General features: G+C 60.5%; 55 protein-coding genes and 2 pseudogenes (1 of these 57 running past the window's edge). 23 read left to right on the top strand and 34 right to left on the bottom strand.

The genetic code is table 11. The features are described from left to right. Positions 1–149, top strand: the final stretch of a protein-coding gene (rlmF, locus tag WH299_RS18455; RefSeq protein WP_122723925.1) for a 23S rRNA (adenine(1618)-N(6))-methyltransferase RlmF. It extends 871 nt beyond the left edge of the window; 149 of the gene's 1020 nt are visible here — the last part of the coding sequence; the start codon falls outside the window, past its left edge; it ends in the stop codon at positions 147–149. A gap of 64 nt (positions 150–213) precedes the next feature. Here rlmF and WH299_RS18450 read toward each other — a convergent pair whose 3' ends face one another. Continuing rightward, the gene (locus WH299_RS18450; protein ID WP_003188840.1) at positions 214–495 is read right to left on the bottom strand and encodes an HU family DNA-binding protein; all 282 of its coding nucleotides are present in this window, start codon (positions 493–495) and stop codon (positions 214–216) included. 396 nt (positions 496–891) lie between these two features. On the opposite strand from WH299_RS18450, the gene yejK reads away from it, so the two are divergent. Both yejK and WH299_RS18440 read left to right on the top strand, forming a co-directional pair. Further along, positions 892–1896 carry a nucleoid-associated protein YejK gene (yejK, locus tag WH299_RS18445; protein WP_010212893.1) on the top strand — a complete coding sequence of 335 codons (1005 nt, stop codon included), beginning with the start codon at positions 892–894 and terminating at the stop codon, positions 1894–1896. Next, the gene (locus WH299_RS18440) at positions 1896–2246 is read left to right on the top strand and encodes a glutaredoxin family protein (protein WP_095014824.1); all 351 of its coding nucleotides are present in this window, start codon (positions 1896–1898) and stop codon (positions 2244–2246) included. The genes yejK and WH299_RS18440 overlap by 1 nt, the downstream gene beginning before the upstream one ends. A 1-nt stretch (position 2247) precedes the next feature. Here the strand turns inward: WH299_RS18440 and WH299_RS18435 are convergent, their stop codons facing one another. The 5 genes from WH299_RS18435 to WH299_RS18415 are packed head-to-tail and all read right to left on the bottom strand — an operon-like array spanning position 2248 to position 6009. Beyond that, positions 2248–3225 (bottom strand): FecR family protein, encoded by a 978-nt coding sequence (locus WH299_RS18435; protein ID WP_339550964.1) that lies wholly within the window; start codon positions 3223–3225, stop codon positions 2248–2250. Then, positions 3222–3800 carry an RNA polymerase sigma factor gene (locus WH299_RS18430; protein WP_122723921.1) on the bottom strand — a complete coding sequence of 193 codons (579 nt, stop codon included), beginning with the start codon at positions 3798–3800 and terminating at the stop codon, positions 3222–3224. The genes WH299_RS18435 and WH299_RS18430 overlap by 4 nt, the downstream gene beginning before the upstream one ends. A gap of 8 nt (positions 3801–3808) precedes the next feature. After that, on the bottom strand, positions 3809–4135 hold the full coding sequence (locus WH299_RS18425; RefSeq protein WP_016978257.1) for a DUF3325 domain-containing protein: 327 nt from the start codon (positions 4133–4135) through the stop codon (positions 3809–3811). Beyond that, a complete protein-coding gene (locus WH299_RS18420; protein ID WP_339550963.1) occupies positions 4136–5710 on the bottom strand; it encodes a PepSY-associated TM helix domain-containing protein in 1575 nt (524 codons plus the stop codon). It lies immediately after the preceding gene. After that, positions 5707–6009, bottom strand: coding sequence for a DUF3649 domain-containing protein (locus WH299_RS18415; protein ID WP_122723917.1), 303 nt, complete (start codon positions 6007–6009; stop codon positions 5707–5709). Before WH299_RS18415 ends, WH299_RS18420 begins: the two co-directional genes overlap by 4 nt. A 170-nt stretch (positions 6010–6179) precedes the next feature. On the opposite strand from WH299_RS18415, the gene WH299_RS18410 reads away from it, so the two are divergent. The 3 genes from WH299_RS18410 to fecA all read left to right on the top strand — a co-directional run bounded on the left by WH299_RS18410 (position 6180) and on the right by fecA (position 10034). Beyond that, positions 6180–6668 carry a sigma-70 family RNA polymerase sigma factor gene (locus tag WH299_RS18410; protein WP_123478293.1) on the top strand — a complete coding sequence of 163 codons (489 nt, stop codon included), beginning with the start codon at positions 6180–6182 and terminating at the stop codon, positions 6666–6668. Next, entirely contained in the window at positions 6665–7606 is a 942-nt protein-coding gene (locus tag WH299_RS18405; RefSeq protein WP_339550961.1) for a FecR family protein, read from the top strand. Before WH299_RS18410 ends, WH299_RS18405 begins: the two co-directional genes overlap by 4 nt. A 91-nt stretch (positions 7607–7697) precedes the next feature. Next, positions 7698–10034, top strand: coding sequence for a TonB-dependent Fe(3+) dicitrate receptor FecA (gene fecA, locus WH299_RS18400; RefSeq protein ID WP_339550959.1), 2337 nt, complete (start codon positions 7698–7700; stop codon positions 10032–10034). Here fecA and WH299_RS18395 read toward each other — a convergent pair whose 3' ends face one another. Beyond that, positions 10035–10907 (bottom strand): LysR family transcriptional regulator, encoded by an 873-nt coding sequence (locus WH299_RS18395; protein WP_126570383.1) that lies wholly within the window; start codon positions 10905–10907, stop codon positions 10035–10037. It lies immediately after the preceding gene. Positions 10908–11013: 106 nt separating this feature from the next. Between WH299_RS18395 and WH299_RS18390 the strand changes: the two genes are divergently transcribed. Beyond that, positions 11014–12528 carry an MFS transporter gene (locus tag WH299_RS18390; protein ID WP_339550957.1) on the top strand — a complete coding sequence of 505 codons (1515 nt, stop codon included), beginning with the start codon at positions 11014–11016 and terminating at the stop codon, positions 12526–12528. A gap of 54 nt (positions 12529–12582) precedes the next feature. Here WH299_RS18390 and WH299_RS18385 read toward each other — a convergent pair whose 3' ends face one another. Further along, positions 12583–12993, bottom strand: a complete 411-nt coding sequence (locus tag WH299_RS18385; protein WP_071488620.1) for an HPF/RaiA family ribosome-associated protein — start codon at positions 12991–12993, stop codon at positions 12583–12585. Between the two features lie 212 nt (positions 12994–13205). Beyond that, the gene (locus WH299_RS18380) at positions 13206–14153 is read right to left on the bottom strand and encodes a LysR substrate-binding domain-containing protein (protein WP_339550955.1); all 948 of its coding nucleotides are present in this window, start codon (positions 14151–14153) and stop codon (positions 13206–13208) included. A gap of 137 nt (positions 14154–14290) precedes the next feature. Here WH299_RS18380 and WH299_RS18375 point away from each other — a divergent pair, with 137 nt between their 5' ends. The 3 genes from WH299_RS18375 (at position 14291) to WH299_RS18365 (ending at position 17552) form a co-directional block, all read left to right on the top strand. Continuing rightward, complete coding sequence (locus WH299_RS18375; RefSeq protein ID WP_339550954.1) at positions 14291–15667, top strand: L-serine ammonia-lyase; 1377 nt, start codon at positions 14291–14293, stop codon at positions 15665–15667. Positions 15668–15729: 62 nt separating this feature from the next. Further along, positions 15730–17019: a serine/threonine transporter gene (locus WH299_RS18370; protein WP_122723901.1), complete on the top strand. Its 1290-nt coding sequence runs from the start codon at positions 15730–15732 to the stop codon at positions 17017–17019. A gap of 218 nt (positions 17020–17237) precedes the next feature. Continuing rightward, positions 17238–17552 carry a DUF3509 domain-containing protein gene (locus WH299_RS18365; protein WP_028618965.1) on the top strand — a complete coding sequence of 105 codons (315 nt, stop codon included), beginning with the start codon at positions 17238–17240 and terminating at the stop codon, positions 17550–17552. Here WH299_RS18365 and WH299_RS18360 read toward each other — a convergent pair. Further along, positions 17549–18037, bottom strand: a complete 489-nt coding sequence (locus WH299_RS18360) for a phosphate-starvation-inducible protein PsiE (protein ID WP_016978246.1) — start codon at positions 18035–18037, stop codon at positions 17549–17551. The genes WH299_RS18365 and WH299_RS18360 overlap by 4 nt on opposite strands. 274 nt (positions 18038–18311) lie before the next feature. Between WH299_RS18360 and WH299_RS18355 the strand changes: the two genes are divergently transcribed. Further along, positions 18312–18572, top strand: coding sequence for a YebG family protein (locus WH299_RS18355; RefSeq protein WP_016978245.1), 261 nt, complete (start codon positions 18312–18314; stop codon positions 18570–18572). Between the two features lie 90 nt (positions 18573–18662). Here WH299_RS18355 and WH299_RS18350 read toward each other — a convergent pair whose 3' ends face one another. Further along, positions 18663–19376, bottom strand: a complete 714-nt coding sequence (locus WH299_RS18350) for a dienelactone hydrolase family protein (RefSeq protein ID WP_021491833.1) — start codon at positions 19374–19376, stop codon at positions 18663–18665. Positions 19377–19623: 247 nt separating this feature from the next. Between WH299_RS18350 and WH299_RS18345 the strand changes: the two genes are divergently transcribed. Further along, positions 19624–20931 carry an acetamidase/formamidase family protein gene (locus tag WH299_RS18345; protein ID WP_010212917.1) on the top strand — a complete coding sequence of 436 codons (1308 nt, stop codon included), beginning with the start codon at positions 19624–19626 and terminating at the stop codon, positions 20929–20931. Positions 20932–20939: 8 nt separating this feature from the next. Here the strand turns inward: WH299_RS18345 and WH299_RS18340 are convergent, their stop codons facing one another. Beyond that, positions 20940–21959: a Leu/Phe/Val dehydrogenase gene (locus tag WH299_RS18340; protein ID WP_122723896.1), complete on the bottom strand. Its 1020-nt coding sequence runs from the start codon at positions 21957–21959 to the stop codon at positions 20940–20942. A gap of 187 nt (positions 21960–22146) precedes the next feature. On the opposite strand from WH299_RS18340, the gene WH299_RS18335 reads away from it, so the two are divergent. Then, a complete protein-coding gene (locus WH299_RS18335) occupies positions 22147–22950 on the top strand; it encodes a SirB1 family protein (protein WP_339550953.1) in 804 nt (267 codons plus the stop codon). On the opposite strand, the gene WH299_RS18330 is transcribed toward WH299_RS18335, so the two are convergent. From WH299_RS18330 to hmgA, 4 genes are all read right to left on the bottom strand, one after another. Beyond that, positions 22947–24314 carry an MFS transporter gene (locus WH299_RS18330; protein ID WP_122723894.1) on the bottom strand — a complete coding sequence of 456 codons (1368 nt, stop codon included), beginning with the start codon at positions 24312–24314 and terminating at the stop codon, positions 22947–22949. The two genes, WH299_RS18335 and WH299_RS18330, sit on opposite strands and share 4 nt — an antisense overlap. A 75-nt stretch (positions 24315–24389) precedes the next feature. Then, positions 24390–25025, bottom strand: a complete 636-nt coding sequence (gene maiA, locus WH299_RS18325) for a maleylacetoacetate isomerase (protein ID WP_122723892.1) — start codon at positions 25023–25025, stop codon at positions 24390–24392. A gap of 12 nt (positions 25026–25037) precedes the next feature. After that, on the bottom strand, positions 25038–26324 hold the full coding sequence (gene fahA, locus WH299_RS18320) for a fumarylacetoacetase (RefSeq protein WP_122723890.1): 1287 nt from the start codon (positions 26322–26324) through the stop codon (positions 25038–25040). Positions 26325–26327: 3 nt separating this feature from the next. Then, the gene (gene hmgA / locus WH299_RS18315; RefSeq protein ID WP_323623436.1) at positions 26328–27611 is read right to left on the bottom strand and encodes a homogentisate 1,2-dioxygenase; all 1284 of its coding nucleotides are present in this window, start codon (positions 27609–27611) and stop codon (positions 26328–26330) included. 120 nt (positions 27612–27731) lie between these two features. Here hmgA and WH299_RS18310 point away from each other — a divergent pair, with 120 nt between their 5' ends. After that, the gene (locus tag WH299_RS18310) at positions 27732–28511 is read left to right on the top strand and encodes an IclR family transcriptional regulator (RefSeq protein ID WP_028618956.1); all 780 of its coding nucleotides are present in this window, start codon (positions 27732–27734) and stop codon (positions 28509–28511) included. 1 nt (position 28512) lies between these two features. Here WH299_RS18310 and dacB read toward each other — a convergent pair whose 3' ends face one another. The 7 genes from dacB to WH299_RS18275 form a co-directional block, all read right to left on the bottom strand. After that, positions 28513–29958: a D-alanyl-D-alanine carboxypeptidase/D-alanyl-D-alanine endopeptidase gene (dacB, locus tag WH299_RS18305; RefSeq protein ID WP_126570393.1), complete on the bottom strand. Its 1446-nt coding sequence runs from the start codon at positions 29956–29958 to the stop codon at positions 28513–28515. 51 nt (positions 29959–30009) lie between these two features. After that, the gene (locus WH299_RS18300; protein WP_339550952.1) at positions 30010–32433 is read right to left on the bottom strand and encodes a TonB-dependent siderophore receptor; all 2424 of its coding nucleotides are present in this window, start codon (positions 32431–32433) and stop codon (positions 30010–30012) included. A 109-nt stretch (positions 32434–32542) separates the two neighbouring features. After that, on the bottom strand, positions 32543–33478 hold the full coding sequence (locus WH299_RS18295) for a glutathione S-transferase family protein (RefSeq protein ID WP_122723882.1): 936 nt from the start codon (positions 33476–33478) through the stop codon (positions 32543–32545). Positions 33479–33553: 75 nt separating this feature from the next. After that, positions 33554–33829, bottom strand: a complete 276-nt coding sequence (locus tag WH299_RS18290) for a GIY-YIG nuclease family protein (protein ID WP_126570394.1) — start codon at positions 33827–33829, stop codon at positions 33554–33556. 37 nt (positions 33830–33866) lie between these two features. Beyond that, positions 33867–34337 (bottom strand): nuclear transport factor 2 family protein, encoded by a 471-nt coding sequence (locus WH299_RS18285; protein WP_122723880.1) that lies wholly within the window; start codon positions 34335–34337, stop codon positions 33867–33869. Positions 34338–34429: 92 nt separating this feature from the next. Next, positions 34430–35065 carry a response regulator transcription factor gene (locus WH299_RS18280; protein WP_122723878.1) on the bottom strand — a complete coding sequence of 212 codons (636 nt, stop codon included), beginning with the start codon at positions 35063–35065 and terminating at the stop codon, positions 34430–34432. Between the two features lie 186 nt (positions 35066–35251). Then, positions 35252–36055 carry a response regulator gene (locus WH299_RS18275; RefSeq protein ID WP_339550949.1) on the bottom strand — a complete coding sequence of 268 codons (804 nt, stop codon included), beginning with the start codon at positions 36053–36055 and terminating at the stop codon, positions 35252–35254. A 390-nt stretch (positions 36056–36445) separates the two neighbouring features. Here WH299_RS18275 and WH299_RS18270 point away from each other — a divergent pair. Further along, positions 36446–36826, top strand: a pseudogene (locus tag WH299_RS18270) (DUF1120 domain-containing protein); the annotation flags it as partial. Here WH299_RS18270 and WH299_RS18265 read toward each other — a convergent pair. Both WH299_RS18265 and WH299_RS18260 read right to left on the bottom strand, forming a co-directional pair. After that, entirely contained in the window at positions 36823–38076 is a 1254-nt protein-coding gene (locus tag WH299_RS18265) for a CynX/NimT family MFS transporter (RefSeq protein WP_339550948.1), read from the bottom strand. The pseudogene WH299_RS18270 and the gene WH299_RS18265 sit on opposite strands and share 4 nt — an antisense overlap. Next, positions 38066–38725 carry a FadR/GntR family transcriptional regulator gene (locus WH299_RS18260; RefSeq protein ID WP_339550947.1) on the bottom strand — a complete coding sequence of 220 codons (660 nt, stop codon included), beginning with the start codon at positions 38723–38725 and terminating at the stop codon, positions 38066–38068. The genes WH299_RS18265 and WH299_RS18260 overlap by 11 nt, the downstream gene beginning before the upstream one ends. A 159-nt stretch (positions 38726–38884) precedes the next feature. Here WH299_RS18260 and WH299_RS29705 point away from each other — a divergent pair. After that, positions 38885–38971, top strand: a pseudogene (locus WH299_RS29705) (type II toxin-antitoxin system MqsR family toxin); the annotation flags it as partial. 54 nt (positions 38972–39025) lie between these two features. Further along, the gene (locus WH299_RS18255; protein WP_126570396.1) at positions 39026–39517 is read left to right on the top strand and encodes a type II toxin-antitoxin system MqsA family antitoxin; all 492 of its coding nucleotides are present in this window, start codon (positions 39026–39028) and stop codon (positions 39515–39517) included. Between the two features lie 51 nt (positions 39518–39568). Here the strand turns inward: WH299_RS18255 and WH299_RS18250 are convergent, their stop codons facing one another. From WH299_RS18250 to WH299_RS18235, 4 genes are all read right to left on the bottom strand, one after another. Next, positions 39569–40333: an amino acid ABC transporter ATP-binding protein gene (locus tag WH299_RS18250; protein ID WP_003171943.1), complete on the bottom strand. Its 765-nt coding sequence runs from the start codon at positions 40331–40333 to the stop codon at positions 39569–39571. 11 nt (positions 40334–40344) lie between these two features. Beyond that, a complete protein-coding gene (locus WH299_RS18245) occupies positions 40345–41442 on the bottom strand; it encodes an amino acid ABC transporter permease (RefSeq protein ID WP_071494062.1) in 1098 nt (365 codons plus the stop codon). 10 nt (positions 41443–41452) lie between these two features. Then, positions 41453–42634, bottom strand: coding sequence for an amino acid ABC transporter permease (locus WH299_RS18240; protein ID WP_034102297.1), 1182 nt, complete (start codon positions 42632–42634; stop codon positions 41453–41455). A gap of 72 nt (positions 42635–42706) precedes the next feature. Next, positions 42707–43738, bottom strand: a complete 1032-nt coding sequence (locus WH299_RS18235) for an amino acid ABC transporter substrate-binding protein (RefSeq protein WP_122723870.1) — start codon at positions 43736–43738, stop codon at positions 42707–42709. Positions 43739–44083: 345 nt separating this feature from the next. Between WH299_RS18235 and WH299_RS18230 the strand changes: the two genes are divergently transcribed. Continuing rightward, entirely contained in the window at positions 44084–44740 is a 657-nt protein-coding gene (locus WH299_RS18230; RefSeq protein WP_126570397.1) for an alpha/beta hydrolase, read from the top strand. A gap of 96 nt (positions 44741–44836) precedes the next feature. After that, positions 44837–46291, top strand: a complete 1455-nt coding sequence (gene rhlB / locus WH299_RS18225; protein WP_122723866.1) for an ATP-dependent RNA helicase RhlB — start codon at positions 44837–44839, stop codon at positions 46289–46291. Between the two features lie 131 nt (positions 46292–46422). Here the strand turns inward: rhlB and moaE are convergent, their stop codons facing one another. The 5 genes from moaE to WH299_RS18200 form a co-directional block, all read right to left on the bottom strand. After that, positions 46423–46872 (bottom strand): molybdopterin synthase catalytic subunit MoaE, encoded by a 450-nt coding sequence (gene moaE, locus WH299_RS18220; protein WP_122723864.1) that lies wholly within the window; start codon positions 46870–46872, stop codon positions 46423–46425. A 2-nt stretch (positions 46873–46874) separates the two neighbouring features. Continuing rightward, the gene (moaD, locus tag WH299_RS18215) at positions 46875–47117 is read right to left on the bottom strand and encodes a molybdopterin converting factor subunit 1 (RefSeq protein ID WP_017736739.1); all 243 of its coding nucleotides are present in this window, start codon (positions 47115–47117) and stop codon (positions 46875–46877) included. Then, the gene (gene moaC / locus WH299_RS18210) at positions 47114–47587 is read right to left on the bottom strand and encodes a cyclic pyranopterin monophosphate synthase MoaC (RefSeq protein WP_038849958.1); all 474 of its coding nucleotides are present in this window, start codon (positions 47585–47587) and stop codon (positions 47114–47116) included. Before moaC ends, moaD begins: the two co-directional genes overlap by 4 nt. Positions 47588–47766: 179 nt before the next feature. Then, positions 47767–49161, bottom strand: coding sequence for a PhoH family protein (locus WH299_RS18205; protein ID WP_003188745.1), 1395 nt, complete (start codon positions 49159–49161; stop codon positions 47767–47769). 339 nt (positions 49162–49500) lie between these two features. After that, positions 49501–50625 (bottom strand): polysaccharide deacetylase family protein, encoded by a 1125-nt coding sequence (locus WH299_RS18200; protein WP_339550946.1) that lies wholly within the window; start codon positions 50623–50625, stop codon positions 49501–49503. 120 nt (positions 50626–50745) lie between these two features. Between WH299_RS18200 and yaaA the strand changes: the two genes are divergently transcribed. From yaaA to WH299_RS18180, 4 genes are all read left to right on the top strand, one after another. After that, complete coding sequence (yaaA, locus tag WH299_RS18195; protein ID WP_339550945.1) at positions 50746–51525, top strand: peroxide stress protein YaaA; 780 nt, start codon at positions 50746–50748, stop codon at positions 51523–51525. 904 nt (positions 51526–52429) lie between these two features. Continuing rightward, the gene (locus WH299_RS18190) at positions 52430–53746 is read left to right on the top strand and encodes a nucleotide sugar dehydrogenase (protein WP_122724569.1); all 1317 of its coding nucleotides are present in this window, start codon (positions 52430–52432) and stop codon (positions 53744–53746) included. A gap of 83 nt (positions 53747–53829) precedes the next feature. Continuing rightward, entirely contained in the window at positions 53830–55311 is a 1482-nt protein-coding gene (gene alg8 / locus WH299_RS18185; protein ID WP_161634133.1) for a mannuronan synthase, read from the top strand. Positions 55312–55359: 48 nt separating this feature from the next. After that, positions 55360–56526 (top strand): alginate biosynthesis protein Alg44, encoded by a 1167-nt coding sequence (locus WH299_RS18180; protein WP_122723856.1) that lies wholly within the window; start codon positions 55360–55362, stop codon positions 56524–56526. The last annotated feature ends 92 nt before the right edge of the window (positions 56527–56618 follow it).

The following is a 56618-nucleotide window of genomic DNA, read 5'->3' as shown; positions in this document are numbered from 1 at the left end:
CAATCGAGACGGCTCTGAAAAAGGCCGGCGTGCTAGAGAGCCAAGTCGTGGAAATGTCCCAGGGCCAGAAGCAGAGCCGGTTTGTGGCGTGGACTTTCCAGACCAAGAACGAGCAACAGATCTGGCGCCAGCGCTGGGTTCGCGACTGATAAATCGCAGGCAACAAAAAACCGTGCCCGGATCGCTCCGGAGCACGGTTTTTTTTGCTGCGTCTTACTTGTTAACAGCGTCGGTCAGGCCTTTGGCCACAACCAGCTTGATAACTTTCTTGGCAGCGATTTCGATGGCGGCGCCAGTCGAAGGGTTACGGCCAGTACGGGCAGGACGCTCGGTCACTTTCAGTTTGCCAACGCCTGGCAGAGTGATTTCGCCGCCGTTTTCCAGCTGGTCAGCAACAACTTGGCTCAGTTGGTCCAGCAGAGCGCGCACGGTGGTTTTAGGTGCGTCTACTGCTTCAGCCAGGTCAGCGATCAGTTGGTCTTTAGTAATAGCCATTGTGGTGTTCCTTCCCTATCAAATTCATATGGATTGCAGAGTGCAGTGTCAGCCGTCGAGCCCGACCGTCAAGGCCTGGCACCCCCGGCTATAACCACGGAGATCGGGGTTATAGATGCTTGAAACGGGGATTGGTTCGACCTGACAGATGCTGAATGCACGCTTATCGCCGAGACTTGGCGTAAGACGGGGCAAAACTAGCACAGAGACGGGGAAATATCCGCTTCTACCTACCCATTTGGTCAGCTTTATCGCTCTAAACCGTGAAAAAAAGGCATATAGCCCGTCGGAGGGTGCCCAAAACACCCTTCGAAGCCCGTCTCGGCCAATGGTGCGGTACACTTGGCGACTTTTCGGGGAGGCCCACCGCTCCCCGCTCAACCAGCCGAGAAGCCTATGCCGATCCGTCATTGCATCGTCCACTTGATCGACAAAAAACCCGACGGCACACCTGCAGTTCTTCACGCCCGCGATTCCGAGCTTGCCGAATCGGCCGCCATCGAGAACATGCTTGCCGACCTCAACGAGAGCTATAACGCCAAGCAAGGCAAGGCCTGGGGTTTCTTCCATGCCGAGTCCGGCGCGCACCCGTTCAGCGGCTGGTTGAAGGAATACTTTGACGGTGGACAGGACTTCACCACCTTCAGCCGCACGGCAGTCGAGCATCTGCAGAAGCTGATGGAGGAATCCAACCTCTCCACTGGCGGCCATGTGCTGTTTGCCCACTATCAACAGGGCATGACCGACTACCTGGCCATAGCCCTGCTGCACCACAGCGAAGGTGTGGCGGTGACCGACGAGCTGGACGTGACCCCCTCGCGCCACCTCGACCTCGGCCAATTGCACCTGGCGGCACGTATAAACGTGTCCGAGTGGCAGAACAACAAGCAGTCCAAGCAGTACATTTCCTTTATCAAGGGCAAGAACGGCAAGAAGGTCTCGGAGTATTTCCGCGACTTCATCGGCTGCCAGGAAGGCGTCGACGGCCCGGGCGAGACCCGCACCCTGCTCAAGGCGTTCAGTGACTTCGTCGAAAGCGAAGACCTGCCGGACGAGTCCGCCCGCGAGAAAACCAAGACGCTGGTGGACTACGCCAGCAGCCAGGCCAAGCTCGGTGAACCGATGGGGCTGGAAGAATTGTCAGGGTTGATCGATGAAGATCGGCCTAAGGCGTTCTATGACCATATCCGCAACAAGGACTATGGCCTGTCGCCGGAGATCCCGGCGGATAAACGCACGCTCAACCAGTTCCGCCGTTTTACCGGCCGCGCCGAGGGTTTGTCCATCAGCTTTGAAGCGCACCTGCTGGGCGACAAGATCGAATACGACGAAGCCGCCGGCACCTTGATCATCAAGGGCCTGCCGACCCAACTGACTGACCAGCTCAAGCGCCGCAACTGATGCTCGGCGGGGTCTTTAAAAAAGTCCTGCTGGTGTTGCTGGTCGTGGTGGTGATCCAGAACTGGGGCAAGATCGAACGGGTGTTCAACCCTTCACAAGTGGCGCCGGAGCACGTACGTGCTTCAGCGCGTGTGGTGCTCTACTCGACCGAGTGGTGTGGTTACTGCAAGCAGATCCGCCGGTTCCTGGACCAGAAAGGCATACCCTACCAGGCGTTCGACATCGAGAAAGACGCCCAGGCGCGCAAGGCGTATGAGGCGCTGGGGGGCGGAGGGATTCCGTTTGTGGATGTGAACGGCACGCTGATTCGCGATTACAACCCAGAAAAAATCATGGCGGCGCTGAAGTAAATCAGCGCACCACGATCATCCGCCCCAATAATGTGTGCTGCTCAAAGCCGAGCACGGCCTGCAACGCATTCAACACGGCTTGCGGGTCCTTGCTCGGGAAGCTCCCGCTGACGCGCTTGGCGCCCATCTCTTCGTTGAGCAACAAGATGCGGCCGGGGTAGTAGCGACCCAGGTCCTTGACCACGTCCGCCAACGGCGCCTTGTAGTAGTTGAGCCAACCGTCGCGCCAGGCCAGGCGCGATTCACTGTCTACCGCGTGCAGAGGGTCCGCAACACCCTCGGCGTAGGCCACTTGCTGACCAGCTGTAAGAATTTGCTGCTGGCCCTGTTTGGACGGCGTCACGCCCACCCGCCCGGACAACACCGTCACCTGAGCGCCTGCCGGTTGCAGGCGCACTTCGAATTGCGTGCCCAGCACCCGCGCCTCACCGCTGCCCGCCTCCACCACAAAGGATTGCCCGGTGTGGGTCACGCTAAAAAAACCGGCACCTCGACGCAACTGGATGTGCCGCTCGCCATGGCTGAAGTCCACGGCAATGGCGCTGTCGGCATCGAGGGTCACCTGGGATTGATCGGCCAGCGTGACGGTTTTGACTTCACCCGGCGCCGTCACGTAGTCGGCACCGAGATCATCGATCCAGCGTGACGGCTGCCAGCCGGCTCCCATGGATACCATTAGCAATAGGCACGCAGCCATCGCCAAGGCGCCGGACCAACGCACCACCCGTGAACGCTTCGAGGTGGTCATCGCATTGAGGTAGCTCTGCAACGCCAACGCCTCTTCATCCGCGAGCTTGCGTGCCGGCACTTCGCTCAATTCCCAGAGCACCTGGGCCTGGGAATAGGCCTCAACGTGCGCCGGATCAGCCCGCAACCACTGACTGAAAGTGGCCTGGTCGCCACTGCTGGGCTGATCATGCAATAGGCTCAGCCAGGCCAGTGCGGCTTGTTCCTGGGCGGGCGTGGGGGTGGCGTTCACGGTGCTTTCCCTGGCGTGCGTGGGGGCGATGGTTCGCGAAGGCTGGCTTTGCAGGCTTCGAGGGCACGCATCATATGTTTTTCCACGGCACTTTGGGACAGGCCCATGACCTTGGCGATTTCCGCGTACTTGCGACCGTGAATGCGGTTGAGCAGGAAAATCTGGCGCGTGCGCTCGGGCAGGCTGCGCAAGGCGGCTTCGACGTGGCGCAGGTCATTGCCGGCTTCCAATGCTGCCTGGGGTTCGGAACCTTGGTTGTCTTGCTGTTCGGGCAGCCAGCCTTCATTGCTGCGTACCCGTGCACCTTCACTGCGCAGGTGGTCGATGGCGATATTGCCGGCGCAGCGCAGCAGGTAGGTGCTGAGCTCCTCGACCTGCACCAACGGCCGGCGCCAGAAACGCAGGAATAGGTCCTGCACCAGGTCGGCCGCCGTGGCGCGACACCCCACGCGTCGACTCACCAAGGCTTCCATCTGTGAACGCTGGGACAAAAATACCTGCAGGAAATGCGCACGCCCACCTGCCGCGTCAGCGTGCTGGCTGTCCTGGGATTCGGGTGGCGTGCTGATCATCATGGGCGGGCTCAGAGGGTGGCGAAGGCTGCGACAGGACTGGCGAGCAGACCAATGCCCGCCAGGATCAAGGCCAGCCTTGGCCGGTACGGCAACAACAGCACCAGCAGCAATGCGCTGAGCATCAACACGGCGCACCACTCCACCAGGCCCTGGCCCCAACCAGCGACATCCACCGCCGGCCAGATCGACACCACCAGCAGCAACCAACCGATCACCCGCAAACCCAGGCGCCGACGAGGCGAGGGTTTGCTGTGCAGCAACTCGCCGTGGTGACGGTCAGTGGACAGGCAGAGTGCGGTGAACCCGGCGTAGCACATCAGCAGTGCGAGCAGCATTCAGTTCGCCTCCTGCTTCAGCGCCAGCGGGCGTGCGCGCTGAGCTTTAGGCGCCGGCGCGGTGCGCCGCTGCATCTTCCAGGCGGCCCAGCCAAGGAATACGCCGCTGGCCAGACAGGTCAGATCAAAGCCAGCCATGGCCCAATCGCCGGTTGCCAACGAAACACCGAGGTGGTGCGATGTGGTCAACGCGTTGAGCAGTGGGATGGCGATAAACAGCAGCGCGCCGAAGCTCAGTTGCTCGACCCAACCCTGGCGGCCACGACGCAGGATCGCGTGCAACAGACTCAGGCCCCAGGCAATAAAGAAGGTTTGCACTTCCCAATCGGAACGGTCGGCAAAGCTCACCGGCAATAAACGGTTGGCCCAGAAAAATACGGCGATGGCGATCATCAACCCGGACATGCTGGCGATGTTCAGCACTTCCACCAAGCGCAACTCAAACGGCATTACCGCAGCCTTGGCATGTTTGAGCTGACGCTTGCCGAGCCAGATCACCAGCCCGGTGCCGATCATCGCCGTGCCCGCCAGGCCACAGATAAAATACAACCAGCGCAGCACCGGACCGGCGAAATGGCCCATGTGCAGGCCGTAGAAACTGCCGCCGATGGCTGCCGGCAGCGACTGCCCGCCATTCACCCGCACCAGCTCGCCGGTGGTGCCATTGAAGGAAACGGTGCTGCCGAAATCATGCACCACGCTGTCGGAACCTGCGCGGAACACATTGACCGAGGCGTTCATATCGGCGGGATTATTGACCGCCACGCGCCCCACATGGCCACCTTCCCACTGCGCCCGCGCTTGCTCGTACATCGGCACCAGCGGCAGCAATTTTCCAGGCTGGCCCAGCGCCGGCGCGTTGTTGGTGTTCGGGAATACCTCGCTGAAAAAGGCGCGGGTGTCGCCGCCATAGGAAGCAAGAATCGGCGCCGGCATCACCATGCTCATGAAGATCACCAGGCTGCTGTAGGTGATCATCAAATGGAACGGCAGCACCAGAACGCCCACCGCGTTATGCCCGTCGAGCCAGGAACGCTGGCCTTTGCGGGGCCTAAAGGTGAAGAAGTCCTTGAAGATTTTCTTGTGAGTGATGATGCCGGTGATCAAGGCGACGAACATCACCATCGCGGCAATCGTCGACAGCCAGCGGCCCCACGGGTGAGGCATTTGCAGCTGGAAGTGAAAACGGTAGAAGAAATCGCCGCCCATGCTTTCACGGGCTTCCACAGCCTGGCCGGTAACAGGGTCGAGGGTTTTCTGGATGAAATTACCGCGTCGGCCGGGGTCGACTTTGTCTTGCCACATCACCGACAAACCAGGATCGCGGCTGTCTGGCAGAGTGATAAACCAACGCGCAGCAGTCGGCGCAACTTGCTGCAGATAGGTCTGGGCGACCGTCAGGCTGCGCGCATCGTCCAGCGAATGGGCCTGCACTTCAGGTTGCATCCAGTGGCTGATCTCATCCTTGAAATACGCCAAGGTGCCCGTCAGGAAAATCGCAAACAGCAGCCAGCCAAAGATCAGCCCTGCCCAGGTGTGCAGCCAGGCCATGGCCTGGCGGAAACCCTCTTTCATGTGCGTGCCATCCAGAAGCCCACACCCGCCAGGGTGGCAAATACCGCGCTTGGCAACATCACGCCAAACCAGGCGCGCGCTGCGCTGCGGCAGGCGAAACACCAGAGCACGGCCAGCAGATAGAACACGAATGAACTCATCATCCCGGTGATCACCGCGTCGGCGCGCGACGTGGGCATCCATAGCGCCAGGCAGATACTGGCCAGGGAAGCCATCAGATAACCACCCACCACGGCAGCCAGCACGCGCGAGGTGACGGAGAGACGATAGGAGACAGGCAGCGAGGTTTTGCTTTTCATGCGGGAGGCGCCAGGTTCATCAGGCCGCAATATTAATGATAAATATTCTCATAAGCAAAACAGAACGGATGAAACACCTGCGCTGACGGATTGCCGAAGACCGTCGCGAGCCCTACAATGCGAACAATTCTTGTTCTCTAAAGCATGCCGATGCTTGTGGAGTGTTCGCGTTGAGCCCGTCCAATACCGTCGAAGTGTTGTACAACGACCATCACCACTGGCTCACCGGCTGGTTGCGACGCAAGCTCGGCTGCCCGGAAAGCGCCGCCGACCTGGCCCAGGACACCTTCATCCGCGTGCTCACCGCGCGAGAAACACCCACGCTGATCGAGCCCCGCGCGTTCCTCACCACGGTCGCCAAGCGCGTGCTGTTCAACTTCTATCGCCGCCAGGACCTGGAGCGCGCCTACCTCGACGCCTTGGCGCAGATGCCCGAGCACGTGGCACCGTCGGAAGAAGAACGCGCAATCATCCTGCAAACCCTGGTGGAGTTGGATCAACTGCTCGACGGCCTGCCCGTCCAGGTGAAGCGGGCCTTTCTGCTGGCCCAACTCGATGGCCTGACCTACGCACAAATCGGCGTTGAACTGGGCATTTCCATTGCCACCGTCAAACGCCACCTGAGCAAAGCGGCCATGCGCTGCTATTTCGCCCTATGAACTTCTCCACCCAAGTCGCCGAACAAGCCGTGCACTGGCTGATGGAAATGCAGCAAGGCGCACTCAAGCCACGCCAGCAAGCCGCCTGGCAGCAGTGGTTGAACGCCCACAGCGAACACCAGCGCGCCTGGGACCACATGCAGCGCGTCAATCAGCGCCTGCGCGGCATGCCCTCGCCCCTGGCCCATGCGGCGTTGAATGCGCCAACTTCCACCAGCCGTCGCCAGGCGTTGAAGTTGCTGTTGATCCTCGGCGCAGGTTCCGCTGCTGCCTGGAGCTTGCGCCAGCAACATATCCTGCCACCGCTGACCGCCGACTACCGCAGCCCCGTTGGCCAGCGACGCAAGGTGCAATTGGCCGACGGCAGCCAGTTGCAGCTCAACACCGGCAGCGCGGTGGATGTGCATTTTGATGGCCAGCAACGGCTGATCCGCCTGCTTGAAGGCGAGATCCTGCTGACCGGTATTGCGGGCAGCACACCGCTGCAAGTGCTGACCGGCCAAGGCCTGCTCACTAGCCAGGCGGCGCGTTTTAATGTGCGGCAGTTCAACGATCACACCCAACTGGCGGTACTCGACGGTCACGTCGCGGTCATGCCCAACATCTACACCGGCCTGCCGCTGAGCGTCCAGGCCGCGCACCAGGTCAACTTCACACGAAAAGGTTGGGACACCCCGCGTGCCACCGACGCCAACAGCGGCGCCTGGGCCGACGGCATGCTGGTCGCGGCCCACATGCGCCTGGAAGATTTCCTCGGCGAACTCGGGCGTTATCGCCGTGGCCAAGTCAATTGCGACCCACAGGTGGCCAACCTGCTGATCTCCGGCAGCTACCCGCTGGACGACAGCGAACGCATTCTCGACCTGCTGGAAGTGAGCCTGCCGGTGAAGGTGCGGCGCTTTACCCGCTACTGGGTGACCGTGCAGGCACGCGCCTGAAATTAATTCAAAAAACGGTGAGCCGTTTTCCACCCCTCGCGTGACAGAGAAGGAAAGCCACCTTGATCCTTCCTTCTCAGGACCGCTCTTCATGCCCCAGCAACCGACGCTTCTTGCCCGCACCTTGCGCCAACTCCTACTCGGCGCCAGCCTCAGTCTGACCGTGCTGCCCCCGGTGATGGCGGCCGACGCCAAGCCCTATCACATCGCCCCGACGTCGCTGGAAGCTGCACTGAACCAGTTTGGCCGCGAAGCCGGCGTGTTGATCTCCTTCGGTTCCGAAGTGACGGCGGGTATGCAGAGCCGTGGTTTGTCCGGCAACTACAGCGCCGCGGACGGCCTGCAGAAACTGCTGGAGGGCACCGGCCTGCAAGCCCGTGCCGAAGGCGACAATGCCTACAGCGTGCAACCGGCCACTGCACCGGCCAGCATTGAGTTGGGCACCTCCAGCGTGGTCGGCGACTGGCTGGGCGACGCGGCGCAAACCAATGTGTTCGAACACCCCGGCGCCCGCGATGTGATCCGCCGTGAAGAGTTCGAACGCCAGGGCGCCACCCAGGCCAAGGACGTGCTCAACCGCATTCCCGGCGTCAACGCCCCGGACAACAACGGCACCGGCAGCCACGACATGGCACTGAACTTCGGCATTCGTGGCCTCAACCCACGCCTGGCGTCGCGCTCCACGGTGCTGATGGACGGCATTCCGGTGCCGTTCGCGCCCTACGGCCAGCCGCAGCTTTCCTTTGCGCCGATCAGCATGGGCAATATGGACGCGGTCGACGTGGTGCGCGGCGGCGGTGCGGTGCGCTACGGCCCGCAGAACGTTGGTGGCGTGGTCAACTTCGTGACCCGTGCGATCCCGGATACACCTACTGTCAAAGGCGGCTTGCAGACCGAAACCAGCCCGTCCTCCAGCCACGATGGCTTCAAGACCACCGGCAACCTGCTGGCCGGCGGCACCGCCGACAACGGCCTGGGCGGCGCGATTCTGTACTCCGGCACCCGTGGCGGCGACTGGCGCGAGAACAGCAACACGCGCATCGACGACCTGATCCTCAAGGGCAAATACCAACTGGATGACGCCAACAGCTTCAACGCCATGGCGCAGTACTACGAAGGCCAGGCCGATATGCCGGGTGGCTTGAACGTCGCGGACTACAAGGCGGATCCCTACCAGTCCACCCGCCCCTACGACAAATTTTGGGGCCGCCGTACGATGTTCAACGTCGGCTATCGTTATGAGCAGGACCGCCGCGAATTCACTGTGAACAGTTTCTTCACCAAGACCTTGCGCAGCGGTTACCTGGACCAGGGCACATTCCTCTCGTTGTCCCCGCGTGAATACTGGGTGCGTGGCATCGAGACCCGCTTCGCCCAAGGCTTTGACTTGGGCCCGACCAGCCACGAAGTGGGCGTCGGCTACCGATACATCAACGAGGCCGGCCACGAGCTGCGTTACCGCACGCCGATTGCCGCCAACCAGCAGATTCCCACTACCAACAGCCGCAACGACCGCGACACCCGTGGCGGCACCGAAGCCAATGCGTTCTTCATCGATGACCGGATCGATATCGGCAAGTGGACCATCACCCCGGGCATTCGCTACGAGATTATCGAGTCGCAGCAGACCAACAACCTCACCAACGTCAAATACAAGGGCGACTACAACACCGCGCTGCCGGCGCTAAATGTGCTCTACCACCTCACCGACAGCTGGAACCTCTACGCCAACACCGAAGGTTCGTTCGGCAGCGTGCAGTACAGCCAGATGCCGAACCGCGTGACCAGCGGCGAAGTGAAACCGGAAAAAGCCCGTACCTGGGAATTGGGTACCCGCTACGACGACGGCACCTTGCGTGCGGAAATCGGCGCGTTCCTGATCAACTTCGACAACCAATACGAAAGCAACCAGACCAATGACTCGGTAATTGCCCGTGGCGAAACCCGTCACCAGGGTATCGAGACCAGCATCAATTACGCGCTCGATGGTTTGAGCCCGGCGCTGGCAGGGTTCGATGTGTATGCCACCTACGCCTACGTCGACGCCACTATCCGCGAAGACGGCCCGAACAAAGGCAACCGCGTGCCCTTCTCCTCCAAGCACAAAGGCACCCTCGGCGTGGGCTACACCGAAGGCCGCTGGAAGCTCAACCTGGACAGCAGCTACCAGAGCAGCCAGTTCGCCGACAACGCCAACACCGAGAAGGAAACCGCCAACGGCGCCAACGGACGCATCCCTGGCTACATGCTGTTCAGCAGCCGTGCGGCCTATGACTTCGGCCCGCAGCTGTCGGACTTGAATGTGGCAGTGGGTGTGAAAAACATCTTCAACACCCAATACTTCACGCGCTCGTTCGACGATAACAACAAGGGCAAATACGTGGGCGAGCCGCGCACGGTGTATGTGCAGACGTCCATCGCGTTCTGATCAACTGCCCGCCAGGCACGACGGGGTGCCGGCCACCAACGCGTCGATTGCACAGCGCGTCTTGGCCGGCATGTGCGTGGCCGTCGGCCAGATGACATGGATCGGGGCGGGTTGCTCACGATAGCCAGGCAGCACCGCCTGCAACTGCCCACGCAGCACGTAGTGGGCAATCAACCAACTCGGCAGCCAGGCCAGGCCCACACCCGCGATGGCGGCATCGGCCACGGCCTGCAGGTCATCCATCATCAGCGGTGAAGCCACTCGATTGCGGTGCGGGGTGTTGCTGCGGTAGGCGATGCCGCGATGGCCGGCAAGGTCTTCGATGCATGCAATCGGCCCGACGCGCTGCAAGTACGCCGGTGAAGCCGCCAGCCCCACCGACTGCTCGCCCAGGCGCCGTGCGCTGAGGCGGTCAGTATCGGGTAACGGACCGATACGCACGGCGATATCGAAGCCCTCCTGGGCCAGGTCCACCAACCGGTCGGCGAAGCTGATCTCGATCTCCAACTCCGGATAACGCGCCATCAAGCCCCACAGCGCGGGCGCCGCGTAGTGGTGCCCGAAAGCCAGCGGCAGACTTGCCCGCAAACGCCCGCGCGGCAGTTGTCGGCCGCTTTCCAGTACCGACTCGGCGGCCTCCAGCTCAGCCAGCGCGCGCAAACAATGTTCGTAGTAAGCCTGGCCGTCCTCGGTCAACCGCTGGCGCCGGGTAGAACGTTGCAACAGGCAAGTGCCCAAGCGCGCCTCGAGTCGCGCAAGGCCCTTGCCCACGGCGGAGCGCGTCAGGTTCAGCCGTTCGGCGGCCTCGGTCAGGTTGCCGCTCTCGACGATCTGCAGAAAGAGTTCGACACCGTCAAAACGTGGCGTGGTCATTGTGCGGTTTGTCGCCCTTGATTCCCTTATGAGTGGAAAACTTATCACGAATAAGGAACTCGATTCCCCTGAAAATAGCCCGATACCCTATCGACAGGAGAGTCCCATGCCACCCGCCGTCACGTTATCGGTCGCCAATACCCGGCGCACGGCCAGAAACGGTCTTGCGCTGACCGCCGTGTGCCTTGTCGCCCTGATGTTCGGCCTGGAAATTTCCAGCGTGCCGGTCATCCTGCCGACCCTGGAAAACCAATTGGGCACTGGATTCCAAGACGCCCAATGGATCATGAACGCCTACACCCTGGCTTGCACCAGCGTACTGATGGCTGCCGGCACACTGGCCGATCGCTTTGGCCGCCGAAGCATGCTGGTGCTGTGCCTGTGGGTGTTCGGGTTGGCCTCCCTGGCCTGTGGGCTGGCGAACAATGCCACCACACTGATCGCGGCGCGTTTCGTCCAAGGCATCGGCGCCGGGGCGATGATGATCTGCCAGTTCGCGATCCTGTCGCACCTGTTCCGCGAACCGGCGGCACGGGCGCGGGCGTTCGCGATATGGGGCGTGATTGCTGGAGTGGGCCTGGGCTTTGGGCCCATCGTGGGGGCGTTGATCCTGGCGGTCGCAGACTGGCGCTGGGTGTTCCTCGTACATGTACCGCTGACCCTGTTCACACTGGTGCTGCTGCGGATCAGTGTGCAGGAATCGCGGGATCCCGCTGCACATCGCCTCGATATCGCTGGCATGCTAACCCTGACGCTGTCGGTGTTTGCGCTGGTCTATTTCATCACCCAGGGTACTGAAAACGGCTTTGGCACACCGGCCATGCTCGGCTGGGCGGGCTTGGCGGTAGCCGGGCTGCTGCTGTTCATTGCTGTCGAGCGGCGTAGCCCTCACCCAATGTTCGATTTCTCGGTGTTCCGCATCCAGCGCTTCAACGGCGCACTGATGGGTTCGATCGGCATGAACTTCAGCTTTTGGCCGTTCATGATCTACTTGCCCTTGTACTTCCAGGCTGGGCTTGGTTACGACACCGTGACCACGGGCGGCGCCTTGCTCGCCTACACCTTGCCCACTTTGCTGGTTCCTCCCTTGGCCGAGCGCCTGGCCCTGCGTTACGGAGCCGAGCGCGTCATCCCGTGTGGACTGGGCTTGATGGGCGCAGGCTTCCTGAGCATGGCCGCCGCCAATGCGGTGGCGCAACCGAGCATCGTGCTGGTGCTGATCAGTTGCATCATTGCAGGGGTGGGATTGGCGCTGACCAACTCCCCCACCACCAATACCACCACCGGTGCAGTCTCGGCCGACCGTGCGGGCATGGCGTCAGGCATCGACCTCAGCGCACGATTGATTACCCTCGCACTCAACATCGCGTTGATGGGGTTGGTGCTGCTGTTGGGGATCAGCCACCAGTTGGCAGTTTTACTGCCCGACAGCTCAGTGCTGGAGTGGCCGGCCATCAGCCAGAACATCGCGGCGGGCAAGCTGGGGTCATCAGTGGGTCTGGCATTCACCGATGCCCAGGCAGCCCTGCGACATGGCATCGGTTGGGCCATGCTTTACGCGGGCCTGGGTGCAGGTGGGTTGGCGTGGTTGAGCAGGTATTTCTTCCGACGCAGCCAATAATCGAAAACGGGCCTGCAAATGCAGGCCCGTTTTTAGTGGAGCGTGAGAAAACTATCAGCCGTTGAACACGGCGCGTTCTTTTTCCAGAAACTCCTGCTCAAGCTCATCTTCGTTGACTTTGGTGGTCGGCTGGCTCTTCCCGGCAGCGCGTGGCTTGCCTTGCAGTTTGCCGAACAGATGCTCTAGCGCATGGTCCAGCTTGGTCGCCGCACCGTCGATCGCCTGTTCCAGGGTATCGGCTTTGTGCAGCACGGACAGCGGTTGATGGCCTTTTGGCCGCGCTTCCAGGCGGCAACTTAAATCGTGGGGACCGGGCTTGTCGCCGTTCTCATCCCGCAGGTAGACCTCCACTCGGGTCAGGTCTTCCTCGTAACGTTCGAGCGTGCTCTCAATGGTAGTACGTACCCACTCCTCCAGTCGGATGCTGCTTTCAATATGGTTATCGCTATTGACTTGGATTTGCATAGTTCTTCCCTTATTTCAGCTAGCTCGCGAGAGGTCACAACTGCAACACCGGGTCGGTGAAACCATGACCTCTTGACTACACAATTGAGCAGTCAGCAGAACAATTCAACCCCTTTGCAAAGATAAATCCCACATTACAAATTAAGTCTGACTACGAGCAAAAACGCTGTTAGGGTGGGGAGTTAGTTACATCTTCTTACGCCAAGCCAAACTCACAATTGCCCCTCTCCCAACGGGTGCAATCCGCGGAAAATCTCCGCTTCTTCAACCAGCCAATCATGCACCGCGCGTACGCCCGGATGGCTCAGTGCGCCTGGCGCATACAGCAACACGTAACGTTTGTGGTTAGGCACGGCCAGGCCGAAGGGCACGATCAAGGTGCCACGCTCCAGCTCATCGTTGAGCAACGTGCGCCGCGCAATGGCCACGCCCATGCCGGCGATCGCGGCTTCGATAGTCAGGTGGTTGCGGTTAAAGGTATGGCCACGGCGCACGTCGGCATGGTGATAGCCGATAGCATTCAGGTAAAACTCCCACTCGGCGTACTCATAACTCCCCCGCCAGGCAGTGATGTCATGCAGCAGTGGGAAATGCACCAGGTCGGCGGGGCCATGCAGCGGTGGCCGGCCGCGCAGCAGGCTCGGAGCGCAGACCGGAAAGATTTGTTCGTCCAACAGCGCTGTGGATAACAAGCCAGGGTAGCTGCCATCGTTCAAGTCGATGGCCAGGTCAAAGTCGCCCTCATGCAAGGCGATGCTGCTGTCCTCGGCGACCATACGCAATTGGATATCCGGAAAGCGCTGCTGCAAACGCGGTAACCGAGGGGTCAGCCACTTGCCGAGAAACGACGGGATCGAGCGCAGGCGCAGGGTGCCGCTGATCATTCCCGCGTCCAGGCGCTGCAACTCCGCGTCGATGCTGCCATAGGCCTCGCCCACCGTTGTCGCCAATCGCTGTCCCTCCGCACTCAGTTCCACCCCCCGCGCGCGCCGATGAAACAAGCGGAATCCCAAGCGCTCCTCCAACTGGCGGATCTGCTGGCTCACCGCGCCCGGCGTGATGTGCAGTTCCTCGGCGCAGCGGGTGAACGACAAATGCCGCGCAGCACAGGAAAAAACGTGCAGCCAGACATACGTCTGGCCATGAAGGGGCCGGGTCATAGCGTTTAGTCCTGCTAAAGAGTGTCTTAGGATAATTCGTTGGTCAGTGCCGATCCAGAGGCTCAGTATCGCGCCAATTCCGCTCGCTCTACAAAACATGGCAGCGATTTCTACTCCATTGCTTGTAAGGCTTTAGCATGGCTATCAGTGTTTTCGATCTATTCAAAGTGGGCATCGGCCCTTCCAGCTCCCACACCGTCGGTCCGATGCGGGCGGCGGCGACCTTTGCCCAGGCCCTGATCGACCAACACCTGCTGAGCGACACTCGCCGTGTGGAAGTGCGCCTATACGGTTCGCTGTCCGCCACCGGCGTCGGCCATGCCACCGACCGCGCCTGCGTGATGGGCCTGATGGGCGAATGGCCGGACCGGGTCGACCCCACCTCGATCAACGCACGCATCCAGCAACTGCGCGAATCCGGCCGACTGTTGCTCGCAGGCCAGCAGGACATTGCCTTCAACTGGAAGCACGATCTCCGACTGCTGGACGAAAGCCTGCCCTACCACCCGAACGCCATGTCCCTGCACGCCTACGGCGAAAACGGCCTGCTGAGCGAGCAAACCTATTACTCGGTGGGCGGCGGTTTCATCATCGAAGCGGCGGAAGCGGCCTCGGGCATTGCGCCGACCAGCGATGTGGAATTGCCCTACGACTTTTCCAGCGCCTTAGAACTGCTGGCCTTGTGCAACAAGCATGGCCTGCGGGTTTCCGAGCTGATGATGGCCAACGAACGCGCGTGGCGCAGCGACGCCGACATTCGCAGTGGGCTGCTGCATATCTGGTCGGTGATGCGCGAATGCGTGGAGCAAGGCCTGCGCGATGAAGGCATCCTGCCGGGCGGTCTGGACGTGCCCCGTCGCGCGGCGAAATTGCACCGCAGCCTGCTGGAAATCGGCAAGCCGAATGTCATCACCTCGACCCTGTCGGCCATGGAGTGGGTCAACCTGTTCGCCCTCGCCGTCAACGAAGAAAACGCAGCCGGTGGGCGCATGGTCACCGCACCGACCAACGGCGCGGCAGGAATCATCCCGGCGGTGCTGCATTACTACATGAAGTTCAACGCCGACGCGTCTGACGACGATGTGGTCAATTTCTTCCTGGCCGCCGCGGCCGTCGGCATCCTCTGCAAGAAAAACGCCTCGATCTCCGGCGCCGAAGTCGGCTGCCAGGGCGAGGTCGGTTCGGCGTGCGCCATGGCCGCTGCGGGCTTGGCCGACATCCTTGGCGCCACCCCCGAGCAACTGGAAAACGCCGCCGAAATCGGCCTGGAACACAACCTCGGCCTCACCTGCGACCCGGTCGGCGGCCTGGTGCAAGTGCCGTGCATCGAGCGCAATGCCATCGCAGCGGTCAAGGCGATCAACGCGACGCAAATGGCTCTGCGCGGTGACGGCAAACACTTCATTTCTCTCGACCGGGTGATCCGCACCATGCGTGATACCGGCGCCGATATGCATGACAAATACAAAGAAACTTCACGGGGCGGCCTGGCGGTCAGCTGGGTGGAGTGCTGATCGGAGCACTTCTACCCGCCCCCTACGTGAGCCCGCGCAAAAATAATAACGAGGCAATACCGATGACCGATGTACGTACACCTGCTGCTGAAAATCCTGCTGCTACAGCAACAACCGTGACCACCGGCTGGACCAAACACGACACCACCTGGATGCTGGGCCTCTACGGCACCGCCATCGGCGCCGGCACTTTGTTCCTGCCGATCAATGCCGGCGTCGGCGGCTTCTGGCCGTTGATCGTACTGGCCCTGCTGGCCTTCCCGATGACCTTCTTCGCCCACCGTGGGCTGACGCGCTTTGTGCTGTCGGGCAGATCCGGCGACATCACCGAAGTGGTCGAAGAGCACTTTGGCGTCGGCGCGGGCAAGCTGATCACCCTGCTGTATTTCTTCGCCATCTTCCCGATCCTGCTGGTGTACAGCGTGGCGCTGACCAACACCCTGGGCAGTTTCATGGAACACCAACTGCACATGACCCCACCGCCTCGGGCGATCCTGTCGCTGGTGCTGATCCTTGGCCTGATGGCCATCGTGCGCTGCGGCCAGGGCGTGATCGTCAAGGCCATGAGCGTGCTGGTGTATCCCTTCGTCGCGGCCCTGCTGTTGCTGGCCGTCAGCCTGGTCCCCAACTGGAACGGCGCGTTCTTCGCCTCCGCCAGTGATGGCATGCCCATGCCGCTGTTCTTCAAAACCCTATGGCTGGCGATTCCGGTGATGGTGTTTTCCTTCAACCACTCGCCGATCATCTCCGCCTTCGCCGTCGACCAGAAACGCGTGTACGGCGCGCAGGCCGAGCACAAAAGCAGCGGCATCCTGGCCACCGCCCACGGCATGATGGTGCTGACCGTGATGTTCTTCTGCTTCAGCTGCGTACTGGCACTGTCGCCAGCCGACCTGGCAGCGGCCAAGGCGCAGAACATCTCGATCCTGTCCTACCTGGCCAACCACTTCCAGACCCCAGTGATCGCCTACGCCGCGCCGTTGATTGCGCTGGTGGCCATCACCAAATCCTTCCTCGGCCACTACATCGGTGCCAGCGAAGGTTTCCAGGGCCTGATCGTCAAATCACTGCGCGGGCGCAACCGTTCGATGTCGGCCAAATGGCTGGAACGCTGCACGGCGCTATTCATGGTGCTGACCTGCTGGGCCGTGGCCACCTTTAATCCAAGCATCCTGGGCATGATTGAAACCATGGGCGGGCCGATCATCGCGTGCCTGCTGTTCCTGATGCCGATGTATGCCATTCGTCGCGTGCCATCCTTGCGCCAGTATTCAGGCCAGGTGTCGAATGTATTTGTGGTGGTGATTGGGTTGATTGCGCTGTCTGCGATCGTTTTCTCGGTACTGCCCTGAAATAGATCACCCAACAAAAAGGCGAACCTCGGTTCGCCTTTTTCATGTCCCGCAATAACGGCTCGGCGCCTTATGCGGCACGGCCTTTGCTGTACAGCTGTGGAGGGAAACGGACCTTGTGAAAACCTCAGCGACGGAGTGGCCGATGGTCAGGAGACGCGAACTAATCCCGACACCGGTCGTCAATGACTGCATGTTCTTTTCAGGCGGTACGCACCATGGACAATCCTTTTCAGATCATCACCGACACGTTCACCCCTGAATACCGCGTCAACTTGAGCATACAACGGCTGGACGGCAGCATCATGCTGACCCTCTCCAACGAACAAGGCGTAGTGGCCAAGCGCATGATCAGCGCCGAACAGCGCAATGATCCAGAGCGCCTCAAACGCCTGGTGCAAAGTATCCAGTTCGGTATTGCCATCGAGCAGGGCCATAGCGCCATGGAGATCCTGGCGGTGATGACGGATGGCGATCACAAGGTCCTGCAGCGACCGCCCACCCGCGCCCTGCCGTTCAGCGTCGGGCTTTAAAGTTCGCCCTTCTCGGTTTCCAGGCTCGCCTCGCCCTTGCGACGCGGGCCTTCGACCTTCACCGACGGGAAGGCCGACGAGGCATAGCGCACTACCAGAATCGCGAACGCCAACAGCAGAATCCCACCGCACAGGTAGATGATTCCCACGTCCGGCGGGTTGTGGTGCGACACGTTGGAGATCAATAGGCGCGTCAGCGCGGTGATCGCCACGTAGATCAGGAACCGCACCGGCATGTGGTTGGTCTTGAAGTAAATGCCGACCATCGCACCCAGCTCCAAGTAGATGAACAACAGCAAGATGTCATCGATCTTGATGTGCCCGTTCTCCAACATCCCCAGAAACTCCATCACCGCCGCCCAGGCCGTCACCGCACCAATGGCGAACAACGCCAGGTAGTGGAACGACTCGACGAACAGATTCCCCAGGGACTCGGCCAGCCCGTGCACTTGCTGGCGTAGCCTTTCGGCCCAATTGATCTTCACGATGATGCTTCCTTAGGTCGACTCGACCGGATAATGCGGGTTGGACGTGACGGTTGTTCTGCATGCAGAAAAAAGGCCAGGGGCAGGTATGAGATGGTGGCGGGGTGACACGAGGCACTCCAAACCTGTATTTACGGGCTACATTAAAAAACTGCTATCCAAACTCGATGGTTTGGCTTAACCTTTTTACTGTATATAAATACAGCTATCCAGAAACACCCGAACACAAGGGCTACTCCCCTTCACTACTGCACCCTGATGACGAGGCCAAAAAATGGCTGTTGAAACCCTGTATCGCAGTACCCGCGACTTGGAGACTACATTCGTGGATCGCAAACTTGCCGACGCACACGACCAGATGCTTGAACTGGCAGAGTCTCTGATGGATGTCCTGTTGAAAAACGTGGAAGGCTTGACTGAAAAGCAGGCAGAAGACGCCGGTATTTTCATGGCCAAGAACCGCGCCGCCTTTGCAGCAGCGTTCAAGAACAACGCCAGCGCCCTGGCCGAGATCGGGCAGCCAGAGGCAGAGTAAGGAGGCCGGCCCGCCTCCGTTGATTCAGGGTGAGCCAGCAGGTTCAGGCAGACCGGCAACTCATCGTTTTTACCGAAGGCTATTTGCGCCTTACGCCTGCCACAGGGTTTTGCCGAAGAAGGTCAATGTGCGGTCCCACGCCAGTTGCGACCATGCGGCGTCGTATTGCGTGTCGGGGATACGGCCGTTGCCGATCGCTGTTTCGTTGGCAAAGGCATGGCGCGCCAGGTAACGGTAGAAGGTCGCGTCCACACCCGCCGCGTGCAGCGTTGATTCCAGCTCCGCGACGGTTTCGATGTTGAAAAAAGCATCCTGTGTGCCCCAATGGCCAATCAGCGGTGCTTTGATTTTTGCCGCATCCAGATATTCAAGCGGTGGGAAGCCATACCAGACCACACCCGCAGCCAGCTCCGGAATTGCATTGAGCGCCAACAGCGTCAACGCCCCGCCCATGCAGTAGCCGGTCACGCCCACTTTTTGCGAGTCGGCCTGCAGGTAGCGCACCGCGCCCTTGATGTCCTGGGATACCGCATCGCCAAAATCCAGGCTGTCCATCAGGTGATGGGCTTCTTCCTCTTCCACGGTCGAGGCGCCGCGATAAAGGTCCGGCACCAGCACCCGGTAACCGCACTCGGCCAGGCGGATGGCCACGCCCTTGATCTGCTCGTTCAGCCCCCACCACTCTTGAATCAATACGATGGCCGGCGCCCCTTCCAGCACAGCCGGGCTGGCCAGGTAGCCATTGACCTCGGCGCCGTCCGGACGCTTGAACGTTACGGAATGCGCTGTTGCTTGATTGGACATGAATATTCTCCGCAGCAAGTAGGAAAACGATAGCTGAGCAAGCATCTCAAAGCGCCAGCCCACAGAACCCTATCAGGATTTTTGCAGTTACAAACCCTCCTCTCCCATCGTTATGTACCACTGTGTATTAGCGCACCCGCGCGACATATTCGGGATACAAAACACCGGTCTACTGGGCCTGCCTGAACCTTCCCTGATCAATACGCCGTGACCGAAGGTTCAATCACATAGGACCCGGAGAATAAAAATGCACCACTCAGCACCGGTTGATCGCCTGATCGTCAACACCTACACCAATGGCCTCATCGGCCCCAGCCAGAAGATGCTCGGCCCGCTCGCCGATGGCGGCACGCTTATCACCGGTACTCCGCCGGGGTGTTGGGGCCCAATGATCACGCCCGCATTTGAAGGTGGCCATGAGGTGACTCAACCCGTATTCATCGCCGGCGCAGAGGTCGGTGACGCCGTGGCCCTGAAGATCAAACGCATGCGCGTGACGTCTCTGGCCACTTCGTCAGGTGTCATGCGTTTTGTTGAGGGGCGTTATCATGGCGATCCCTTTGTCGCCAAGTTCTGTTCCAACTGTGGGCAGGAGCATCCCGCCAGCCATGTCGACGGCATCGGCGCGGACGCCATTCGTTGCAACGCCTGCGGGGCGGAGGTCAGCGCATTTCGCTTCAGCCATGGCTACGTCATCGTGTTCGATGCCGAGCATCAGCTGAGCCTGACCGTGAACCAGTTGGTAGCCGACCGCCTCGCCGGCCAGGCACCGGATATGGCGGCGTTGCCGGAGATGTCCGCCCAGCATTCGATTCTGTCCCTGGCCCGCGCCGATATCCCCGGCCTTGCCGCGCACATGCGGCCTTTCCTGGGCAATATTGGCACCACGCCTTCACGGGATCTGCCGGATTCCCACAACTGTGCCGACTTCGGTCAGTACCTGGTCGGCGCGCCCCATCGCTACGGCATGACCCATGACCAACTGCATGCCGCGAAAACCGACGGGCATATGGACACCAACTCGGTACGTGAAGGTTGCGTGCTGATTTGCCCGGTGAGAGTCCCCGGCGCCGGGGTTTACATGGGCGATATGCACGCCCAGCAAGGCAACGGCGAAATTGCCGGGCATGCCACCGATGTATCGGGTGAAACCGAACTGACCGCCCATGTGATCAAGGGGTTGGCACTCGACGGCCCGATCCTGCTGCAAAACCTTGATGACCTGCCGCCCATGGCTCGTCCGATGACTGCCGAGCAACGGTTGCATGTCAAGGCATTGGGCGAGCGCTGGGGGCAGTTCGAGATAGAAGACAACGGACCCATTACTTTTATCGGCAGTGGCGCCGACCTCAACTTAGCGACGGAAAACGGCCTGGAGCGCGCAGCGGCCGTCACGGGTCTGTCGATGGATGAGGTGCGCAACCGCGCAACGCTTAACGGCTCGATTGAAATCAGTCGGCTACCGGGGACCGTCCGCGTCACGCTCCTATGTCCGATGCACATTCTGGATCGCATGGGGGTCGGCTCACTGGTGCGTGAGAAGTATCAACTCTGATCGGTGTATCAGCGGTACAGCAAACGCTCGGCCAGCTCATCCGCCACCCGTGCGGGTGAGCGTTTTTCCGCCTGGGCGTGAGCGAAGATCTCGGTGAGGCGCGTGCCAATGTTGGACAGGTGCGCGGTAATCGTTGGCAGTTCCGCTCCGCCGTGCTTCAGCGCGACGTAGATCAGGCCACCGGAGTTGATCACGTAGTCGGGGGCGTAGAGGATGCCGCGTGCCTCCAATTGATCCGCGTTGTCCAGATGAGTCAATTGCGCACTGGCAGAACCGGCCACGGCGGCGCAACGCAATTGGCCGACGCTCTGGCGGTTGAACACGGCGCCGAGGCCACAAGGCGCAAGGATGTCGCACGGCGTGCTCAGTAACGCGTCGTTGGCGATGGGGTGCGCGCCCAACTGCTCCATGGCCAGTTGCACTTTGCCGTGGTCGATGTCGCTTACCAGCAGTTCGGCTCCGGCGGCATGCAGTTGTTCGGCCAAGGCGTAGCCCACATTTCCCAGCCCTTGGATGGCCACGCGCAGGCCTTCGAGGTTGTCGCTGCCCAGGCGCGCCATGGCGGTGGTACGGATGCCGGCGAACACGCCCATGGCGGCATGGGGCGATGGGTCGCCTGCGGCGGTGGTGCTGGTGACGTAGCGGGTATGCTGGGCGATGCAATCCATGTCCGCCACTGAAGTGCCACTGTCGATGGCGGTGATGTAACGCCCGTCGAGTTGCTCAACGCATCGACCAAAGGCTTCAAATAATGCGGCACGGCTTTCTACGTGGCCGGGACGCAGGATCACGGCGGTGCCCCCGCCCACCGGCAGACCGGCCAAGGCCGCCTTGTAGCTCATGCCTTGGGCCAGGCGCGCGGCATCGGCCACGGCACTTTCGTCGTCGGGGTAGGAAAGGTAGCGACAGCCACCGAGGGCAGGCCCCAGGCGGCTGTTATGGATGGCGATGACCGCCTTCAGCCCGGTGGCCGGGTCGACGCTCAAGTGCAGCGATTCAAGGCGGGTGCTGTGCATGAGAGCAAACATCGTCAAGCTCCCGAATCACTTCTGGTAGTGGGCCAAGTATAGGCTTGCGGCAGAAAACTGCCGGACCAGGCTGGAATAAGCCGCCCGATTTCACAGGTCTTGCGACATAAGCACGCAGGATATTTCCCAAGCCACTGGACGAAAATTCCCAGCAAGGCTAAAACGGGGGCATCTGCCGGAGAATGCAATGAATCCCCGCAAAGCCTTTGTCGCCTGCCTGGAACGCTCCCCACCCGCGCTGTTTGAAGCGGCGTTGTGGATTGCTGCCGAGCATGATCCGGCCGTGAAGCCCATGCAGATCCTGCAGGAACTGACCTTACTGCAACAACAGGTGAGCCTGGGTATGCCGCTGTTGCCGGCGGATGAACTGGGCCAGCCGCTGTTGCGGCGCTTGAATGACCTGGGATTTGCCCAGGATGAATTCACGCCCTTGCGCCCCGCCGCAGCCCTGCTGGACAAGGTCTTGCAGCGCAAGCGCGGGCAACCCCTGGCCATGGGGCTGATCGCCCTTGAGCTGGCGCGCCGCCTGGAGATCCCCATGGTCGGCGTGAATTTCCCCGGCCATTTCCTTTTAAGAGTCCCCGGCGCCGATCACCTGCTGGATCCCTGCGGCGGCCGGCGCCTCTACCCGAATGATTGCCGCGACCTGTTGCAGCGCCAATACGGCCCCAACCTCAAGTTGCAGGCCGATCACCTCCACACAGCCGACCCGCGTTCGATCCTGCAACGGTTGTCACGCAACTTGAGGCAATTGCACCTTTCCAACGACGCCCCACTCCAAGCACTGATTGACGCCGAACGCGTGCTGGAACTGGGCAACGCCAGCGCCGCCGATTACCTGGCACGGGCCAGCCTATATCAGCGCCTGGACTGCCCCAACGCCGAACGCTTCGACCTGGAACACGCGCTGATGCTCAGCGAAGATCCGATCCAACGCCTGCGCCTGACCGAACGCCTGGGCCACCTGCCGCCCAATTCAGTGGTGCATTAAGCCTGCGGCGCTTTGAGAATATCCCCGGACAGCGGGCTCTTCGGTCCTTCAGCACCCGGCGAACGCACCTGAATGATCAACAACGCCGCCATCACCGCCGGTATCGCGCAGAAAAAGAAAATCTGCTGCACCGGAATATGCATCGCCAGCAACATACTGCCAAACAGCGGCCCCAGGATTGAACCAAAACGCCCCACACCCAGCGCCCAGCCCGTTCCGGTGGCGCGCACGTGTGCCGGGTAGAAGTTACTGGCGAAGGCATTGAGGGTCAGTTGACCACCGATGATGCAAAACCCGGCCGCGAACACGCAGGCCACCAGGTAACGCGGGTTGTCATGGTTCAGGCCGAGCAGCATGGTGCACACCGCAGCCGCGGCCAGCACGCCGGACAACAGGCGCACTTTGCTTTTCAAGCGGTCGGCGAACCAGGCCATGCCGATGGCGCCCAAGGTGCCGGCGAACAGGAACATCGAGGTCACCAGATTGGCTTCTTTCAACGCCAAGCCACTTTCCAACAGCAGCGACGGCAACCAACTGATCATGAAATACAGCAGGATCAAGCTGACAAAAAAGGTCGCCCAGATCAGCAGCGTCGGGCGCGCGTAGCCGTTGCGAAACAGCTCTACCACCGTCAGTTTGCTGCCCTGCTCCTGCTGGTTTTCGGCCTCGGTCGCTGCCGGTGGTTGCCAGCCCGGCAGCATGCGTGACGTTACGCTCTGCAGCCGAGCATAGGGCGGCGCATCACGCAGCAAACGCGGCAAGGATTCCGGCAACAGCCACACCAGAAACGGGAACAACAGCAACGGCGTTACGCCCCCTGCCAGGAACACCGCCTGCCACCCGAAGCCATCAATGAATCCCGCCGCCACAAACCCGCCGGCCGCGCCGCCGAACGAGAAGCCACACGCCGCCAACGTCACCATCAACGTGCGCAGGCGCGGCGGCGAGTATTCCGACATCAAAGCCATCGCGCTGGGCATCGCGCCGCCCATGCCGATGCCGCAGATAAACCGGGCGGCCATCAGCGTGTTCAGCGAATTGGCAAATACCATCAGCACCGTAAGCGTGGCGTAGATCAGTACGCAGCCAAGCAGGATGCGGCGCACCCCGAACCGATCCGCCAGCGGCGTGACCAACAATGACCCCAAGGTCAGCCCCAGCAGGTTGGCGCTGAACACCGGGCCGAATGCAGCCTTCTCCAACCCCCAATCCTGGGCCAGCGCCGGCACCACGTAACCCAGCACCTGGGCGTCGTAGCCATCGGTCACCAGCAGCAGCGCCAGCAACAGGAGAATCAACCACTGATAACGCGACACCGGACGGGCGTCGAGTGCCGCGCGAAAGCTGGCAATCTGATTGTGCATCGCAAGGTACCTTTGATTTTATTTTTATGGTCTAGCGCAACTGTTTAGGAGCCGGCTTGCCGGCTCCTACAGGGGTCAGGGGGTGTCAGGTTGATTGGCGGGATGGGCCTTGATAAAGGCCGGATGCTGCGCGGCCAACGCCGCCACCCGCCCAATGCGCGGGTACGCCGCCAGCGGCACCTTGAAGCGCTCGGCCGCATACAGTTGCGGAATCAGGAAGGTGTCGGCCAACCCCGGCTGCTCGCCGAAGCAAAACCCTTGGTCGCCGATCAACTGCTCCACCGCGCCCAAGCCCTGGCTGATCCAGTGACCGATCCACTCCAGCAGTTGAGCCTCGTCATGCCCCCATTGGCGCAGCAAGTTCTGGGTGCTGGAGTTATGCAGCGGATGGATATCGCAGCCAATGATCGAGGCCACCGCGCGCTCATGGGCGCGGGTCGCCAGGTCTTTGGAGAGCAGCGGCACCTGTGGATAACGTTCATCCAGGTATTCGATGATCGCCGGCGACTGAATCAACAGCTCACCCTCCTCGGTACGCAAGGCCGGGACGCGACCTTGCGGGTTGATCGCCAGGTACTCAGGCTGGCGGTTGGCGCCGCCCGCCGGGACCAGCAGGTTGACCGGCACCGCGGTGAAATCCAGGCCCTTGAGGGCCAAGGCAATACGCACCCGGTACGACGCAGTGGAACGGTAGTAGGTGTAGAGTTCCATCGCCCTGCCCTCCTAGCGCGCCGCGATCACGGTGCCACGGCATTCGCCGAAACCGATGGAGGCAAAGCCTTCACGGTTGCAACGCGCGCGCAGGATGATTTCGTCGCCGTCTTCAAGGAACTTGCGCACTTCGCCGGACGGCAATTCAACGGCTTTTTTGCCGCCTTCAGTCATTTCCAGCAGGCTGCCGAATTGGCCGGTTTGCGGGCCGGACAAAGTCCCCGAACCAAACAGATCGCCTGCCTGCAATTGGCAACCGTTGACACTGTGGTGCGCCACCAATTGCGCAACCGTCCAGTACATATGCAGGCTGTTGCTCAGGGCCAGACGATGGGCCGGCAGGTTCTGCTCGCGCATGGCGGCGGTGGTGAGCAGCACTTCCAGCTCGATATCCAGGGCACCTGTGGCCTGGTCACGTTTATCCAACAGGTACGACAGCGGTTGCGGGTCGCCCTCAGGGCGCGCCGGTTGCGCTTTGCGGAACGGTTCCAGGGCTTCGGCCGTCACCACCCAAGGCGAGATGGTGGTGATGAAGCTTTTCGACAGGAACGGCCCCAACGGCTGATATTCCCAGGCCTGGATATCCCGTGCCGACCAGTCATTGAGCAGGCAGAAGCCGGCGATGTGATCGGCCGCGTCACCAATGGCAATCGAATCGCCCATCTCGTTGCCCTGGCCGATCCAGATGCCCAGCTCCAGTTCATAGTCCAAGCGTGCGCACGGACCGAAAGTAGGTTCGGTCTGCCCGGCCGGTAGAGTCTGGCCTTTGGGGCGGCGCACGTCGGTGCCTGAGGTACGAATGGTCGAAGCACGGCCATGGTAGCCAATTGGCACGTACTTGTAGTTGGGCAGCAAAGGATTGTCGGGACGAAACAGTTTGCCGACGTTTTGCGCGTGCTCGATGCCGACGTAGAAGTCGGTGTAGTCATTGATCCGCGCCGGTACATGCATCTGGCAATCGGCGGCGCGGTGCAGCACCTGCGCTTCACGGGTGTGCAGCTTGCTGCCTTCGGCCAGCAGTTCCAGCAGGCGCTCGCGCAAGGCCACGCGCGGGCCGCGGCCCAGTTCAAAAAAGGCGTTCAGTTGGCCACCGGCGGTCGCTTCGACGGCGCGACGGGCTTCACCGTCAAATTCATCGATGGCGGCGTGCAGATCCAGGATCGAGTCGCCAATCGCCACGCCAGCGCGTGGTGCCGAGCCGTTGATGCTGAACACGCCCAACGGCAGGTTTTGCAGAGGAAAATCGGTGTGACCATTGGCGGAGGCCACCCAGCTGCGGGTAAGTGTGGGCTGAGTCATGGGTTATCTCCGGTTCGGGTTGAAGGTGGCGGGCAGCGAGGCCCAGCACGCGTCATAAGTGGTTTGCAGTTGCGGGCAGTCCAGGGCGAACTGGGTGGGACGCAGCACTTGGCTGGTCTCGAACATGAAGGCCATGGTGTTGTCGATCTTGTGCGGCGCCAGCTCTACGTTGATGGCCTTGGTACAGGTCTCGCCGTCCGGGCCGTGGGCACTCATGCAGCTGTGCAGCGACGCGCCGCCGGGTAGGAAGCCTTCGGCCTTGGCGTCGTAGGCGCCCTGGATCAGGCCCATGTATTCGTTCATCAGGTTGCGGTGGAACCACGGCGGACGGAAGGTGTTCTCGGCCACCATCCAACGCGGCGGGAAGATCACGAAGTCGAGGTTGGCCAGGCCGTGGGTGCTGGTGGGCGAGGTCAGGACGGTGAAGATCGACGGGTCCGGGTGATCGAAACTCACGGTGCCAATGGTGTTGAAGCGGCGCAGGTCATATTTGTACGGCACGTTATTGCCGTGCCAGGCGACCACGTTGAGGGGTGAATGGTCCAGCTCGCAGGCCCAGAGTTCGCCGAGGAATTTCTGTACCAGCGTTGTCGGTTTCTTCTGATCTTCGTAGTGGGCGACCGGCGTCAGGAAGTCACGCGGATTGGCCAGGCCATTGCTGCCGATAGGGCCCAGGTCCGGCAGACGCAACGGGGCGCCGTGGTTCTCGGCGACATAACCACGCGCCTGAGCATCCAGCAGCTCGACGCGGAATTTGAGGCCGCGCGGCAGCACGACGATTTCCAGCGGCTCCACCTCCAGCACGCCCAATTCGGTGGCGATGCGCAGGCGACCTTGCTCGGGGACGATCAACAGTTCGCCATCAGCGTTGAAGAACACACGCTCCATGGAACGGTTGGCGCGATAGGTGTAGATGCTGATGCCTGAGGGCTTTTGCGCCGCCGAATTGGCGACCATGCCCACAAGCCCATCAATGAAATCCGTCGGTTCGCTCGGCAAATCCAACGGATTCCAGCGCAAGCGATTGGGCGTCACCGCCCCCAACGGCCCACCGGCCAATTGCCGCTCCAATTTGATGAAAGCAGGATGATTGGCCGACGGCTGAATGCGGTACAGCCAGGTGCGCCGGGCTTCACTGCGCACCATGGTAAACGCGGTGCCGGAGAACAGTTCGGTGTACAGCCCGTAGGGCGCTTTTTGCGGGGAGTTCTGGCCGACCGGCAGTGCGCCGGGCAAGGCTTCGCTGGCGAATTCATTGCCGAAGCCCGACAGGTATTCGAGGTTCATGGATCGTCCTCTGTAGGTCAGTTGTTTTTATCGTAATCCAGTTACGCATAACGTAATTTGATCACTATCGACCGTCAAGCTATAAAGACGCCCATTCATCTCTTGGATTCTCGCCCTTCCATGGAAAAGCCCCGCGACACCGGTAAACAGAAAGTCCGCTCGGCCGAAGTGGGCACCGATATCCTCAAGGCCCTGGCCGAGCTGTCCCCGGCCACTTCGCTGTCGCGCCTGGCTGAACACGTGCAGATGCCGGCGAGCAAGGTGCACCGCTACCTGCAGGCACTGATTGCATCGGGTTTCGCTGAACAGAACACCGCCACCAACCACTACGGGCTGGGCCGCGAAGCCTTGCGCGTGGGCCTGGCGGCGCTGGGCAGCATGGATGTGTTGAAGGTCGGCGCGATGCCCCTGGCGGAGCTGCGCGATGAGTTGAATGAAACCTGCTTCCTGGCGGTATGGGGCAACCAGGGCGCGACCGTAGTGCAGATCGAACCCGCCGTGCGCGCCGTCACGGTGGTGACGCAATTGGGTTCGGTGCTGCCGCTGCTCAGTTCGTCCACCGGGTTGGTGTTCAGCGCCTTTCTACCGTCGCGGGAAACCGTGGAGCTGCGTGAACGCGAAATCCAGGCTGGCATCGCCCATGCCCTGGCAGATGACCAGGCCTACGCCACCGCCTGCGAACAAATCCGCAACCGTGGCCTGCATTTTGTGCATGGTTTGTTGATGCCCGGCGTCGATGCGTTATCCGCGCCGGTCTTCAACGCCATCGGCCAAGTGGCGGCGGTGATGACCGTGGTCGGTCCCACCTCGTTGTTCCATGCCGACGAAGACGGCCCGGCAGCGCAGCACTTGCTGGCCGCGACCCGGGCCGTGAGCTGGCGCATGGGCTATCAGCCCTGAACTAGTCGTGCCACTGCACCAGGGCCAGCGCCACGCGGTTTTCCAGGGCGCGGATCGGTGCGGCGGTGCTCAGGTAATTGTTGCTGATCATTGAAAACACCAGGCGCCGGCCCTGGGCGTCGGTGATGTAGCCGCTCAACGACGACACACCGGCCATGGAGCCGGTCTTGGCGTGCAGGTTGTTTTCCGCCGCCGTTCCGCGCAGACGATAACGCAGGCTGCCGCCGCTCATGCGATCGGAGTTACCAGCGATTGGCAACGCGTTGTACCAGGCGTCGAACCAGGGCTGTTTGGCCGTCGCCAGCAGCAGGTCGGTGAGGTTCTGCGAGGACACCAGATTGCGCCGCGACAAGCCCGAACCATCGACCTGGCTCAGCGTCATCGGGTCCAAACCCTGGCGGCGCATGAAATCCGCCACTGCCGCGACACCCGCCTGCGCCGTCCCAGCATTGGACACCTTGCGGCCCATGGCCTTGAGCAAGGCTTCGGACATGTTGTTATTCGACAGCTTGAGCAGCGGCGTGATCAGTGCCTGCAAAGGCGCCGATTGATGCTCGGCCAATACCCTGGCTGTTACCGGGGTTACGCCGCCGATCACGCGTCGCCCCAGCACCTGAATGCCCTGCTGCGCCAGCGCCTGTTCAAACAGATTGGCCACCAGTTGCGTCGGCTCCCACACACTCACCCACTGCCGGCTTTGCTTGCCGGGCGCCAGCGCGCCGGTGAGTTGCAGCAGGTTGGTGCCGTGCTGGCGAGTGATGCCGTAATTGTTGCCGGGGCCGCTGACAGCGCGGTTGTTCAGTTGCACGTAGTCGGTGGACGGGCTCACCACCACGCTGACCGGTTGGCCAACCATGGCGGGCGCCTTTGCCGTGACCAGTAGCGTGCCCGCATCAAAATCCGTGTTAGGCGATACGGTCAGCGCGGAAATCTGCGCACCATAGTAGGTACTTTCGTCGTCCTGGGCCCAGTCCACGCCCAGGCGTTCGGCGTCGAAAAAGGTATCGTCAAATACCAAGTCGCCCTGGATCTGGCGCACGCCCTGGCCCGCAAGCTGTGCCGCCAATGTCTGGTAATCAGCGAATTGCGTGGTCGGATCGCCCAGGCCCTTGAGGTACAGATTGCCGGCGAGGCGCTCACCTTGCTGCGTGCCGTTGCTCAGCAGTTGCGTGGAGAAGCGGTATTGCGGCCCCAGTACATCCATCGCCGCTGCGGTGGTGAGCAACTTGAGATTGGAGGCGGGAATCAGGCGGGTTCGCGGGTTGTGTTGATAGAGCGTGCTACCGCTACGGGCATCACGCACCATCAGGGAAACAGTGGCGCCGTTGAGGGCCGGGTCAGCCAGGAGTTGCTCCAGGCTTGCCGGGGTGGAAGTCGGTGAAACACTCGCGCAACCACCCAGCAAAGCGCTCAAGCACAGCAGATGTAGCCATCGTCCAAAATGCATCAGTATCGTTTCCGCCAAGACATCAGTGGCGGCAACGCTACCATAAACCCCTTAGAACTCCAGGGTGCTGGACACCGACACCTGCCGCGCATCGCCCATGGACACAAACAAGCGGCTGGCCGCGGAGGTGTAGTAGACGCGGTCGAACATGTTCTTCACGTTGAGTTGGAACTTAACCTTTTGCCCATCGATCTTGGTGTCGTAGGTCGCAAAGGCATCCGCCACGGTGTAACCCGGCAAGGTGAAATCGTTGGCCGCATCGCCTGCACGTTCACCGACGTAACGCGCACCGGTGCCCACCCGCAACTGGTCGCCACCAAAGATGTTGCCGAAGTCATAAGCCACCGCCAGCGAACCGGTGTGCTTGGCAACGTTTTGCAGGCGGTTGCCTTGCAGGGTCGGGTCCTTGTCCTTGACGTCCAGTGCATCGGTGTAGGCGTAGCTGCCGATCAGGCTCACCTTGTCGGTCAACTGGCCGGTGGCGTCCAGTTCCAACCCACGGGAGCGCACCTGGCCGGCAATGCTGTAGACGGTGTTGGCGCCGGAGCCGACGGAGACCAGCACGTTGCGCTTGTCGATGTTGAACAGCGCCGCGCTGGCGGTGATGCGTCCCGGAATGTCGAGCTTGGCCCCCAGTTCCCAGGACTTGGATTCCTCGGGCGTCAGGTCGCCGGTCAAGGTGCTGCCATCGGCCAAGGCGGCGATGGTGGAGTTGGGTTTGAACGATTCGGTGTAGCTGCCGTAGAACGACAGTTCATCGGTGTAGCGATACACCAGGCCCGCACGCGGCACCCAGGCCTGGCCGTTGCCGTTGGTGTTAGCCTTGAACGGCACGCCTTTGCCGGCGTATTGGTCATACATCTGATAGCGCGCGCCGGCGACGAAAATCCACTGTTCGTTCAGGTGGATGGCGTCCTGGAAGAACAGCGAATCACTGCGCAGCAGGTCGGTCTGGGCGCTGTCAGCGGGGCTGACGGTAGTGCCCGCGACTTCATTGCCGTACACCGGATTGTTGTAGTTGAAGCTGGTGGCGCGTGAACTCTGACGAATCAGGTCGGCGCGGTAGATTTTGCGGTACTCATCATCCAGGCCGAACACCACATCGTTCTGCAGGCCGAACACATTGACCTTACCTTCCAGGCTCGCGGTGGCGAACCGGTCCGTGGTGATTGCCCCTTTGGTGCCGTCCATCTTGCGGGTCAGGGTACCATTGGTGTTCACCGCACTGACGCGCACTTGGCTGGCGTCGTAGGTCTCGCGGTTCCAGCTATAGCCGAAGTGGGCTTTCCAATCATCGTTCAGGTCGTGATCGGCTTCAAAACGGTACAGGTCGGAACGGCCTTCCATGTTGTTGAAGGGTTCATCCAGACGCCGTGTGGCCGGGATGTCCAGCGGGTGATTGGTCTTGGGATCGATGGCGGTGCCACGGTCGAACGGGGTGAGAAATTCGCGGTGTTCGTAGGCAAACAGCAATTGGGTGCTGTCGCCGTACCAGGCCAGGGACGGCGCGATCAGGCTCTCACGGTGAGTGCCAAAGTTACGCCAGTAGTCTTCGTCTTCATGGTCGACGATCAGACGATAGGCCAGGCCGCTGTCGCCAATCGGGCCGGTGGTGTCGAGGCTGCCGCCGCTGCCGTTCTTGCCATCGCCGAAGGTGGAGCCGCGTACGGTCAGGGCGGTGGACTGCACCAGTTCAGGCTTTTTACTGACGATGTTCACCACGCCACCCGGATCCTGGATGCCGTACAGCAGCGACGACGGGCCCTTGAGCACTTCGACGCGCTCCGCCGTGGCATTCAATGCACGCCCCTGCACGATGGGCATGCCGTCGCGCATGATCGAACCATTACGGTTGTCGCCAAAGCCGCGCAACATCACCGCGTCCTGGGTACTGGCCAAGGTGTTGGCCTGGGTGATACCGCTGACGTTGGCGAGGGCGTCATCCAGATTGCGCGGGGTCTGATCGCGCAGTACTTGGGCGGGCACCACGTTGACGGTCTGCGGGGTTTCCAGCAGCAGCGCGTGGGAGCGCATCACCGAACTGGTGGGCGGCGGCTGGTAGCTGGTGCTGTCCTGGGCCTGGCCGGCACCGCTGATGGTGGTAGCGCCGAGGTTGACCGCGCCTTCCGTCGGCAGCGGTTCAAGGGCCAGGGTGCGGGCATCGATCTGGCGGAAAGTGAAGCCACTGTTGCCCAGCAGGCGTTGCAGGGCCTGGTTTGCACTCATCTGCCCGCTGACTGCCGGGGCGCTGAGGCCGTAGGGCGCTTCGTCGGTGTAGATCACGCTGATGCCGGTGACCCGGCTGAAGTCGCTCAAGGCCTGGGGCAACGGTTTGGCCGCCAGGGCAAAGTTGAACTGGGCGCTCTGCTGCTCCTGCGCCTGCGCCATAGTCAGGGGCAGCAACGCCAGCCCCGATACCGCCAATACCGAGGCTCCCAGCCACTGTTTAACCCAACCGCCCGCCGTCGACTTCATGCTGTGAGAACCCGTGTAGAAAACGCTGTTAATGCGAATAGATCGCAGTTTCAAGCACTACACGGATGGGCGGTGGATTTACCTCACCTTAATTTGCAAATATTTTTGTTTATTGCGCCTGGATGCGAAAACCCATGCGTGGGAAATGCACATGCACGGTGCCGGCACGTTCGTCGCTGCGACGCAGGATCAGCTCTTCGCGTCCGGCAAACAGCAGTTCGCCCGCTACCGGGTCGGTGCCGTAGTCGGTGGCGCAAATGGTCACCTGCTGGCCAGCCTTGAAGCCGTTCAAGTCCTCAAAGACTTCTTCAGGCAGAACAGCCGGTGCCGCATTGCGCGATACGTCCAGGGCCTGATCGGCGCTCATCTGGGTGGATGTACCGTGGCCGAAACCCAGCACGCGATCCAGCCAAGCGGCGACGGCAGGATAGGCATCTACCAACGGCGACGTCACGGAAGAGCCTTTGAGGAACCACAGTGGGTGGGCCAGGGCAAAGTCGGCAATCGACGGCTCGCCGAACAGGAAATCCCCGGCCGGGTGCTGCAATTGCTGATTGATGCGATGGATGATCGTCGGCCATTGATGCTTGGCCTGCTCCAATTGCACACGGGTTGCGGTGCCGCCGCTGAACAACTTGCTGCGGTCAGCCACCAGCACCTGGATCATTTCCGGCGGCACCTTGGCGAATTTGACCGCCAGGGATTCTGGCTGGAACACCAGCGCCACGGCATGGGAAAACACCACCGAGTCCGCCCAGGCGGCGAAGGCTTGGGTGACCAGTTCAAGGCCTTGGGGGAACAGTGCTGGCGCAGACTTTTCCTGCTCCAGCCGACGGGCAATCAAGGCGGTGTCACAGTAGATATCCGCGCCGACTTGCAACACCGGCGTTTTGCGATAGCCGCCGGTCAGGGCGGTGAGGTCCGGCTTGGGCATCACCGGCGAGATATGCACCGAGCGCCAGGACAAACCCTTGAAACCCAGCAACAGGCGGGCTTTTTCAGCGAAGGGGGACTGCGGGTAGTGGTGGAGGATCAACTCAGACATGCCAGGCTCCGCTCTAGAAGTGAGCCGCTAGATTAGCCTGCAACACGCCGTTTGGGGACGATGGGACCCCATCAGTCAAATCAATGAACCGCTGGCCGCCAGGCACTCCTTGGCACTCTTTTTCAATTTCTTGATCAACCGCTCCTGACGCAACGCCTCACCCTTGCTCGCGCATTGCTCGGTGTACACCAGCGCCACGGCCGGGCTGGACAGGAAAAACCGCGCGCCCTTGCCGCTCTGGTGAGCAGCAAAGCGGCGCACCGGGTCATTGCTGATGCCGCAGTACAGCGAGCCATTGGCGGCGCGTACAAGGTAGACGAACCAGGGTTTGGGTTCAGAAGGATCAGTCACAGGTCGATTCGGCTAATACAGAAGAGCGCCAAGCTTATCAACGACTGGCCTGAAATGCCTTCAAACCACGCAATGCCTGGCCACGCACGGCGTTTTTCACCAGCGGCGTCCAACCCAACAGCAAGCCCTTGGTGCCCAGCGCCTGCCGCGACCAACGCCACAGATCGAAGCTGTCGTGGTGCTCGCAGATCTTGCCGTCGCGAAACACAAAGCGCGCCTGGATATCGTTGACCACCGTGTTGCCGGTAGCACTGAACAAGTACGTCGCCACCCAATGGGCACTGCCACTGCGCTCATCGCTGCGCACGTTGTCGAAGGTCAGGGAAAAGTCTTTGGCCCGCGTGGTCAGCATGCGCCACATGTCCCCGGCATCACGGCCGTGCAGTTCGCCAAACGCAGGGTCGCTGAACACCACATCGTCGGTGTAGCAGGCGGCCATGGCCTCGGCGTCCAGGCGCTGGAAGGCGCTGTAGAACTCAGTGATCAGGGCGTTATGGGCATCACTCATGGGCAGGCTCCGCGGGTGTCGAAAAGAGTAGGCGCACGATAAGCTGCCCGCGCCGCCAAGGCTACCGACATTCGCCACGCAAATAAGCGAGCTTACGGCACCATGCCACTACTGCGTGCGTAGGCGTACAAATCCACATCGGTGGAAATGCACAGCCGGCTCATCGCGGTACTTTTCTGCTTGCTGATGGTCGAGATACTGCGATTGACCCGTGCCGCGATCTGGCTGACGGTCATGCCGCTGGCGAGCATGCGCACCACTTCGCGCTCTTTGCCGGACAACTGCGGCTCGGCTTGCTGATCAAGGCTACCGGCCTCGTCCATTTGCTGGCGCAGGCACTCGCTGACAAACGTCTGGCCGCCACACACCGCCTTGATGGCCAGTGGCAACTCCCGGGCCGACGCACTTTTGGCAACGATGGCCCTGGCGCCTTGGGCAAACGACGCCCGCAGGGTGGCCACGCTGGCAAACATGGTGACCAGAATCACCGGCATCTGGGGATATTGACGATTCAGCAGGCCCAACAGTCCATAGCCGTCCGCCTGTTGATTGCCCGGCATGGCGAAGTCGGTCACCAGCACGTCGCAGGGTTGGTGCGCCATCAACTCCAACAGTTGATCGGGGCCATCTGCCTCGCCCACTACCTTGCATTTGCCATTGGCCTCGATCACCACTTTCTGCCCGACCCGCACAATAGGATGATCGTCAGCGATAATTACACGGAGCATGGGAACCACCTGGATTACCAGTTGAGTTGCCGCACGTTACCGCTAGTGGCTTTCAGCCACAACCGTCGCTGGCCGTCGTTTTCCACCACGGTCCAGCAATCAATGAGCCTCAGGTTAAGGCCCACAAAACAAACAGAACTTGCCTACCCTTAAAGACTACATAAAGATCAGAAACGTCCTGCAAATCTACAGCGAAGACAAGTACCTCACGTAGCTGTGAATGTCCTCGAGCAGCAAACCGAGTGAGCATGCGTGTCGCGCTACCCCTTCTCGCGTCACCGCATCAATCACTCGCGCACCTCGGGTTTCCAGGGAGTCGGCGCCTAGAAACGCAACGCTTCCAATCAAACGATGCAAATGCTGTGCGGTGGCGCAGGCATCCCTTGTGCGCCGGGCTTCGGTCAGCACGGCGAGGTCCACTTGCGCTTCCCGAACCAGGGTCTGCAACAGTTGTTCAACCGTGGTTACGCTGCCGAAGGTTTCGAGCAGGCTCGCGCGCGTCGGCCATTGCGCTGCGGCCGCGGGCCGGTAAGGTCGGACGCTGAGGGGTAACCAATCGGTAAGAACGTCGCGTAGTTGTTCGAAGGTCACGGGCTTGAGTAACCAGGCGTCGATACCGGCTGCCACGCACCGCTGTATCTGCTCTGGCCCAAGGGTGGCCGTAAAGGCAATGATCGGCACACGGGCAGTACCGGCCAGGCGTTCGTTGCGCCGCACTTGCCGGGTCATGGCGTAGCCGTCCATGACGGGCATCTGGCAGTCGGTCAGCACCAGGTCGATGCGCTGGCGCTCCATGAGCGCCAACCCCGCCTGGCCGTCGTCCACCACCACAAACCCGAGCGCCAGCTTATGCAGGATCCATCCGAGTAAAATTCGGTAGGCCGGATGATCCTCCACCACCAATACCGTCAACCTTTGCCAGTTCACAGGCACCACGCGTGACGAAGACGCGCGATCGGCATTCTCGTCGGGTGGATTACCCGGCTGCATGTTCACCTCGACTGTTCGGCACAACGAACGGAGAGACAGGCTCGCCACCTCACCGGGCGCACCTTGCGAGTGAGCTACGCCGACGAATCATTTGAATGGCTTACTACGCAAAAAACACAATGAAAATAGTTAAATGCAGGTTTTTTGACGATACAAAAACTACGAAAAAACCATTTCTCCTAGATATTTACAGACCTCTTCTGACGTCTTTCTCGGCCTACGCCGATTGTCGTAATTGTTGTATTCCCCGCAATAGCCGCCCTCGATAAATTGCGCCGCATCCCGATACGGGGAGCAGCCAAGATCGCGCTGCCAACGCTATGAACACCACCGTCAGCCTCGTCAGGCGGTCGGCACGCGTTGCAATGGAATCGTCTGGAATATGGAAATGACCGCGACGGCACGGCCCACGTCAACAGCGAGATTTACTATGGACTAGGGCTCGATAACAGCGGCAACAAGATCGGTGTGTATTCGCTGAGCTTCGACCCCAAGCAGACCACGGCCGATAGCTGGGCGCCGGTGTATGGCACCGAATCCACCACTGGCGGCCTCGCTTGGCGCATGGCCAACCTGAACGCCATCAATGTCGGCGCTAGAAGCCGGCTCGGTTTTACCGATACGCAAGGCAGTACCGCCGGGCCCGCAGCGATCCAGAACCTCACCAGCACCCTAACTCTTGAAGTGGTGATCAACGCCAAGCAGAACCTGGACCTGAGCACCGACATCGTGATGGACGGCGCAGCGACCCTGGAGGTGTTGTATCTCTAGATTTTCTCGCTGCTGACACCGACGTATTTCGCCCGCCCGGCACCGAGGCCCGCCACGATCGCGCCCAGGCCAATCACGGCGAACACCCAACCGGTGGCGGCCCAACCGCCGGTCCAATCGTGGATCAGGCCCACCGCCAACGGCCCGAGGGACGCCAGGGTATAACCGATGCCCTGGGCCATGCTCGACAGGTTGGCCGCCACGTGAGCGTCCCGCGAGCGCAGCACGATCAAGGTCAGCGCAAGGCTGAAGGTACCGCCCTGCCCCAGGCCCAGCAGGATTGCCCAGCCCCATAAACCGTCGATCGGGGCATACAGGCACCCGAACAGACCGCCGAGGGTCAGCACCATCACCACCACGATGGCCAGGCGCTGGTCCTTGCCGCGCGTGGCCAACCATGGCGCCGTGAGGGCGCTGAGCAATTGCACGATGATCGAACCGGACAGCGCCAACCCGGCTTCGGTGGGGCTCAGGCCACGACTGATCAGGATCGACGGCACCCAACCAAACACGATGTAGGCCAGGGACGACTGCAGGCCCATGTACAGCGTCACCTGCCAGGCCAAAGGGTCACGCAGAAGGCCCTTCACGCGGTAAGCGACGCGATGCGCACCGTGTTTCTGACCGACTTGCGGCAACCAGAACAACGCCGCCAGCAGTGCTGGCGCAATCCAGAAGCCCAGACCGATGTTCCAACTGTCACCAAAATAATGGCTGAGCGGCACCGTGGCCCCCGCCGCCAACGCCGCCCCCAGGCACAGCGCCATGGTGTAGACGCCCGTCATGGTGCCGGCCTGCTTGGCGAAGTCACGCTTGACGATACCCGGCAGCAGCACGCCAATGATGCCGATGCTTGCACCCGCGATCAGGCTGCCGGCAAACAGCCCGACTTCACCGAATGAGCTGCGCAGGAGGATGCCGGCGGCCAGTGTCAATAGAATCCCTAGTACGACGCGCTCGGCGCCAAAACGCCGGGCAAGTATCGGTGCCAGGGGCGCGAACAACCCCAGGCACAGCACCGGCAAGGTGGTCAGCAGGCCGGCTTTGGCGGCGGACAGGCCCAGGCTGGTCGACACGTCATTGAGCAACGGCGACAAGCTCGACAGCGCAGGGCGCAGGTTCAGTGCCACCAGCACCAGCCCGAACAGCAACAGCCAGAGGCGGCTGATCACCGGAGGGGCGTGTTGCACCACCTCGTCGTCAACTTCGGCGTCGATCAACAGTTCATCAAGTTTGGTTTCAGGGTTCATTGATCAACTGCCGGCAGAGGGATTTGGCGCGTTCCGGGTCTTGATGCTCCACGGCATCGAGCAACGCGATATGCAGGTCGAACACCGCCTGGCGACGAGGCGAGATGTTGAGGGTCTGGCGCAACTGGGCGCCGACAATGGCGGAGAAATACTGATACAGCTCACTCAGCGCCGGATTGTGCGCCGCATCCACCAAGTGTTTGTGGAACACCAGGTCGGCGCTGATATAGGCCTCCAGGTCGCCGTGGTAAAGCGCGGCACTGGCATCGAGGGCTTCACGCAGTTTTTTCACGTCTTCGTCGGTGCGGCGCAAGGCTGCCAGGCTGATCGCCTCCACTTCCAGGATCTGCCGCGTTTCCTGAGCCTGCTCCAGGGTGCAGTGGGACAACGCCCGCATCGTGCCCAGCGGGTCGGTCATCGAACGCAAGTAGCTCCCGTCGCCCTGGCGGATCTCGATCAAGCCGGAAAACGCCAAAACGCGCATGGCTTCGCGCACGGTATTGCGGCTGATGCCGAGTTCGGCGGACAGCTCCGGCTCGGTGGGCAAGCGCTCGCCAATGGCCCACACGCCCTGGCTGATGCGCAAGCGCAGTTGCTCCAAGGCCTGGTCCACCAGGGAGCGTTTGATCAGGGGGGCGATGTCTGTCATGAGCTGTGTACTTTCGTCCAATCATAGGATGAATTTTCCTACAGGGTATTAGGAGTTGCCTACAAAGGCAACGCACTAGGGTTCTTAGGCAGGAAGAGGAGCAGTATTTTCGATTGGTAAAATTACCCTCTGAGGCTAATTATTGGACTCAGGTGTCTTATGGAAAAGTACACACCTCATTACGATTTGGCGGTGATAACGGCGGATGTGAGGCGGCTTGGCAGGAGAGCGTTTACCCAGACAGCTCACTTACTCCCCGGACGGTGACCCTCCGGTGATCTCCTTCAAGGAGAAGAACCTATGAAGGTAAAAAATTGCTACATCTGTGGCGCCCCCGACGCATTGCATTATTTTGAGGGCCGTAGTGAAACCATCAGGGTCAAAGGTATGGAGCGCCGGGTAGACAATCTTTCCGGCTGGGAATGTCACGTATGCGGCGACGGCTTTTGGGACCCCGATACCGATAGTGCGGATCGTTATGGAGAAGCCGGCGATGAACTCGTCATAGCTGCCCAAAAGATGATTGGCGCGGAGATGAAACGTATCCGCCGCAAATTGCACCTTACCCAAAAAGAGGCGGTGAAATTGCTGTCCGGTGGCGGCCACAACGCCTTCTCTCGCTACGAACGTGGCGAGCTTCTTCCCCCCAAGCCGCTGGTATTACTGATGCGGTTATTGGATCGTCACCCGCATTTGCTGGCGGATGCAGAAGTCTTAGCCGAAGGCGCTGACATGCGTGGCGCCTTCACCTACACCGTGAACAACGACGCTGAAGCACTCAAAGCGTCCTAGCCCCAAAAAACAAACCCGGCACAGGGCCGGGTTTGTTTGTTCAACCCTCGATCAATGCAAAATCTGGCTCAAGAACAACTTGGTCCGATCATTCTGCGGGTTGTCGAAGAAGTCATTCGGAGCCGCCTGTTCCACGATCTCGCCCTTGTCCATAAAGATCACGCGGTTGGCCACGGTGCGCGCAAAGCCCATTTCGTGGGTTACGCACAACATGGTCATGCCGTCTTCGGCCAGGCCGATCATGGTGTCCAGCACCTCTTTCACCATTTCCGGATCGAGTGCCGAGGTCGGCTCGTCGAACAGCATGATCTTCGGCTTCATGCACAGCGCACGGGCAATCGCCACGCGCTGTTGCTGGCCGCCGGACAGTTGCCCCGGAAACTTGTGAGCCTGCTCCGGGATACGCACGCGCTCCAGGTAGTGCATGGCAATTTCCTCGGCCTTGCGCTTGGGCATCTTGCGTACCCACATCGGCGCCAGCGTGCAGTTCTGCAGGATGGTCAGGTGCGGGAACAGGTTGAAGTGCTGGAACACCATGCCGACTTCGCGGCGGATCGCTTCGATCTGCTTGAGGTCGTTGGTCAGCTCCACGCCATCCACCACGATGCGGCCTTGCTGGTGTTCTTCCAGGCGGTTGAGGCAGCGGATGGTGGTGGACTTGCCCGAACCCGACGGGCCGCACAGCACGATACGCTCGCCCTGCTTGACGTTGAGGTTGATGTCTTTCAACACATGGAACTGGCCGTACCACTTGTTGACGCCCTGCATCTGGATAATGCCTTCAGGGCTCACAGGCTGTTTGATCGCTTCGCTCATAACAACAACTCCTAACGCTTGTGGCCTGTGTCGAGCTTGTGTTCCAAATGAATGGAATAGCGCGACATACCAAAACAGAAAATCCAGAACACCAGGGCCGCAAACACGTAGCCTTCGGTGGCCATGCCCAACCATTTGGGGTCGGCGGCGGCTTGCTTGACGCTGTTGAGCAGGTCGAACAAGCCGATGATGATCACCAGGCTGGTGTCCTTGAACAGCGCAATGAACGTGTTGACGATGCCAGGGATCACCAGCTTCAGGGCTTGCGGCAGAATCACCAGGCCCATGCTGCGCCAGTAACCGAGGCCCATCGCCGCAGCGGCTTCGTACTGACCTTTTGGAATCGCCTGCAGGCCACCGCGCACCACCTCGGCCACGTAGGCCGACTGGAAGAGGATCACGCCAATCAATGCACGCAGCAATTTGTCGATGCCCATGCCCTCAGGCAGGAACAACGGCAGCATCACCGAGGACATGAACAGCACGGTGATCAACGGCACGCCACGCCAGAATTCGATGAAGGTCACGCAGACCACTCGAATCGCCGGCATATTCGAACGCCGTCCCAACGCCAGCATGATGCCCAGTGGCAACGCGCCGGCGATGCCGACAGTGGCGATCACCAAGGTCAGCATCAGGCCGCCCCATTGGCTGGTCGCCACGTTGGTCAGGCCGAAGATCCCGCCGTGCAGCAGGAAGTAGGCAATGATCGGGTACAACACCAGAAAGCTCAGGCCGTAGATCGCCTTGCGCTGGAAGCGCGAGATGAACAACGGCGCCACGCCAACAATGGCCAGCCACACGGTAAGGTCTACGCGCCAGCGCAGGTCGCCGGGGTAGTAGCCGTACATGAACTGCCCGAAGCGCTGTTGGATAAACACCCAGCAGGCGCCTTCCTTAGTGCAATCGGCGCGCGTGGTGCCGACCCAGTTGGCATCCAGGATTGCCCAATGCAGGATCGGCGGCACCACCAGGTAGATCAGGTAAAACGCCAACAGGGTCAGCAGGGTGTTGAGCCAGCTGGAAAACAGGTTGGCGCGCATCCAGGCCATCGGCCCGAACACTTTGTTCGGCGGCGGCATATCAGGTTTGAACGTATGCGTACTCATGCGTGTTTCCTCACCGCTCGATCAGCGCAATGCGCTTGTTGTACCAGTTCATCAGCAGGGAAATGCTGATGCTGATCGCCAGGTACACGCTCATGGTGATGGCAATGACTTCGATGGCCTGGCCGGTCTGGTTGAGCACCGTGCCGGCAAACAGCGAAACCATTTCCGGGTAACCGATACCGGCGGCCAGCGACGAGTTTTTCGCCAGGTTCAGGTATTGGCTGGTCAGTGGCGGGATGATCACTCGCAGTGCCTGCGGAATGATGACCTTGCGCAGCGTCGGCCCAGGGCGCAGGCCCAGGGAGCGCGCGGCTTCGGTCTGGCCATGGCTGACGGACTTGATGCCCGAACGCACGATCTCGGCAATAAACGCTGCCGTGTAGACGGTAAGCGCCAGGGTCAATGCCAGCAGTTCAGGGATGAGTACCCAGCCGCCGACAAAGTTGAAGCCCTGCAACTTAGGCATTTCCCAGTGCAGCGGTGCACCGAAGATCAAGGCGCACAACGCCGGGATCACGATGAACAGCGCCAGGCCCGCCCAGAATTTATGGAAGGGGACACCGGTGGCTTCAAAGCGCTTGTTGGCCCAGCGTGCCATCAGCACGATTGCCACGATGGCAACGACGATGCTGACCACGAACGGCCAGAAACCGTCAGCGGCAATCGCTGCCGGCATGTTCAGGCCACGGCTGCTGACAAAGAAGGTATCGCCGAAGTTATGGCTGTTGCGCGGCCCCGGCATGGTCAGGAACACCGCGAAGTACCAGAACAGGATTTGCAGCAGTGGCGGGATGTTGCGGAACACCTCCACATACACGGTGGCCAGCTTGTTGATCATCCAGTTCGGCGACAGCCGCGCCACGCCGATGACGAACCCGAGCAGCGTCGCCAGGATCACGCCGATAAACGTCACCAGCAAGGTGTTTAGCAAACCGATCACAAACACCCGGGCATAACTGTCCGATTCGGTGTAATCGATCAAATGCTGCGCGATGCCGAAGCCGGCACTGCGCTCAAGAAAGTCGAAACCCGAGGTAATGCCTCGGTGCTGAAGGTTGGTCTGGGTATTGTTGAAGAGGTACCAGCCCAGCGAGACCACCGCCACAATCGTGATGATCTGGAAGAGCCACGCACGCACTTTGGGATCGCTGAAGCTGAGCTTCTGCTTTGGTGCGCCGATTTGATTTTGCATGAAGTGCCCCGGAAATAATGGAACAGAACATCACCCGGCAGTTGGCCCACCGGGTGACAGAACCATCAGCGATCAGCGCACAGGGGGTGCGTATTGAATGCCGCCAGCGTTCCACAGTGCGTTCAGGCCACGGTCGATTTCCAGCGGGGTGCTCTTGCCCAGGTTGCGCTCGAACACTTCACCGTAGTTACCGACTTGCTTGACGATCTGTACGACCCAGTCCTTCTTCACTTTCAAGTCTTTGCCGTATTCGCCGTCAGCACCGAGCAGACGGGCAACGTCCGGGTTCTTGGTAGACTTGGCTTCAGCTTCAACGTTTTTGGAGGTGATACCGGCTTCTTCAGCGTTGAGCATGGCGTAGCCAACCCAGCGCACGATGGCCAGCCACTCGTCGTCGCCGTTACGCACGACCGGGCCCAGTGGCTCCTTGGAGATGGTTTCCGGCAGAACGACGTAGTCCTTCGGCGCGGCCAGCTTGCTGCGCTGGGCGAACAGTTGGGACTTGTCGGAGGTCAGCACGTCGCAACGACCGGATTCCAGCGACTTGGCGCTTTCGTCGGAGGTGTCGAAGGTGATCGGGGTGTATTTCAGGTTGTTGCCGCGGAAGTAATCGGAAACGTTCAGCTCAGTGGTGGTACCGGCCTGGATGCAGATGGTTGCACCGTCCAGTTCCTTGGCACTTTTCACGCCCAGCTTGTTGTTTACCAGGAAGCCGATGCCGTCGTAGTAGGTGATGAAGCCTGGGAATTTCAGGCCCATGCCGGCGTCGCGGGAGCTGGTCATGGTGGTGTTACGGGACAGAATGTCGACTTCGCCCGACTGAAGCGCGGTGAAACGCTCCTTGGCGTTCAACTGGCTGAATTTGACCTTGGTAGCGTCGCCGAAAACGGCAGCGGCCACAGCGCGGCACACGTCAGCGTCAATCCCGAGGATCTTGCCGCTGGCATCCGGCACCGAGAAACCCGGCAGGCCGTCACTCACGCCACATTGCACAAAGCCTTTCTTCTGCACGGCATCCAGAGTGGCGCCGGCTTGGGCGAAACCGCTGGCACCCAGTACGGCCGCCGCAGAAACGATGGCCAGGGTGGATTTCAATACCTTCATTCAAACCTCCAGTTGCTCTTGTTGTGTCGGAGCTCGAACCTCAGCGCACCCTTATGAGGCGATATCGACCCGTGTTGGCTTTTTTTGGGGTCAAGCGGCATGAAGTTGTCGCAGTAATTCCAGTTGCTATCCCACAAGCGGCAGTCACTGATAGTGTTACCGTCCTGAGATAGCGCTGACATCGTTCAACACATAGCAAGGCCCGTACCAGAGTGCTGGCCGAGTCGATTCAGCCCACGGTCAATAGAAAAAGATTCAACCGTGCGACATCTTCTTAACAGATCAACCTGTCGCGCACCGTTCCGTCGCACTTAATCGGAGCGCACGCACATAAATGGAGCAGACATGACCGACCCCTTGATTCTTCAGCCCGCCAAGCCCGCAGACGCCTGCGTAATCTGGTTGCATGGCCTGGGTGCCGATCGCTATGACTTCCTGCCGGTGGCCGAAGCGCTGCAGGAAAGCTTGCTGAGCACCCGCTTCGTTTTGCCCCAGGCACCGACCCGTCCCGTGACGATCAACGGTGGCTACGAGATGCCCAGTTGGTACGACATCAAGGCCATGAGCCCGGCCCGTTCGATCAGCCTGGAAGAGCTGGAAGTCTCGGCCAAAATGGTCACGGATTTGATCGAAGCGCAGAAGAGAACCGGAATAGACGCGTCGCGGATTTTCCTCGCGGGCTTTTCCCAAGGCGGCGCCGTGGTTTTCCACACCGCGTTTATGAATTGGGAAGGACCGTTGGGTGGCGTGATCGCCCTCTCCACGTATGCACCGACCTTCGATAACGCGCTGGAATTGTCCGCCAGCCAGCAGCGCATTCCTACCCTGTGCCTGCACGGCCAGTACGATGACGTGGTGCAGAACGCCATGGGCCGCAGCGCCTACGAGCACTTGAAGACCCGTGGTGTCACCGTGACATGGCAGGAATACCCAATGGGCCACGAAGTGTTACCCGAGGAGATCCGCGATATCGGCACGTGGTTGACCGAACGCCTGGGCTGAAAACCGGCATTAATGTAGCCGTATGACAGACGCACTACGCCGCGCCCGATTCTTGCATTACACTGGCCGGCGTACATTCCTTAACCAATTAATGAGATCACCGTGCTCAAAGCACTTAAGAAGATGTTCGGCAAAAGCGAGGCTGAGCCGCTCGCGCCAGTTCCCAGTGCTCCTGTCCCGACTGCCGGCAGCCGCAATGACGGTCAACAGCTCGGCCGGACCGAGCCTGTCGCCCAGCCCAAGACGCCTACGGTGACACCGCCTGAACCGGCACAAGAAGCCACACCGGCCCCAAAACCGCGCCGTGAGCGCGCGCCAAAACCGCCTGTGATCCCATGGAAACTCGAAGACTTCGTCGTCGAGCCCCAGGAAGGCAAGACCCGCTTCCACGATTTCAAACTGGCGCCTGAACTGATGCACGCCATCCAGGACTTGGGTTTCCCGTACTGCACGCCGATCCAGGCGCAGGTGCTGGGCTTTACCCTGGCCGGCAAAGACGCCATCGGCCGCGCCCAGACCGGCACCGGCAAGACCGCCGCGTTCCTGATCTCGATCATCACCCAGTTGCTGCAGACACCACCGCCGAAAGAGCGCTACATGGGTGAACCGCGCGCACTGATCATCGCCCCGACCCGGGAGCTGGTGGTACAGATCGCCAAGGACGCCGCCGACCTGACCAAGTACACCGGCCTCAACGTCATGACGTTCGTCGGCGGCATGGACTTCGACAAGCAGCTCAAGCACCTCGAAGCCCGCCACTGCGACATCCTGGTGGCGACACCGGGCCGCCTGCTGGACTTCAACCAGCGCGGCGACGTGCACCTGGACATGGTCGAAGTGATGGTGCTGGACGAAGCCGACCGCATGCTCGACATGGGCTTTATCCCACAAGTGCGTCAGATCATTCGCCAGACCCCGCCGAAATCCGAGCGTCAGACCTTGCTGTTCTCCGCGACCTTCACCGAAGACGTGATGAACCTCGCCAAACAGTGGACCACCGACCCGTCCATCGTCGAGATCGAAGCGCTGAACGTCGCCAGCGAAAACGTCGAGCAACACATCTACGCCGTGGCCGGTGCCGACAAGTACAAGCTGCTCTACAACCTGGTCAACGACAACGGTTGGGAACGCGTGATGGTATTCGCCAACCGCAAGGATGAAGTGCGCCGCATCGAAGAACGCCTGGTACGTGATGGTGTGAACGCTGCGCAATTGTCCGGCGATGTGCCGCAGCACAAGCGCATCAAGACGCTGGAAGGTTTCCGCGAAGGCAAGATCCGCGTGTTGGTGGCTACCGATGTGGCCGGACGCGGGATTCACATTGATGGCATCAGCCACGTGATCAACTTCACCCTGCCGGAAGTGCCGGATGACTATGTGCACCGCATTGGCCGTACCGGCCGCGCCGGGGCTGCGGGTGTGTCGATCAGTTTTGCGGGTGAGGATGACTCGTATCAGTTGCCGTCGATCGAGGCGCTGCTGGGGCGCAAGATCAGCTGCGAAACGCCGCCGACGCATCTGTTGCGGGCGGTGGAACGTAAGCGCCCCTAAAGCTGGAATGCAGTAAAAAAATGTGGGAGCGGGCTTGCTCGCGAATGCGGTGTATCAGTACCAGATTCATTGACTGACACTGCGCATTCGCGAGCAAGCCCGCTCCCACATTGGGTTTTGTGTTTAGCCAGCTACTTCCAGCGGTCTGCAGCCGCGTGGTCGCTACTGCGCCCTTCCACCCAACGCGGCCCCTCACTGGTATTTTCCTTCTTCCAAAACGGCGCCCGCGTCTTCAGGTAATCCATCACAAACGCGCAGGCATCAAACGCCGCCTGGCGATGAGCACTGGCTACCCCAACAAACACTATCGGCTCGCCCGGCTCCAGCGCGCCAATGCGGTGCAGCACTTCCAGCTTGAGCAACGGCCAGCGCTGCTCGGCTTCCACTGCGATCTTGGCCAGGGCCTTTTCGGTCATGCCGGGGTAGTGCTCCAGGAACATTCCCGCAACATCCAGACCGTCATTGAAATCGCGCACATAGCCAACAAAGCTCACCACCGCGCCCACGCCGACATTGGCCGCATGCATGGCGTTGACTTCAGCACCGGGATCAAACGCCTGGGCCTGCACACGAATGGCCATGATCAGCCTCCGGTCACGGGTGGGAAGAATGCTACTTCGTCACCCGCCTGCACCGGCTCATCAAGGCTGCACAGCTCTTCGTTGCGCGCGCACATCAGGCTGGTTTCGTTGAGCACTGCAAACTCCGGGTCACTGGCCAGCGCCAGACGCACCGCGTCGACAGTGGCGAAGTCGCCCTCCATCTCCAACGAATCAAAACCCACCGCTTCTGCGTAACGTGCAAAAAACAATACGTTGATGCTCATGCCTGGTCCGCCTTGAAGTGCCCGCTCTTGCCGCCCAGCTTTTCCAGAAGGCGAATGCTTTCGATGGTCATACCGCGATCCACGGCCTTGCACATGTCGTAGATCGTCAATGCCGCAACGCTGGCGGCGGTTAGGGCTTCCATCTCCACGCCGGTCTGGCCGGAGAGTTTGCAGCGCGCCAGGATGTGCACCGAGTCTGCGCCATCGGCGCTCAGTTCGACCTTGACGCCCGTCAACATCAACGGGTGGCACAGGGGGATCAAGTCACTGGTTTTCTTCGCAGCCTGGATCCCGGCAATGCGGGCCACGGCAAACACGTCGCCCTTGGGATGGGCGCCGTCGACAATCATTTTCAGCGTCTCGGGCAACATGCGCACGCGCGCTTCGGCTACCGCCTCGCGGAACGTCACGGACTTGTCGGTGACGTCGACCATATGGGCGCGACCTTGGGAATCGAGATGAGTCAGCACAGGGATACTCCTGATCAGGAGCATCGATTGTAAACCCAACTCTGACTAAAAGTGGCAGCTGGCTTGTGTGGGAGCCGGGCTTGCCCGCGATGCAGGCACCGCGGTGTATCAGTTACACCGCAGTGATGTCATCGCAGGCAAGCCAGCTCCCACACAAGCCAGCTCCTACCGTTCAGTGTTTACAGGTGAGATTCGGCGTATTCAGCCAGAATCGAACGTGGAACCCCTTGCAGCGCAATGTGCACGCCGTTCGGGAAGTCTTTGAAGCGTTCCGTCAGGTAAGTCAGCCCGGAGCTGGTCGCGGACAGGTAAGGGGTGTCGATCTGTGCCAGGTTGCCCAGGCACACCACTTTGGAACCGGCGCCGGCACGGGTGATGATGGTTTTCATCTGGTGCGGGGTGAGGTTCTGGCATTCATCGATCAAAATCAGGCTCTGCTGGAAGCTGCGACCTCGGATGTAGTTGAGGGATTTGAACTGCAACGGCACTTTGCTGAGGATGTAGTCGACGCTGCCATGGGTGTTTTCGTCATCCATGTGCAAGGCTTCGAGGTTGTCGGTGATCGCCCCCAGCCACGGCTCCATTTTTTCCGCTTCGGTGCCGGGCAGGAAGCCGATTTCCTGGTCCAGGCCCTGCACGCTGCGGGTGGCGATGATGCGGCGATAGCGCTTGGTCACCATGGTCTGCTCGATGGCGGCAGCCAGGGCGAGAATGGTTTTACCGGAACCGGCAGCACCGGTCAGGTTGACCAGATGGATGTCCGGGTCGAGCAGCGCGTACAGCGCCAGGCTCTGGTAAATGTCACGCGGTTTCAGGCCCCAGGCTTCCTGGTGCAACAGGGGTTCCTGATGCAGGTCGAGAATCAGCAGCTTGTCGACCTGGATCTCTTTGATCCAGCCCACGAAGCCTTGTTCGTCGACGATAAATTCATTGATGTGCACGGCCGGCAGGTTGTCGATCAGCTGTACCTGGTGCCAGGTGCGGCCATGGTCCTGGCGGGTTTCGACCTTGCTGACGCGGTCCCAGAACGAGCCGGTCATCATGTGATAACCACGGGAGAGCATCGACACGTCGTCGACCAACTGGTCGGTACTGTAGTCCTCGGCCGCGATCCCACACGCTCGGGCCTTGAGGCGCATATTGATGTCTTTGGTCACCAGCACTACGCGCAGGTCCTTGTCGCGGGCGTGCAGGTCGATCAATTGGTTGATGATTTTGTTGTCGTTCAGATTCTCCGGCAGCAGGCTGTTGGGCTCGCTGCGCTTGCTCATCAGAATCGACAGCAAGCCCTTGGGCCCGCCTTTGCCGCGCTGGATCGGTACGCCGACCTCGACGTCCTCCGGCGACGCTTCGCCCAATGTCTTGTCGATCAGGCGGATCGCCTGGCGACATTCGGCGGCAACGCTGTGGTGCCCGCTTTTGAGTTTGTCGAGCTCCTCAAGCACGATCATCGGGATGGCGACGTGGTGTTCTTCGAAGTTGAGCAGTGCGTTTGGATCGTGAATCAGTACGTTGGTATCAAGCACATAAAGGATTGGCTGGTCGGAAGAAGGGTTACGTCCATGATCATCCATACTCGGTCACCTTTGTGGGAGCCAGTCGACGCAATACCTGGGCGGTGCTGCGCCTCGATTCGACCACCGACTGCACCTGAGTGACGTCAAGCGCAGTGCCCACCTGAGGAGTCTTGGAAGACGCCACCTGTGCTGCAGGGTTCGGCGATCTGACTTCGTAATACCGCAAAACGTGTGACAGAAAAAAGCACTTTGACGCTTTTTTGAAGTTTATTTTTCAGGATGACGAATAGCACTAGCCGAGCCCCCCGTACCCCGCTAAAGTCGGAAGTCCGCCTGCATCGAAATGTCGCACAAAATCACCCCGAAAACGCTTAATCCCCAACAGGGCCGGGCACTTCAGCGAAACGCCTCCCGGCAGTCCTGCCACCCCAGACCACTCTGCGCCGTCGCCTGCAACAGCATGGGTAAAGCCACCCGCGCCTTGTCCTGGCTGTCGTGAAACACAATCACGCCTTTGCGCCACAGCAGCATCAAGGTCAGCACCCGTTGCGCTGACTCATCGGCCTTGAGCTTGCCTGGTTCGTCCTGGGAATCGATGTCCCACAACGCCACCTGCAAGCCCTGGGCTTGAAAGAAACCCTGGCTGTCCGCGCGACGTTGGCCGTAGGGCGGACGAAACAGCGGCACGTAGTTTTCCGGCATCAGGTTCTGCGCCAACGACGCGCTGCGGGTGATCGAACTCTGCCACTCCACCCAATGGCTGTGGGAGCGATACTGCCAGCCCTGGGTCCCGACGCACTGGCCCTGGTACAGCGCCTGCACATCGGCAACCGAACTGCGCTCGACACGGGTTTGCAGGCTGCTGCCGAGGGCGAAGAATGTGGCGTTCATTTTTTGCTTGCGCAGGTAGTCGGTGAGCCAATCGGTATTGCCGCTGACTGGCGCAGGGCCACCGTCGAAGGTGAGCAGGAACAGGCGGTCGTTGAATTCATCACCCTTGCGCTCATGGTCGCCGAAGCGCGCGACTTCGCTGCTGATCTGCGGGAACAGCGCGGCCTTGCGCAGCAGCTCGTCCAAATAACGTTCATGGAACACATGGCTGGGGTTGGCCCAGCCTATATAGAAGGAGTCTTCGCTCACCTCGAACTTGCCAGCCTGCTCGCGCAGATCGTCCATGTTCTCTACCAGATAGCAGAACGAGGCGTCGACCTCGCAACTCTGCTGGGCGAACGTATAGTTCTCCAGCAAGCGCTGCCAGAGCTGGCGACGCAGGTCGTCGATGGCGGACAGGTTGATGATCTTCAGGCCCAGGCGCTGCTTGAGCGCGGCTTCGTCCTGGCTCTCACTGGCCAGCAGGCTGTGGGCGAACATGAGGATTTCGGCGCGTGAGGCCACGTCGAACAGCGCCGGGCTGCCGAGCTTTTCGGGCCAGGTACCACGGTCCAGGCTCGCCACATCGACGGGCGCTGCCTGGGCATTCAGGCATAGCAGGCATGCCGATAACAAAAGCGCTATTCGCACACGGGGTCTCCCTCTCCAGAGTCACCGGCCATCATAGCGGATCACGCCTATCGCCATCATAGGTGGAGTCAAAACGCCCCAGCCCCTAGAATCCCTCCCACGATTACAGGAGACGACTTCATGCTGATGGTGATTTCACCCGCCAAAACCCTCGATTTCGAGACCGCGCCTGCGACCCAGCGCTTTACCCAGCCGCAATACCTGGACCACTCCCAGGAGCTGATCGAACAATTGCGCGAACTGAGCCCGGCACAAATCAGCGAATTGATGCACGTATCCGACAAAATCGGCGGCCTCAACGCCGCGCGTTTCGGCAGCTGGACCCCGGCGTTCACCCCGGCCAACGCCAAGCAGGCCCTGCTGGCTTTCAAGGGCGACGTGTACACCGGCCTGAATGCCGAGACCTTCAGCGACGCCGACTTCACCTACGCCCAGGACCACCTGCGCATGCTCTCGGGCCTCTACGGCCTGCTGCGCCCGCTGGATCTGATGATGCCGTATCGCCTGGAAATGGGCACCAAACTGCCCAACGCCCGTGGCAAGGACCTGTACGCGTTCTGGGGCACGCGCATCAGCGAGTGGCTGAACGAAGCGTTGGCTGAACAAGGCGATGACATCCTGCTGAACCTGGCCTCCAACGAATACTTCTCGGCGGTCAAGCGCACGGCGCTGAACGCGCGGATCATCAATACCGAGTTCAAGGACCTGAAGAACGGCCAGTACAAGATCATCAGTTTCTATGCCAAAAAAGCGCGGGGCATGATGAGCCGCTTTGTGATCGAAGAGCGCATCAACGACCCGGCCAAGCTGAAGGAATTCGATGTGCAGGGCTATCGCTTCAATGCGGAGCAGTCGAAGCCGGATAACCTGGTGTTCTTGCGCGATCACGCACCGGAATAAGGCCCTCGAAAGCACAGATGTTCGAATGTGGGAGCTGGCTTGCCTGCGATAGCAGTATTTCAGTGACAGCTGTGTTGACTGATCCACCGCCATCGCAGGCAAGCCAGCTCCCACATTTTTAGGCGTGTTACACCTGCTGAATCGTCATTATTTTGACGTCAAAAAACATCCTGACGCATCTCTAACAATTCTTTCACTCGACATCCGTCGTTTTTTTTCGTAGTGGCACCACTTTTTTTAAACACTAGTGGCACAAAACTATCTCTCCCTCCCAACTCCCCACAACTACTGGCCCAAATAGCAAGTGCTATCAATATAGTACCAGTGCCATCTTTCCTAATATTTCAAGAAATTTCCGGAAACAGGATGAGCGGCCTGGAACTTCGTCTAAACGCACGGCTCATACCACCGGTAACGAAATTCTCTGTTCCTGTAAGAGATGACTTACATAACGACCCAAGGAAGTAGCGAAGTTGCCCCATCAACTTTGACTCATGGGTCATATCATCAACTGATATGAGTTGAGGGCGGCGATAAGGATGAATTGCTATCCCCTACAGGCCAAGGCAGCGCTTACCCAAATGTGTCAGTGATGACACCCAAGGTGTTGATAAATAAAGGCTTAGAGCCTCTATCTGCACCCTGCGGCACTGGCGTCGGTACCTTCCCCCAGGAAGGCCGGCTGCATTTCAGGGCAAGCCCCAATAACAAGGCCAAGTTTCGCACAACTTGAGTGCAATAGTTAGTCACTCACTAATTAACATGCCTGTACGCGGTAAGTCGGCGTCTATTCGCCTAACTTTCGTGGCATCAGTAACGCTTGCAAACATGAACTCGCCATCTATTTGGCATGATTAATACCGTCTTCAATGACAACGTCTTCAATGACAAAGAGGTAAATGCGATGCGCATCAGCATATTTGGTTTGGGTTACGTAGGCGCAGTATGTGCCGGTTGCCTGTCTGCCCGTGGCCACGAAGTGGTTGGCGTAGACATCTCCAAGGACAAGATTGACCTGATCAATGCGGGCAAATCGCCAATCGTTGAACCAGGTCTGGGCGAGTTGTTGAGCCAGGGTATCGAGACAGGCCGGCTGCGCGGTACCACCAACTTCGCCGAAGCCATCCGCGACACCGACCTGTCGATGATCTGCGTTGGTACGCCGAGCAAGAAAAACGGCGACCTGGAACTCGATTACATCGAGGCTGTGTGCCGCGAGATCGGTTTTGTCCTGCGCGATAAAGCCACCCGCCACACCGTAGTAGTACGCAGCACTGTGCTGCCAGGCACCGTGGCCAACGTGGTGATCCCGATCCTCGAAGACTGCTCCGGCAAAAAAGCCGGCGTCGACTTCGGTGTCGCGGTCAACCCGGAATTCCTGCGTGAATCCACCGCCATCGCCGACTACGACCTGCCACCGATGACCGTCATCGGCGAATTCGACAAAGCCTCCGGCGATGTCCTGCAATCGCTCTACGAAGAACTCGACGCACCGATCATCCGCAAGGACATCGCCGTTGCCGAGATGATCAAGTACACCTGCAACGTTTGGCACGCCACCAAAGTGACTTTCGCCAACGAGATCGGCAACATCGCCAAGGCTGTCGGCGTCGACGGTCGCGAAGTGATGGAAGTGGTCTGCCAGGACAAGACCCTCAACCTGTCCCAGTACTACATGCGCCCAGGCTTCGCCTTTGGTGGTTCGTGCCTGCCCAAAGACGTGCGCGCCCTCACCTACCGCGCAAGTTCGCTGGACGTGGAAGCGCCGCTGCTCAACTCGCTGATGCGCAGCAACGAGTCCCAGGTACAGAACGCCTTTGACATCGTCTCCAGCCACGACAAACGCAAAGTCGCCTTGCTGGGCCTGAGCTTCAAGGCCGGCACCGATGACCTGCGCGAAAGCCCGCTGGTCGAACTGGCCGAGATGCTGATCGGCAAAGGTTTCGACCTGAGCATCTACGACAGCAACGTGGAGTACGCCCGTGTCCACGGCGCGAACAAAGACTACATCGAAGGCAAGATCCCGCACGTGTCGTCCCTGCTCAACTCGGACTTCGACGACGTGATCAACAACTCCGACGTGATCATCCTGGGCAACCGCGATGAGAAGTTCCGCGCCCTGGCGCAGAACGCACCGCACGGCAAGCAAGTGATCGACCTGGTGGGCTTCATGTCCAAGGCCACCAGCACGAGCGGTCGTACCGAAGGCATTTGCTGGTAACAGCAACGGCCAGTTCCGGGCTGCAAGCGTACCCATCCCCAGCGCTTGCAGCCGGGAGCCTTCATCACCTTCGGATGACGCTTATGTCCAAGTTAAAACATGTACTGATGCAATCCGCCGGCTGGCTGTTCTTTCTCAGCCTGCTGATGGGACTCGCGCTGCTGCTGCCGGCGAGTACGTTCGACTCGGAGTCGAAGAATTTTATTTTCCTGATTGGCGCCGTCGGTATCTGGCGCTACTCGATGGGTGCTACGCATTTCTTTCGCGGCATGCTGTTCCTGTACGTCGTCTACCCGCACCTGCGCCGCAAAGTGCGCAAGCTGGGCAAGGCGGCCGACCCGTCCCATGTGTTCCTGATGGTCACCAGTTTCCGTATCGACGCGCTGACCACCGCGCAGGTCTACAGCTCGGTGATCCGTGAAGCCATCGAATGCGGCTTCCCTACCACCGTGGTCTGCTCGCTGGTGGAAATGTCCGATGAGCTGCTGGTGAAAAGCCTGTGGGAACGCATGAACCCGCCGGAACACGTGAAGCTCGACTTCGTGCGTATCGCCGGTACCGGCAAACGTGATGGCCTGGCCTTCGGTTTCCGCGCCATCTCCCGCCACCTGCCGGATGACCGAGCGGTAGTTGCGGTGATCGATGGCGACACCGTGCTCGCCGAGGGCGTAGTCCGCAAGACTGTGCCGTGGTTCCAGCTGTTCGGCAATGTCGGTGGACTGACCACCAACGAATTCTGCGAAGTGCGCGGCGGCTACATCATGAGCGAGTGGCACAAACTGCGCTTCGCCCAACGCCACATCAACATGTGCTCCATGGCCCTGTCCAAGCGCGTACTGACCATGACCGGTCGTATGTCGGTGTTCCGCGCCAGCGTGGTCACCGACCCCGGCTTTATCGCCGACGTGGAAAGCGACTCGCTGCAACACTGGCGCCTGGGCCGCTTCAAGTTCCTCACCGGCGATGACAAGTCCAGCTGGTTCAGCCTGATGCGCCTGGGCTACGACACCTTCTACGTGCCGGACGCCGCGATCAATACCGTGGAACACCCGCCAGAAAAGAGCTTCATCAAGGCCAGCCGCAAACTGATGTTCCGCTGGTACGGCAACAACCTGCGCCAGAACTCCCGAGCCCTGGGCCTGGGTGTGCGACGCCTCGGCCTGTTCACCAGCATCGTGCTGTTTGACCAGCGTGTGTCGATGTGGACCTCCCTGCTCGGCCTGACCGTGGCGATCATCGCCACTTTCAAGTACGGCGGCGCGTTCATCCTCGCTTACCTGCTGTGGATCGGCATCACCCGCCTGATTCTCACCCTGTTGCTGTCGTGCTCCGGCCACAAGATCGGCCCGGCCTACCCGGTGATTCTCTATTACAACCAGATCATGGGCGCGCTGGTGAAGATCTACGTGTTCTTCCGCCTTGATCAACAGTCCTGGACCCGCCAGGACACCAAACTGACCCGCGATTTGGCCAGCTTTCAACGTTGGTTCAACACCTGGTCGTCTCGGACCATGACCTTCTCCGCCGGCAGCATTTTCGTCGCCGTGTTGCTGATGATGGTCTGACAGCCAAGCCTGAATTAACTAGGAGCTACACCTATGAGTCAGAACACCATGAATAGCCAAGCAAACGTCAACGTTGTCCACGAATCCGAAGCCCAGCGCCAACATGCCCGCGTGAAAATCCCGGCCAAGCTGCGCTTTTTCAACACTGACCGTACGCCGACCGAAGCCCGGGTGATCGACCTGTCCGCCGGCGGCCTGGCCTTCACCTCGACCCAGCCGTTGACCGTCGGCGAAGTGCACAAGGGCCGCCTGCAATTTGTGATCGATAACCTGGGCCTGGCGATGGACGTGGAGCTGCAAATCCGCTCCTTCGACCGCCAGACCGGCCGCACCGGTTGCCAGTTCCAGAACCTTGAACCTCAGGATATTTCCACCCTGCGCCACCTGATCACCTCGCACTTGTCCGGCGATATCGTGACCATGGGCGACGTGCTGGCGACCCTGCAACGCGACAACTTCACCAAGGCGCGCAAGGTCAAGGACGGCGGCAGCAACATGAGCGCCGCCGGCCGTCTACGCGCCGTGGTGTTCAGCGCAGGCATCTTCATCGTCGGCCTGGCTGCCTTCGGTTTCATCTTCAAATCGGTGTACGGCATGTATTTCGTCAGCCATGCCCAGGCCGGCCTGGTCAGCGTACCTGGCATGAACGTGACCATGCCGCGCGACGGCACCGTGCAAAGCCTGCTCAAAGGTGATGCGATCGCCGCCAAAGGCGCGCCGCTCGCCACCTTCAGCACCAGCATGCTCGATGTGCTCAAGGGCCACCTGGACGAAGACCAACTGCAACCGGCCAAGGTCGAAGAGCTGTTCGGCAAGCAAATGACCGGCACCCTGACCTCGCCGTGCGATTGCGTGGTGGCCCAGCAAATGGTCGCCGACGGTCAGTACGCCAACAAAGGCGACGTGATCTTCCAACTGGTGCCACGCGGCAGCCTGGCCAATGTGGAAGCGCGCTTCACCTATCGCCAGTTCGCCGATGTTCGCCCAGGCACGCCGGTGAGCTTCCAGGTGGCCGACGAAGAACAGATTCGCACCGGCACCATCGTCAGCAGCACCAGCCTGAACAGCGCCGACCTGTCCTCCGACATCCGCGTGCAGATCAAGCCTGACGCACCGCTGGACAGCACCTATGCCGGCCGCCCGGTAGAAGTGACCAGCGACCGTGGTCCCTCGCTGAACTGGCTGATCGATAAAGCCATGGCTCACGGTCTGTAAGCGAGGACATGCCTGTGATGACTCTTCCGAATACGCCGTTGACCTTTGTGGGAGCCGGGGCGGGGGGGGGGGGGGGCGCGGCGGGAGTGACG

Source organism: Pseudomonas sp. MYb541 (assembly GCF_037479595.1).
Taxonomy (GTDB): domain Bacteria; phylum Pseudomonadota; class Gammaproteobacteria; order Pseudomonadales; family Pseudomonadaceae; genus Aquipseudomonas; species Aquipseudomonas canadensis.
This window is presented reverse-complemented; position numbering and strand designations above follow the sequence as displayed.

Bases quoted from the DNA above. Each gene is read 5' to 3' on its own strand.
- WH299_RS18450 (WP_003188840.1), bottom strand. From the start codon at position 495: ATGGCTATTACTAAAGACCAACTGATCGCTGACCTGGCTGAAGCAGTA.
- yejK (WP_010212893.1), top strand. From the start codon at position 892: ATGCCGATCCGTCATTGCATCGTCCACTTGATCGACAAAAAACCCGAC.
- WH299_RS18440 (WP_095014824.1), top strand. From the start codon at position 1,896: ATGCTCGGCGGGGTCTTTAAAAAAGTCCTGCTGGTGTTGCTGGTCGTG.
- WH299_RS18430 (WP_122723921.1), bottom strand. From the start codon at position 3,800: ATGATGATCAGCACGCCACCCGAATCCCAGGACAGCCAGCACGCTGAC.
- WH299_RS18425 (WP_016978257.1), bottom strand. From the start codon at position 4,135: ATGCTGCTCGCACTGCTGATGTGCTACGCCGGGTTCACCGCACTCTGC.
- WH299_RS18420 (WP_339550963.1), bottom strand. From the start codon at position 5,710: ATGAAAGAGGGTTTCCGCCAGGCCATGGCCTGGCTGCACACCTGGGCA.
- WH299_RS18415 (WP_122723917.1), bottom strand. From the start codon at position 6,009: ATGAAAAGCAAAACCTCGCTGCCTGTCTCCTATCGTCTCTCCGTCACC.
- WH299_RS18405 (WP_339550961.1), top strand. From the start codon at position 6,665: ATGAACTTCTCCACCCAAGTCGCCGAACAAGCCGTGCACTGGCTGATG.
- fecA (WP_339550959.1), top strand. From the start codon at position 7,698: ATGCCCCAGCAACCGACGCTTCTTGCCCGCACCTTGCGCCAACTCCTA.
- WH299_RS18395 (WP_126570383.1), bottom strand. From the start codon at position 10,907: ATGACCACGCCACGTTTTGACGGTGTCGAACTCTTTCTGCAGATCGTC.
- WH299_RS18390 (WP_339550957.1), top strand. From the start codon at position 11,014: ATGCCACCCGCCGTCACGTTATCGGTCGCCAATACCCGGCGCACGGCC.
- WH299_RS18385 (WP_071488620.1), bottom strand. From the start codon at position 12,993: ATGCAAATCCAAGTCAATAGCGATAACCATATTGAAAGCAGCATCCGA.
- WH299_RS18380 (WP_339550955.1), bottom strand. From the start codon at position 14,153: ATGACCCGGCCCCTTCATGGCCAGACGTATGTCTGGCTGCACGTTTTT.
- WH299_RS18375 (WP_339550954.1), top strand. From the start codon at position 14,291: ATGGCTATCAGTGTTTTCGATCTATTCAAAGTGGGCATCGGCCCTTCC.
- WH299_RS18370 (WP_122723901.1), top strand. From the start codon at position 15,730: ATGACCGATGTACGTACACCTGCTGCTGAAAATCCTGCTGCTACAGCA.
- WH299_RS18365 (WP_028618965.1), top strand. From the start codon at position 17,238: ATGGACAATCCTTTTCAGATCATCACCGACACGTTCACCCCTGAATAC.
- WH299_RS18355 (WP_016978245.1), top strand. From the start codon at position 18,312: ATGGCTGTTGAAACCCTGTATCGCAGTACCCGCGACTTGGAGACTACA.
- WH299_RS18350 (WP_021491833.1), bottom strand. From the start codon at position 19,376: ATGTCCAATCAAGCAACAGCGCATTCCGTAACGTTCAAGCGTCCGGAC.
- WH299_RS18345 (WP_010212917.1), top strand. From the start codon at position 19,624: ATGCACCACTCAGCACCGGTTGATCGCCTGATCGTCAACACCTACACC.
- WH299_RS18340 (WP_122723896.1), bottom strand. From the start codon at position 21,959: ATGTTTGCTCTCATGCACAGCACCCGCCTTGAATCGCTGCACTTGAGC.
- WH299_RS18335 (WP_339550953.1), top strand. From the start codon at position 22,147: ATGAATCCCCGCAAAGCCTTTGTCGCCTGCCTGGAACGCTCCCCACCC.
- WH299_RS18330 (WP_122723894.1), bottom strand. From the start codon at position 24,314: ATGCACAATCAGATTGCCAGCTTTCGCGCGGCACTCGACGCCCGTCCG.
- maiA (WP_122723892.1), bottom strand. From the start codon at position 25,025: ATGGAACTCTACACCTACTACCGTTCCACTGCGTCGTACCGGGTGCGT.
- fahA (WP_122723890.1), bottom strand. From the start codon at position 26,324: ATGACTCAGCCCACACTTACCCGCAGCTGGGTGGCCTCCGCCAATGGT.
- hmgA (WP_323623436.1), bottom strand. From the start codon at position 27,611: ATGAACCTCGAATACCTGTCGGGCTTCGGCAATGAATTCGCCAGCGAA.
- WH299_RS18310 (WP_028618956.1), top strand. From the start codon at position 27,732: ATGGAAAAGCCCCGCGACACCGGTAAACAGAAAGTCCGCTCGGCCGAA.
- dacB (WP_126570393.1), bottom strand. From the start codon at position 29,958: ATGCATTTTGGACGATGGCTACATCTGCTGTGCTTGAGCGCTTTGCTG.
- WH299_RS18300 (WP_339550952.1), bottom strand. From the start codon at position 32,433: ATGAAGTCGACGGCGGGCGGTTGGGTTAAACAGTGGCTGGGAGCCTCG.
- WH299_RS18295 (WP_122723882.1), bottom strand. From the start codon at position 33,478: ATGTCTGAGTTGATCCTCCACCACTACCCGCAGTCCCCCTTCGCTGAA.
- WH299_RS18285 (WP_122723880.1), bottom strand. From the start codon at position 34,337: ATGAGTGATGCCCATAACGCCCTGATCACTGAGTTCTACAGCGCCTTC.
- WH299_RS18280 (WP_122723878.1), bottom strand. From the start codon at position 35,065: ATGCTCCGTGTAATTATCGCTGACGATCATCCTATTGTGCGGGTCGGG.
- WH299_RS18275 (WP_339550949.1), bottom strand. From the start codon at position 36,055: ATGCAGCCGGGTAATCCACCCGACGAGAATGCCGATCGCGCGTCTTCG.
- WH299_RS18265 (WP_339550948.1), bottom strand. From the start codon at position 38,076: ATGAACCCTGAAACCAAACTTGATGAACTGTTGATCGACGCCGAAGTT.
- WH299_RS18260 (WP_339550947.1), bottom strand. From the start codon at position 38,725: ATGACAGACATCGCCCCCCTGATCAAACGCTCCCTGGTGGACCAGGCC.
- WH299_RS18255 (WP_126570396.1), top strand. From the start codon at position 39,026: ATGAAGGTAAAAAATTGCTACATCTGTGGCGCCCCCGACGCATTGCAT.
- WH299_RS18250 (WP_003171943.1), bottom strand. From the start codon at position 40,333: ATGAGCGAAGCGATCAAACAGCCTGTGAGCCCTGAAGGCATTATCCAG.
- WH299_RS18245 (WP_071494062.1), bottom strand. From the start codon at position 41,442: ATGAGTACGCATACGTTCAAACCTGATATGCCGCCGCCGAACAAAGTG.
- WH299_RS18240 (WP_034102297.1), bottom strand. From the start codon at position 42,634: ATGCAAAATCAAATCGGCGCACCAAAGCAGAAGCTCAGCTTCAGCGAT.
- WH299_RS18235 (WP_122723870.1), bottom strand. From the start codon at position 43,738: ATGAAGGTATTGAAATCCACCCTGGCCATCGTTTCTGCGGCGGCCGTA.
- WH299_RS18230 (WP_126570397.1), top strand. From the start codon at position 44,084: ATGACCGACCCCTTGATTCTTCAGCCCGCCAAGCCCGCAGACGCCTGC.
- moaE (WP_122723864.1), bottom strand. From the start codon at position 46,872: ATGGCCATTCGTGTGCAGGCCCAGGCGTTTGATCCCGGTGCTGAAGTC.
- moaD (WP_017736739.1), bottom strand. From the start codon at position 47,117: ATGAGCATCAACGTATTGTTTTTTGCACGTTACGCAGAAGCGGTGGGT.
- WH299_RS18205 (WP_003188745.1), bottom strand. From the start codon at position 49,161: ATGGATGATCATGGACGTAACCCTTCTTCCGACCAGCCAATCCTTTAT.
- yaaA (WP_339550945.1), top strand. From the start codon at position 50,746: ATGCTGATGGTGATTTCACCCGCCAAAACCCTCGATTTCGAGACCGCG.
- WH299_RS18190 (WP_122724569.1), top strand. From the start codon at position 52,430: ATGCGCATCAGCATATTTGGTTTGGGTTACGTAGGCGCAGTATGTGCC.
- alg8 (WP_161634133.1), top strand. From the start codon at position 53,830: ATGTCCAAGTTAAAACATGTACTGATGCAATCCGCCGGCTGGCTGTTC.
- WH299_RS18180 (WP_122723856.1), top strand. From the start codon at position 55,360: ATGAATAGCCAAGCAAACGTCAACGTTGTCCACGAATCCGAAGCCCAG.